At 47.4% G+C, this 57,671-nt stretch carries 52 protein-coding genes (1 of these 52 running past the window's edge); 24 read left to right on the forward strand and 28 right to left on the reverse strand.

Features of this window, described 5'->3' with window-relative positions:
- The 3 genes from FTO70_RS12410 to FTO70_RS12420 all read right to left on the reverse strand — a co-directional run.
- The coding region (locus FTO70_RS12410) for a hypothetical protein (RefSeq protein ID WP_255336072.1) at nt 1–1,274 on the reverse strand (1,274 nt) is incomplete at its 3' end.
- A gap of 418 nt (nt 1,275–1,692) precedes the next feature.
- Entirely contained in the window at nt 1,693–4,002 is a 2,310-nt protein-coding gene (locus FTO70_RS12415; RefSeq protein ID WP_255336073.1) for an amino acid permease, read from the reverse strand.
- A gap of 200 nt (nt 4,003–4,202) precedes the next feature.
- A complete protein-coding gene (locus FTO70_RS12420) occupies nt 4,203–5,477 on the reverse strand; it encodes an acyltransferase (RefSeq protein WP_255336074.1) in 1,275 nt (424 codons plus the stop codon).
- A 257-nt stretch (nt 5,478–5,734) separates the two neighbouring features.
- Between FTO70_RS12420 and FTO70_RS12425 the strand changes: the two genes are divergently transcribed.
- Complete coding sequence (locus FTO70_RS12425; RefSeq protein ID WP_255336075.1) at nt 5,735–5,932, forward strand: YwbE family protein; 198 nt, start codon at nt 5,735–5,737, stop codon at nt 5,930–5,932.
- A 313-nt stretch (nt 5,933–6,245) separates the two neighbouring features.
- Here FTO70_RS12425 and FTO70_RS12430 read toward each other — a convergent pair whose 3' ends face one another.
- The gene (locus FTO70_RS12430; protein WP_255336131.1) at nt 6,246–7,685 is read right to left on the reverse strand and encodes a DUF1254 domain-containing protein; all 1,440 of its coding nucleotides are present in this window, start codon (nt 7,683–7,685) and stop codon (nt 6,246–6,248) included.
- A gap of 197 nt (nt 7,686–7,882) precedes the next feature.
- Between FTO70_RS12430 and FTO70_RS12435 the strand changes: the two genes are divergently transcribed.
- From FTO70_RS12435 to FTO70_RS12450, 4 genes are all read left to right on the forward strand, one after another.
- Nucleotides 7,883–8,050 (forward strand): hypothetical protein, encoded by a 168-nt coding sequence (locus FTO70_RS12435; protein ID WP_255336076.1) that lies wholly within the window; start codon nt 7,883–7,885, stop codon nt 8,048–8,050.
- A 557-nt stretch (nt 8,051–8,607) separates the two neighbouring features.
- Nucleotides 8,608–8,922, forward strand: coding sequence for a hypothetical protein (locus FTO70_RS12440; protein WP_255336077.1), 315 nt, complete (start codon nt 8,608–8,610; stop codon nt 8,920–8,922).
- A 472-nt stretch (nt 8,923–9,394) separates the two neighbouring features.
- Nucleotides 9,395–10,066 carry a class I SAM-dependent methyltransferase gene (locus FTO70_RS12445; protein ID WP_255336078.1) on the forward strand — a complete coding sequence of 224 codons (672 nt, stop codon included), beginning with the start codon at nt 9,395–9,397 and terminating at the stop codon, nt 10,064–10,066.
- A gap of 335 nt (nt 10,067–10,401) precedes the next feature.
- Nucleotides 10,402–10,887, forward strand: coding sequence for a hypothetical protein (locus tag FTO70_RS12450; RefSeq protein WP_255336079.1), 486 nt, complete (start codon nt 10,402–10,404; stop codon nt 10,885–10,887).
- A gap of 218 nt (nt 10,888–11,105) precedes the next feature.
- Here FTO70_RS12450 and FTO70_RS12455 read toward each other — a convergent pair whose 3' ends face one another.
- Nucleotides 11,106–11,669 carry a tetrahydromethanopterin S-methyltransferase subunit A gene (locus tag FTO70_RS12455; RefSeq protein WP_369694370.1) on the reverse strand — a complete coding sequence of 188 codons (564 nt, stop codon included), beginning with the start codon at nt 11,667–11,669 and terminating at the stop codon, nt 11,106–11,108.
- 452 nt (nt 11,670–12,121) lie between these two features.
- Between FTO70_RS12455 and FTO70_RS12460 the strand changes: the two genes are divergently transcribed.
- The 7 genes from FTO70_RS12460 (at nt 12,122) to FTO70_RS12490 (ending at nt 16,872) form a co-directional block, all read left to right on the forward strand.
- A complete protein-coding gene (locus FTO70_RS12460; protein ID WP_255336080.1) occupies nt 12,122–12,334 on the forward strand; it encodes a CxxC-x17-CxxC domain-containing protein in 213 nt (70 codons plus the stop codon).
- A 335-nt stretch (nt 12,335–12,669) separates the two neighbouring features.
- On the forward strand, nt 12,670–12,999 hold the full coding sequence (eif1A, locus tag FTO70_RS12465; RefSeq protein WP_255336133.1) for a translation initiation factor eIF-1A: 330 nt from the start codon (nt 12,670–12,672) through the stop codon (nt 12,997–12,999).
- A gap of 569 nt (nt 13,000–13,568) precedes the next feature.
- Nucleotides 13,569–13,781: a CxxC-x17-CxxC domain-containing protein gene (locus tag FTO70_RS12470; protein WP_255336081.1), complete on the forward strand. Its 213-nt coding sequence runs from the start codon at nt 13,569–13,571 to the stop codon at nt 13,779–13,781.
- 212 nt (nt 13,782–13,993) lie between these two features.
- Nucleotides 13,994–14,323, forward strand: coding sequence for a translation initiation factor eIF-1A (gene eif1A / locus FTO70_RS12475; protein ID WP_255336082.1), 330 nt, complete (start codon nt 13,994–13,996; stop codon nt 14,321–14,323).
- Between the two features lie 507 nt (nt 14,324–14,830).
- Entirely contained in the window at nt 14,831–15,043 is a 213-nt protein-coding gene (locus tag FTO70_RS12480) for a CxxC-x17-CxxC domain-containing protein (protein ID WP_255336083.1), read from the forward strand.
- A 520-nt stretch (nt 15,044–15,563) separates the two neighbouring features.
- Entirely contained in the window at nt 15,564–15,761 is a 198-nt protein-coding gene (locus FTO70_RS12485) for a CxxC-x17-CxxC domain-containing protein (protein WP_255336084.1), read from the forward strand.
- 670 nt (nt 15,762–16,431) lie between these two features.
- The gene (locus FTO70_RS12490; RefSeq protein ID WP_255336085.1) at nt 16,432–16,872 is read left to right on the forward strand and encodes a tetratricopeptide repeat protein; all 441 of its coding nucleotides are present in this window, start codon (nt 16,432–16,434) and stop codon (nt 16,870–16,872) included.
- Nucleotides 16,873–17,754: 882 nt separating this feature from the next.
- On the opposite strand, the gene FTO70_RS12495 is transcribed toward FTO70_RS12490, so the two are convergent.
- From FTO70_RS12495 to FTO70_RS12560, 14 genes are all read right to left on the reverse strand, one after another.
- The gene (locus tag FTO70_RS12495; protein WP_255336086.1) at nt 17,755–18,003 is read right to left on the reverse strand and encodes a KEOPS complex subunit Pcc1; all 249 of its coding nucleotides are present in this window, start codon (nt 18,001–18,003) and stop codon (nt 17,755–17,757) included.
- A 70-nt stretch (nt 18,004–18,073) separates the two neighbouring features.
- On the reverse strand, nt 18,074–18,553 hold the full coding sequence (locus tag FTO70_RS12500) for an rRNA maturation protein (RefSeq protein WP_255336087.1): 480 nt from the start codon (nt 18,551–18,553) through the stop codon (nt 18,074–18,076).
- A 5-nt stretch (nt 18,554–18,558) separates the two neighbouring features.
- Nucleotides 18,559–18,696, reverse strand: coding sequence for a DNA-directed RNA polymerase subunit P (locus tag FTO70_RS12505; protein ID WP_011021777.1), 138 nt, complete (start codon nt 18,694–18,696; stop codon nt 18,559–18,561).
- Between the two features lie 31 nt (nt 18,697–18,727).
- Nucleotides 18,728–19,009: a 50S ribosomal protein L37ae gene (locus FTO70_RS12510; protein WP_255336089.1), complete on the reverse strand. Its 282-nt coding sequence runs from the start codon at nt 19,007–19,009 to the stop codon at nt 18,728–18,730.
- Nucleotides 19,010–19,185: 176 nt separating this feature from the next.
- Nucleotides 19,186–19,986, reverse strand: a complete 801-nt coding sequence (gene rrp42 / locus FTO70_RS12515; protein ID WP_255336090.1) for an exosome complex protein Rrp42 — start codon at nt 19,984–19,986, stop codon at nt 19,186–19,188.
- Complete coding sequence (gene rrp41 / locus FTO70_RS12520; RefSeq protein WP_255336091.1) at nt 19,970–21,463, reverse strand: exosome complex exonuclease Rrp41; 1,494 nt, start codon at nt 21,461–21,463, stop codon at nt 19,970–19,972. The genes rrp42 and rrp41 overlap by 17 nt, the downstream gene beginning before the upstream one ends.
- An 87-nt stretch (nt 21,464–21,550) precedes the next feature.
- Nucleotides 21,551–22,330 (reverse strand): exosome complex RNA-binding protein Rrp4, encoded by a 780-nt coding sequence (gene rrp4, locus FTO70_RS12525; RefSeq protein ID WP_255336092.1) that lies wholly within the window; start codon nt 22,328–22,330, stop codon nt 21,551–21,553.
- A gap of 11 nt (nt 22,331–22,341) precedes the next feature.
- Nucleotides 22,342–23,034, reverse strand: coding sequence for a ribosome assembly factor SBDS (locus tag FTO70_RS12530; protein ID WP_255336093.1), 693 nt, complete (start codon nt 23,032–23,034; stop codon nt 22,342–22,344).
- A 96-nt stretch (nt 23,035–23,130) separates the two neighbouring features.
- On the reverse strand, nt 23,131–23,880 hold the full coding sequence (gene psmA / locus FTO70_RS12535; protein WP_255336094.1) for an archaeal proteasome endopeptidase complex subunit alpha: 750 nt from the start codon (nt 23,878–23,880) through the stop codon (nt 23,131–23,133).
- Nucleotides 23,881–24,421: 541 nt separating this feature from the next.
- Nucleotides 24,422–24,568, reverse strand: a complete 147-nt coding sequence (locus FTO70_RS12540; protein WP_255336095.1) for a hypothetical protein — start codon at nt 24,566–24,568, stop codon at nt 24,422–24,424.
- Nucleotides 24,569–25,029: 461 nt separating this feature from the next.
- Nucleotides 25,030–25,401: an Rpp14/Pop5 family protein gene (locus FTO70_RS12545; RefSeq protein ID WP_255336096.1), complete on the reverse strand. Its 372-nt coding sequence runs from the start codon at nt 25,399–25,401 to the stop codon at nt 25,030–25,032.
- Nucleotides 25,398–26,117, reverse strand: a complete 720-nt coding sequence (gene rnp3, locus FTO70_RS12550; RefSeq protein WP_255336097.1) for a ribonuclease P protein component 3 — start codon at nt 26,115–26,117, stop codon at nt 25,398–25,400. Before rnp3 ends, FTO70_RS12545 begins: the two co-directional genes overlap by 4 nt.
- On the reverse strand, nt 26,110–26,553 hold the full coding sequence (locus FTO70_RS12555) for an RNA-binding protein (protein ID WP_255336098.1): 444 nt from the start codon (nt 26,551–26,553) through the stop codon (nt 26,110–26,112). The genes rnp3 and FTO70_RS12555 overlap by 8 nt, the downstream gene beginning before the upstream one ends.
- A complete protein-coding gene (locus FTO70_RS12560; RefSeq protein WP_255336099.1) occupies nt 26,550–27,140 on the reverse strand; it encodes a 50S ribosomal protein L15e in 591 nt (196 codons plus the stop codon). Before FTO70_RS12560 ends, FTO70_RS12555 begins: the two co-directional genes overlap by 4 nt.
- 333 nt (nt 27,141–27,473) lie before the next feature.
- Between FTO70_RS12560 and FTO70_RS12565 the strand changes: the two genes are divergently transcribed.
- The 3 genes from FTO70_RS12565 to FTO70_RS12575 all read left to right on the forward strand — a co-directional run bounded on the left by FTO70_RS12565 (nt 27,474) and on the right by FTO70_RS12575 (nt 33,534).
- On the forward strand, nt 27,474–28,001 hold the full coding sequence (locus tag FTO70_RS12565; RefSeq protein WP_255336100.1) for a hypothetical protein: 528 nt from the start codon (nt 27,474–27,476) through the stop codon (nt 27,999–28,001).
- 164 nt (nt 28,002–28,165) lie between these two features.
- Nucleotides 28,166–30,913 (forward strand): DEAD/DEAH box helicase, encoded by a 2,748-nt coding sequence (locus tag FTO70_RS12570; protein ID WP_255336101.1) that lies wholly within the window; start codon nt 28,166–28,168, stop codon nt 30,911–30,913.
- Between the two features lie 1,190 nt (nt 30,914–32,103).
- Nucleotides 32,104–33,534 carry an NAD(P)/FAD-dependent oxidoreductase gene (locus FTO70_RS12575; RefSeq protein WP_255336102.1) on the forward strand — a complete coding sequence of 477 codons (1,431 nt, stop codon included), beginning with the start codon at nt 32,104–32,106 and terminating at the stop codon, nt 33,532–33,534.
- Here the strand turns inward: FTO70_RS12575 and FTO70_RS12580 are convergent.
- Nucleotides 33,518–35,086: an ATP-binding protein gene (locus FTO70_RS12580; RefSeq protein ID WP_255336103.1), complete on the reverse strand. Its 1,569-nt coding sequence runs from the start codon at nt 35,084–35,086 to the stop codon at nt 33,518–33,520. The two genes, FTO70_RS12575 and FTO70_RS12580, sit on opposite strands and share 17 nt — an antisense overlap.
- A 177-nt stretch (nt 35,087–35,263) precedes the next feature.
- On the opposite strand from FTO70_RS12580, the gene FTO70_RS12585 reads away from it, so the two are divergent.
- The 5 genes from FTO70_RS12585 (at nt 35,264) to FTO70_RS12605 (ending at nt 42,628) form a co-directional block, all read left to right on the forward strand.
- Nucleotides 35,264–36,136, forward strand: a complete 873-nt coding sequence (locus tag FTO70_RS12585) for a hypothetical protein (protein WP_255336104.1) — start codon at nt 35,264–35,266, stop codon at nt 36,134–36,136.
- A gap of 177 nt (nt 36,137–36,313) precedes the next feature.
- The gene (hsdR, locus tag FTO70_RS12590) at nt 36,314–38,602 is read left to right on the forward strand and encodes an EcoAI/FtnUII family type I restriction enzme subunit R (RefSeq protein ID WP_255336105.1); all 2,289 of its coding nucleotides are present in this window, start codon (nt 36,314–36,316) and stop codon (nt 38,600–38,602) included.
- A 143-nt stretch (nt 38,603–38,745) separates the two neighbouring features.
- Nucleotides 38,746–40,191, forward strand: coding sequence for a class I SAM-dependent DNA methyltransferase (locus FTO70_RS12595; protein WP_255336106.1), 1,446 nt, complete (start codon nt 38,746–38,748; stop codon nt 40,189–40,191).
- 27 nt (nt 40,192–40,218) lie between these two features.
- Entirely contained in the window at nt 40,219–40,887 is a 669-nt protein-coding gene (locus FTO70_RS12600; protein WP_255336107.1) for a hypothetical protein, read from the forward strand.
- Nucleotides 40,888–40,903: 16 nt separating this feature from the next.
- On the forward strand, nt 40,904–42,628 hold the full coding sequence (locus FTO70_RS12605) for a restriction endonuclease subunit S (RefSeq protein WP_255336108.1): 1,725 nt from the start codon (nt 40,904–40,906) through the stop codon (nt 42,626–42,628).
- Between the two features lie 547 nt (nt 42,629–43,175).
- Here the strand turns inward: FTO70_RS12605 and FTO70_RS12610 are convergent.
- Nucleotides 43,176–43,439, reverse strand: coding sequence for a type II toxin-antitoxin system RelE/ParE family toxin (locus FTO70_RS12610; protein ID WP_255336109.1), 264 nt, complete (start codon nt 43,437–43,439; stop codon nt 43,176–43,178).
- Nucleotides 43,439–43,675, reverse strand: a complete 237-nt coding sequence (locus tag FTO70_RS12615; protein ID WP_255336110.1) for a hypothetical protein — start codon at nt 43,673–43,675, stop codon at nt 43,439–43,441. The genes FTO70_RS12610 and FTO70_RS12615 overlap by 1 nt, the downstream gene beginning before the upstream one ends.
- A 1,189-nt stretch (nt 43,676–44,864) precedes the next feature.
- Here FTO70_RS12615 and FTO70_RS12620 point away from each other — a divergent pair.
- Nucleotides 44,865–45,707, forward strand: a complete 843-nt coding sequence (locus tag FTO70_RS12620; protein WP_255336111.1) for a CPBP family intramembrane glutamic endopeptidase — start codon at nt 44,865–44,867, stop codon at nt 45,705–45,707.
- A gap of 59 nt (nt 45,708–45,766) precedes the next feature.
- On the opposite strand, the gene FTO70_RS12625 is transcribed toward FTO70_RS12620, so the two are convergent.
- The 4 genes from FTO70_RS12625 to FTO70_RS12640 form a co-directional block, all read right to left on the reverse strand.
- Entirely contained in the window at nt 45,767–46,270 is a 504-nt protein-coding gene (locus FTO70_RS12625; RefSeq protein WP_255336112.1) for a hypothetical protein, read from the reverse strand.
- Between the two features lie 462 nt (nt 46,271–46,732).
- Nucleotides 46,733–47,494 carry a M48 family metallopeptidase gene (locus FTO70_RS12630; protein ID WP_255336113.1) on the reverse strand — a complete coding sequence of 254 codons (762 nt, stop codon included), beginning with the start codon at nt 47,492–47,494 and terminating at the stop codon, nt 46,733–46,735.
- A 315-nt stretch (nt 47,495–47,809) separates the two neighbouring features.
- Nucleotides 47,810–48,091 carry a type II toxin-antitoxin system RelE/ParE family toxin gene (locus FTO70_RS12635; protein ID WP_255336114.1) on the reverse strand — a complete coding sequence of 94 codons (282 nt, stop codon included), beginning with the start codon at nt 48,089–48,091 and terminating at the stop codon, nt 47,810–47,812.
- Nucleotides 48,091–48,279 carry a hypothetical protein gene (locus FTO70_RS12640; RefSeq protein WP_255336134.1) on the reverse strand — a complete coding sequence of 63 codons (189 nt, stop codon included), beginning with the start codon at nt 48,277–48,279 and terminating at the stop codon, nt 48,091–48,093. The genes FTO70_RS12635 and FTO70_RS12640 overlap by 1 nt, the downstream gene beginning before the upstream one ends.
- 410 nt (nt 48,280–48,689) lie before the next feature.
- Here FTO70_RS12640 and FTO70_RS12645 point away from each other — a divergent pair, with 410 nt between their 5' ends.
- From FTO70_RS12645 to FTO70_RS12655, 3 genes are all read left to right on the forward strand, one after another.
- Complete coding sequence (locus FTO70_RS12645; protein ID WP_255336115.1) at nt 48,690–50,612, forward strand: hydantoinase/oxoprolinase family protein; 1,923 nt, start codon at nt 48,690–48,692, stop codon at nt 50,610–50,612.
- A 417-nt stretch (nt 50,613–51,029) separates the two neighbouring features.
- Entirely contained in the window at nt 51,030–53,009 is a 1,980-nt protein-coding gene (locus FTO70_RS12650; RefSeq protein ID WP_255336116.1) for a hydantoinase/oxoprolinase family protein, read from the forward strand.
- A 244-nt stretch (nt 53,010–53,253) separates the two neighbouring features.
- Complete coding sequence (locus FTO70_RS12655) at nt 53,254–53,805, forward strand: pyruvoyl-dependent arginine decarboxylase (protein ID WP_255336135.1); 552 nt, start codon at nt 53,254–53,256, stop codon at nt 53,803–53,805.
- A gap of 192 nt (nt 53,806–53,997) precedes the next feature.
- On the opposite strand, the gene FTO70_RS12660 is transcribed toward FTO70_RS12655, so the two are convergent.
- The gene (locus tag FTO70_RS12660) at nt 53,998–54,981 is read right to left on the reverse strand and encodes a DMT family transporter (RefSeq protein WP_255336117.1); all 984 of its coding nucleotides are present in this window, start codon (nt 54,979–54,981) and stop codon (nt 53,998–54,000) included.
- Between the two features lie 359 nt (nt 54,982–55,340).
- Nucleotides 55,341–57,671 carry the 3' end of a DUF3320 domain-containing protein gene (locus FTO70_RS12665; RefSeq protein WP_255336118.1) on the reverse strand. Its footprint extends 3,447 nt past the window's final position, so the window shows 2,331 of its 5,778 coding nt (coding positions 3,448–5,778); its start codon lies off the right edge, out of view; its stop codon occupies nt 55,341–55,343.

Raw genomic sequence — 57,671 nt, forward strand, 5'->3', positions numbered from 1 at the left:
CCCTCCACCAGAGGCAAGTTAGTTGCAGAATAAGAATTCTCCTCATCGTTTACTGCCGCAGAGACACCATTAACAATTACTGAAGCAATGCCTGCCCCTTCTTCAACAAAAGTCCCGTTGATCAGGAAGATTGCATTGGCCGGGGAGGGCACGGGATCAAAGGCTATCGCCGGTGCAATTGTGTCCACAAGGAAGTCCTGAGTCGCTTCATTGATATTTCCTTCTGAATCCTTTGCATAAACGGTTACAGTATGAGAGCCGTCAGCAATTTGAGGCAATGTGACATTCAGGTGATCTGTGTTAGTTTGATTGGTCCCGTTATTCCCGTCAATCGCATACCATGCCAGAGAAGCAGTCCGGAAATAAGTTGCATTTAACAATGGAGTACTGTCATTTGTTACTGCTTGTGGAGAATGTATTATCGCTGGCGGGAACCGGTATCCGTATATCAGGTCTTCATAGTTGTCCAGAACATATATCCTGTTGTTTGTATAACTTAAACTGAAAGGAGCACTAAAGCTTTCAAATGACGGATGGTCGAGTTCGTGCGTACAATAAAAGCTGCCGTTGATATCATATCTGTAAACATCGTCAGGACTGGAAAGGAAAAATAAATAGGTGCCATCACTTGCTATCTGGCAGTTGTATGGATAGGCGTTTTCTGACGGGTATGCGGGATCCAGGTTAAACGACCTCAATAAAGAACCCGTATTGAAGTCATATTCATAGACCACTCCATTATATACTTCGAATATGTTACCCCCGTTGGCAAAGGCAATTCCACTCTGTTCGTTATGAAAAATGTTTTCATGGACCAGGGTAACACTGCCGTCAAAAGGCAGGTTCAACCTGTATAAGCCGCCGGAGTAACTTCGGATATATATATTTCCATCCTGAGGCCTGTATACAATAGCTCTTCCGTCCAGCGGCACTCTACCTTCTGTTATTACCGTGCCGTCCGATATTTGTTCATAAATATATGAAGTACTATAACCTCCATCGATTTGCCAGTAAGTGTCGGTATTCGGGTTATATGCGACGCCCATTACGTAGTAACTGAGCGGTCCCTTAGGCAGTGTATGCTCCAATGTGCTGGTTAGTGAATAAGTTTCAGTTCCCAGCATATTTGGGGAATAAACACTATATAGAGCTGCGTTTTCATTACTTTTGCATGTTGTGTCGCCATCAAGGCTGTTTGGAGATGCAAATGCAGCTCCAGATGATACAATAAGAACTATATTCAGTAAAACTACAATCATCCTGAGTAATTTCATGTTATAACACCAATTTTTTCTCTAAAGAACGGGCTTTTCATTTTTCTTTGATTTTATAAAGAAACAGGAACATTAGGGCGAGTTTCTAATTAACTAACAGATTAAGTTGTGAGAAAAAATTCCACACTCTATATATAATAGATAAGTTTTAGTATAAAAATTATCAACTAGACTTTGTAAAATCACTTTGTATATTTCATGGAAATCTAGAAAAAAATAAAAATTAAGTTTTAATAAATTAAAAAAAAGATATTTTTCACTGGAAAAGCCGCTCGGCTTCGCGAGCGGACAAGAACGACAGAAATTAACTATTACGGTTACCCTTTTTCCTCTAACAACCCTCTAAACCTCAAACCCTGACTGAAATTAAGGGTCTTTTTAAAACAGGACAGAAGACTAAGAAAGGAACCCGTCTTTCTCACCCCGCCTGCTTGCCTTTTTCCTTCCCTTTCTCTTTCCCTCCCCCGAACTTCGCATACATTTTCCTGGCATATTTTTTCATCAGGTAATTCAGGCTCTCCTTCGAAATCGGCTTTGACTTCTTGACTACCATTACCGGCTTTCTGGCATGTATGGCAACTCTCTGGGACAGGGTGCCGAGCAGGGAAACCTTGAACCTCTGGCTGGAGTCGCCGATGATTGTCAGGTCGCTGTGGTTTGAGGCTTCGAGGATGGCGTCTTCTATAGAGTATCTTTCAAGGAGTTTGAAAGTGACGGGGACCCGGGGTATGCTTTTGACCAGGTCTTCAAGTTTTTCGGAGACTTCTTTTTTCTCTTCCGGGGTCTCATCCGGGCTTATGATTCTGAGTATTTCTATTGAAGCCCCGGTGTTTGCGGCCATTTTTTTTGCCAGGTAAAGGGCGTGGTTGGAATTTTCTTTTCCGTTATAGGCTACGAGGATTTTCTCTATTTTTTCCGGGAGGTGTCCTTTTAATAAGGCGATCTGTTTTTTGGATGTCGAAAGAACCCCGTTTATGACTTCTCCCAGGTAGTACTGGAACCCCTTTGTTTCGTGCCAGCCCAGGATAATCATATCTGCTTTTTCGATTTCAGCCTGTTCTATGATGGAATTCGGGATGTTGTGGTCAAAGGCGACGATGTACTCCCTTTTATGCCCGATTCTTGCAGGGTAGCGGTCAAACTTTTCTTTGAAGCGGATGTCCGGCTCGGTCTCTTTTTCATGGTAGGCTTCCTGGGCTAGCTTCAGGTCTGTCTGGTCCGGGACTTCAATTACATGGAGGCAGATTATGTCGCTTCCCAGGCAGTCGGCAAGCTTCAAAAGGTCACGTTCATGGGCGGGGTTGGAAATGGGCACCAGGACTTTGGCCACGGAATCGGGTTTTATGTGTGCTTTTTCTACGGTGTCTTCCAGCAGGTCAAATATGTTATATTCCGGCATGGCTCTGCCCCTTCCGTAGAAGCGGTACCAGACGGCTCCGACGGATACCAGCGCCAGGATGAAAAGGAAAGGCAAAAACCCCAGGAGCGGCAGCAATATTATGCTCCCGGCAATCCCGGTGACCTGGGTGAAAGGGAAGAAAGGGTCCCGGAATGCAGGTTCGTATCCGGGCAAGGTCCGATTTCTGAGGATTATTACTGCCATGTTCAGCAGGATAAATATCAAAATGTTAAAAGCGCCGCCAAGCCTTGCCAGTTCCTCTATATCGAAGAGGAAGAGGAGCACGACCATTACGGTTCCCGTGACCAGGATCGCGTTATGGGGAGTCCCGTATTTTTCATGGACCAGGACAAACCATTCCGGCATCAGGGCGTCCCTGCTCATGGCAAAAGGAAACCTGGAAGACGAGAGTATGGCGCCGTTGGCTGTGGAAAGCGTTGCAAGCAGGGCACCAAGGGCAATAGCTATTTTCCCGTATTCTCCTGCCATAAGATCTGCCATATCTGCCAGGGGGGTGACTGAAGTTGCGACCCCTGCTGCTGCTCCCTCTGCCCCCATTGCTGCTCCTCCGGGGCCTGAGAACCCTACGACTGCTGTCATTATGCCGACATAGAATAGGGTAACCACGACTGCCGAAGCAATGAACGCCCTCGGAAGGTTCTTTGTCGGGTTTTTAACTTCCTCTGAAACTGCGGCCAGTTCGGCCAGTCCCAGGTAGGATATGAAAATAATTCCTGTTGTGGTAATCACCGATACCGCGCCATAGGGTGCTACAGGGGAAAAGTTAGCAGGCTCGATACTGAAAGATACCCCGGCTATGAACAAAAGCAGTATTGCCATTAAAAGGACCACAATAACGTTCTGCAGCGAACCGCTGCTTTTTGCCCCCCGGTAGTTGATTGCCAGAAGGAGCAATCCCGTGGCAGCTGCTACGAAATAGAGGGGCAGGGGATAAAAAAGCTGGAAATACTGTGCAAGCCCTATCAGGGCAAACGTGCCCTTGAATATCAGGGCCAGCCAGGAGCCAAGCCCGATCACCGCGCCGAATGCAGCCCCCATTGTCCTGCTGATGTAGTAATAGCTGCCCCCTGCCAGGGGCATGCCTGTTGCCAGCTCTGCCATGCTGATGGCTGTGGCTATTGAAATGAGCCCGCCCAGCAGAAAGGAGATTATCGATGCCGGACCGGCATTTGCCAGGGCTAGCCCCGGAAGGATAAAGATCCCGGCCCCGATCATCGTCCCGGTCCCTATGGTGAAAGTCGAGAAAAAGCCCAGGCTGCGCCCGAGCCTCTCAGTCGTTTCAACCGTTGCCGTCTCTATTCCCCCCACTTCAGGACTTTCGGACCGGTAAAACCGGGCCTATAGCCTGTATAAACCTTCACGCTGGTCTTATTCCGGCAACCTTGAGAATATATCCCCCCTCCGGACAGCCGGGCAAGCAATAAAAGTTTCAATCCGTACTATTTTATTATGCTTTATTATATAATACCCATTTTAAATTATTGGAGCATTTTATTATATACTTTAAATTATTTGAATATTTTATTATATATTGTAAAAATAGTGCTTGACAGATGTTCCTGCTTTATGTGTCCGGAACCGTCGGGTTTGCAGGAATTGGCCAGCCAGTTATAAAAATTCTTTGACAATTTTACGCCCGCCATGTCGATGTACCTATAAAACAGATAACTCAGTGGTATTATTAATAATAACGACGAGAGGCATGAAATTAAAACAGCCGTTCCATATGGTAATACCGGGTACAGGACGAGGAACAATGCACAGGTGAAACTGCTTATCACCAGGAAATGTATCAGGTACAGAGAGTATGATATTTTTCCGAGGAACAACGGCACGGGGGAAGAAAAAACTTTTTGCAACAACTGGCTGTTCAATAAGACATACATTATCATGCCGGCGCCTATAACATGATAGCTTATCTTTGGTGTATGGAAGAAGCCGTTATTGAGAAACCCGTATAATGAATCGCCTGTCACAGGGCTTGTAGGGTACGACCCGAGAAACAGCCCCAAAATCAGTATAATAGATAATACGATATTAGATAATGTTATTTTATTACCTGTTTTAGATAATGTTGTTTTATTACCTGTTTCAAATACCGGCTTCCTGGTGTTGAACGTGTCGGCGAGCACCATTCCTATTACAAAAGCCAGATAGTAAGAGTTGAGGAAAAGCACGGCTGCGGCAAAGTAGAACGTCCAGCGGTTGCGCAGAGGTCCGAACAGTAGTGCCATTGCGAAAACGAGCATCGACCCGAAAAATTCTATATTCATCGTCCATAAAACCGGGTTGTAAACGGTCTTGCCCCCTACAAAAAAAGAGCCCCACACCGCCTGTTTAAGCGCGTCGACGATATCCGGCGTAAAGGTCCAGTAGTCGCGGTAATTGCTACCTGCGGAAATCGTCATGGTTTCAATATAATACCGGTATAATCCGGCTGATGCCAATAAGTACGACAACATTACTGCTGCGAATACCGGAACAAACAACCTTATATAGCGGCGCACTGCGCTGCTTATAATTATGTTTTTGTCCCTCGTTTTAAAATATTTCTGGGTCAATACGTAGCCGCTCAGGACGAAGAAGATACACACTGAAAAGTCCCCGGCGCCGATTAGTCCCAGGGGTGTGCTCGAAAAAACAAGGTCAAGGTTTCCAAGATGCGATGGCAACTTATCCCCATAGATCACCGCCGGGGCTAATGCGACAAAGAAATGCATTATCATAACATTAATCGCAGCTACACCGCGCAGCCCATCAAGATAGGTGATCTTCCCGGTCATTTTTATCGCTCAAAGAGTGTTTTATTCGTTTTTTATTCTTTATTTAAACTGTCCGTCGCCCCGCAATTTTCTGTTTCAATCCCTGTTTGAGTGGATCTTGCTTGCGGGCACCTTTGTATCTTCTAACTAAACAAAAATCTTGAGCCCTTTTATTTTTTTCTGTTTCTTCTTCGGTTTTGGAAAATATCATGAAATTTTCTCAATTTAATTTTCTTCAAACGTACATGCTTATATAATCCCAGACTTACCTTCCACCCATGAACGCAGGCACTACCAGATCTAACATCAAACCCGGATTAAAAGTAGGGATTGTTTTAAAGCAGGACCAGAGGACCGGGAAAATAACCCAGGGTGTTGTAAAGAGAATCCTGACCAATTCTTCAACTCATCCGCACGGGATAAAGGTCCAGTTAGAAGACGGCCAGGTAGGAAGGGTTAAGGAAATCTATTCCTGAGAAGTGAAATCAGCCCCTTTTCAACCCCCCTTTTAACCTCTCTTTCAACCTTCATATTCCATTTTCCGGACTCTTTCCTGCAGCCAGCTTGCTTTATCATCATTTTTCAATACCCTGCGGTTTTTTGTTCTTTTTTCTTCTTCTTTAGCTTCTTCTTTTTAAACAGGAAAAGCCGCTTCGCTTCGCGAGCGGGACAAGAACGACCGGGATGAAACTATTCAAGTAACTCTGGCTTTCATGCCAAAAAAGAAGTTAAGGGGCTTTCAGCCCCGTTTTTCAATCTTCTGTTAATTCACATACTGGCAGAATCAATTCATTTCTTCCGCACCGGCCGCGGCATATTATACGACCCGTCAACCAGGGGCATCTTCGGCCCGTAGAACCTTGCCGTGAAGCGGAAACCCCTTTCTGGTGCCGGAAGCCAGTTCTGAAGTTGGGCAGGTTCCGTGGGTTTTTCGTGCTGGACGTAGATGGTGAGCTTTCCGTCTTCGACGTGGAGGTCTCCCCGGTCCACCATGAAACTGCTGATTGTGTAGCGGTTGAGTTCATTGGCAACAAAGTAGCCGCTGGCATCGTAGATAGGGACGGACCAGAACTCGGTCACAGGGGGGAGGTCGTCCATGTCGAAGGTGAGGGTATACCTGTATTTCCCTTCCAGGGCATTGCCGTCGGAATCTAAGAACAGGAACGCTCCGACGTGCGAAACGTTGGAATCGGGGCCTCCCCATCCCGCATCGGCCATAACCGCCCGCATAAGGTACTCGGTGCCAAAGCCTCCCTCGGCATTAAGAACCATCCAGCCGTTCATGGGGATAAGGCTTTCCTGTGTCGCTTTCTTTAACCTTTTGTAGCCGCTTATGAAACCCTCGGTCAATCCATCCCGAATATCCCTGTCCAGTTTGGACCACTGGAAGTTCTTGCCGGGCCCTATTCCGACCTTTGCCAGGCGGCAGAGCATGTCGGATTCTTTTTCGGAGTCCTTCATTAACGGCATGCTGGGGTCGTTGAGCACCAGGTTCAGGAAGGTAAAAAAGTCCTCTGCAGTCTGCCGGTCAACCTGCCTGGTAGTAAGTTCGGCCATGCGGGGGAAGGTCCTGTACTTGCCGGGTACGAGCTCCTGGTCCTTCAGGAGAACTCCTCTGTGCCCGTTTTCAACCCATTTGCTAAGAGGCGTGATGGTGCACTGGTCCTGCAAGTTATTGATATGGTGCACTTCCTCTTCGCTTCCCTCCATCAGCGCAATCCGGATGTTGGCAAAAGCCATCCTGCTGGGTGCATGAATCACTTCCGTCGTGGTAAAATCAGCCGGGATTTTCCCGCCCCATAACTCCGGTACGATGAGATAAGTCCTTGCCCGGGTGCCGTTGAACTGGTTGCCTGCGTACAGGAAGTAAATTCCGTACTGGTCCATGAGCTGCAGGCTGAAATAGCGGTCCGTAATTCCGGGCACTTCCATGACCAAAGGCTCCTCCTGCAGGTCGAGGAAGGCCGTAGCGTAGAGTGTTGTGGCATTCGGCGTTACGACAGCCTTGAAATCGGGTGTAATCGGCTTTCCCTCGTTGACTAAATAGTAGCGGTTAACCCCCACATGGACGTTGCTATCCTCTGCCTGGGTGTAGTTATAGCGCGTCTCATAGAAAATTACCTGCTGCAGGCCGTAAAGATAAGCCTCTTCAGCGATTTCCGCAGCTCCCGTTGTGCTGCTTGCTTCGGGCGCACTGCCCGATACTTCTCTGAACTTCTGTGCAATCATACTTCCCAAAAAAATACCTCCCATTTATTAGCGATCTGAACCCCATATTCAGATCGTGTTACTTAATAATACTATATTCCCATTTTTATAAATCACTATTCTGAAGTAGATTCCGTTTAGTGTCGAGAGGATCTTCTTTTCTCCATCCCCGGAAAAGCTGCTTCGCTCTGTTAGCAGGAAAAAGGAGAGGAGAAAAAGTGGGAAAAAAGGAGAGGGAAAAAGAAAGGGAAAAAGAAAGGTTAAACTTAAACTATTATCCGTTCTTCCGGGTACTTTGTTTCTTCTGGGTACTCCAGCTACTCTGTTTTTCCCGGTTCCTGATATCTGCTGCTCAAATCACCGCTGGCCGCGCTGCAAGTCATTGATTGTCCTCATTGTGTGCTGTCTGCCTTTCAGGTCTTTAGGGCCTTTTATGGCAGGAGTTGCGCAGCCGCAGTACTGTGTTTTTTTGTCAGGTGGCTCTTTTTCGTTTTATCTGCCGCTATAAACCATCCTCCATCCCGTAAGGCGTCCCGGATGGGCAGATTTGGGAATGAAAAATAAAGAAATTTGCTCCTGTTAAGCTCTAAAGGTTTTTAGAGCCTTTAATGGGCACAGTTCCGGATAATTTCTTTGAAAATCTCCTGATTTCCGTATTCAGATCAGGATAAAAAAATAAATGCGATTTCAGGCCTGAATACCTTTAAAAAATTGATATATTCATTTTTCACACATTATTTTTTTATTAAAACATCTTTTAATTCCCAAACAGGAATTGAAGGGTTCAATAACGCTTTATGGAATTTTAACACTTTCATTTATTTTTATATATCTGCGTATATTTATATTCCAATGCATTCAAATGAGGTTGAGGTATGGAATTTACTCCGTGCCTTACGGTAAGAAAAAAACGGGATAAAACAGGAAAAAACAGGAGGAAAAAATGATTCTAAATGGAAGGTCACTCGCAAAGCTTGTGGCATCAATTTCTGTTGTTTTGATGCTGTTTGCCCTGCTCCCTTCGGGGGCTCTTGCAGGACCCGGGCCAAACGGACCCGGTGACGGAAAAGGCCTGGAGGACCAGGACAGGGACCGTCTCAAAGACGGAAGCTGCACTCTCACCGAAACTGCAGATCCCGTAATCCTTCAAAGCGGCATTTACCAGCAGGATAAGGATCAGGACAGGACCCATGACCAGACCCCCGATGACTGCGATGGGACACCGGACCGTATCAGGGAACACAAAGGGATTGAGTAAATCAGGAGTTAACTGAAACACTATCTCCCCGGGATATCAAAAGGATTCAGCTTCCGGTGTTTTGCTGCAGAGCCTCAGAATTTCAGGTTCAGGGAAGGTCTTTCCTTTAAGCCCCTGGAATGCACCAAATCTGCCGGCTGATTGAACCCCTTATTTTTTATTTATTCTTCCTTTTTCCCCAACCCTTTTTCCTCGAAAAAGCTTCTTTACCGAAAGATTATCGGTCTCGAATGTCGGGACTGCACCGGGTAAGAATTGCCGGAAAATAAATTCCTTCATAACACGGGAAAAGCCGCTTCGCTTTGCGAGCGGGAAAAAAGAACGGTCGGGAAGAAACTATTCCGGTTACACTGGTTTTTCCAATTAACTCCTCTTCATCGAACCTTTCTCATCGATCCTTTCTCATCGAACCTTTCTCATCGAACCTTTATCATCGAAAACGTTATTTATTTCCGGAAGTTTTATCGTCTTGATGTCTGAGTCTGCCTGGAAAGAAATTGCCGGGAAAAATATCCCCTCCAGTCTTGAACTATACCCGATACTCTACGATTACCTTGAAAGCGGCTGCCGAGTCCTGGACATCGGCTGCGGTTTTGGGAAAATCAGTTTCCAGCTTGCTTCCCGGGGTTATGCCGTTACAGGAGTCGACCTGAACGAGGAAGGCATTGAAATCGCTGAGGATGCTGCAAAAAGCCTGAATCCGGCTGGGAGACCGGGGTTCAGGGTAGGGGATGCATCCGAACTGCCGTTTCCGGAAGGGGAGTTTGACGCAGCGATCATGCAGGCGTTTTTGACCACTATTGTGGGAAATGAAAAGAGACGCCGTGTCATGCGGGAAGCCTGCCGCATCTTAAAGCCCGGAGGATGGCTTTATCTTGCGGAATTCGGGCAGAACTGGCACATCGAACTTTACAGGGAACGCTACCTGAAGGACTTTCCAGTCACGAAAGAAGAGGGCTCTTTCCTTGCCAGGAACCCGGATACAGGGGAAGTCGAGTTCACTGCACACCATTTTTCTGAAAAGGAACTTGTGTTTCTTTTAGTTGAAAACGGGTTTGAACTCGACTACTTTAAGGTTGAGGAGTTCAGCACCCGGACGGGGAACAGGGTGAACGGGTTTGTAATTCTTGCTAAAAAAGTTTGATCAACCTTCCCTCAGTGCAGCGTCCTGTTTACGGCTTTTTTCTTATCCTTGTAATAATGTATCTTTATCATAAATTAAAATATATATGCAGTATTCGTGCCTGATTATCGCATATTATACGTCCTAAACAGCTAATGCCTACTAATTTTTAATTTAAAGTTTTCTTAATCTTTTATCACGAAATATGAAGTATTACAAAGTTTTAAAATCATTTTTCATATTTTTGTCCAGCACGGTTTAAAAAAGTATATTTATATTTTCTCTTTTCCTAGGGGGTTTTGATCACGGCTTACTGCCCTGCTCATATGTAATTGATAAAAAATGGAAATTAAAAAATGGAACTGAAAACGGAAATTAAAAAAGGAAAAAAGGTGGAAAAAATGAACCTGAATGGGAAATCAATAGTAAAGGTTGTGGCATCGGTTTCTGCTGTCCTTATGTTGTTTACGTTGCTTCCTTTTGGAGCCTCTGCTGTAGCAGAGATGAATGAATCCCGCTCTGGAGAATGTTGTGGTGAATGTAATACTATCTGTGTCAGGAACTGCACCGAAGACAGCAATATGTTTTCTGGCTCTAACGGTGTTGGCGACTGCTTGCAGGTAAGGACCCGCACATGTGACTGTGACCCGGAAGACTCTGAAGTAAGCCTTGCTGCAGACCAGATGCAGGATCGTACCGGAGAATGCGACTGCGACTGTGGCTGCGACTGCGAAGGAGACCGGACGCAAGACCAGACTCAGGGCAAAGACCAGACCCTGGATCAAAAACCTACACAGATCCGTACCAGAGACTGTGACGGAGATTGTGCCAATCAGGTTTAATTACAAAAGTAATGACGTAAATTTTGCCTGGAAATAGATGGAAGGCTGGTCGTGAGGGCAGCTCCTGAATATAATAAGCTAGTCCTGTTTGCCAAATGTGCAAGACTGGAAGAACAGGCTTTTTACAAGATCAATCAGTTGCCTGTCCTCATCATTAGCTTTTTACTGTCTGTTTTTACTGTTCTTGAGTTTTTGATAGACCCGGTTTTCACTCTTTCTCATCCTTTCTTTATCCTGGACATTACGTTCTGGGTTACCAGTTTTTCGTACTTTTTCCAGCTGTTATCATCAATTTCGGGCATGGAGAGTTCCGGGGTTTCACCTCTTTCATTCCCGCTGCAGGAATCTATCGCTTTCTGGATTGTACCCGGGTCTGTGGTTCCCACAAGATCGATGACCTTGATTTCCCGAAGGAAACGGGAGATTGCAGTCGACGGGATTTCGTTCAGGTAAGGGATTACAGCTTCTGATCCGACAATCTTTCTTGACCCGCCAAACGTCGAAACTCCATTTTCTGCAAGTGCCAGCAGCGACTGTCCGGCAAAATGCTCGCTCTCTCTCCCGCAGACGATCAGAAAACTGATCTTCGGGTTCGAAAGCACATTTACTATTACTTTTTCAATCCCGAAATTTTCCGTAAAACAGGTCCCACATATAGCATAGTTTTTGAGGTCCCAGGCCCTGTAGTCAGACGTGAGGGTCACAACAGCTACAGGAGAACTCGGGTCTCCTATCATATAATCACCGGAAGTTACAGGCCATTCCATTGTCTCACTCTGCATCTCTCTTCTTTTCTTCCTTTATATCTCACTTCATGCTTTTCTTCTTATTTTTTTCTTATTTTCCTTCTTATTTTCCCTCTTATTTTCCTTCTTATTTTCCTTCTTATTTTCCTTCTTATTTTCCTTCTTATTTTTCTTCATGTATCACTTTATACCCGGCAGAAGGTTTTCGGATTTTTTATTAATTTTTGATGAAAAAGCTTTTTTTCTCTTTTTCATATTTAAAGCTCTATTAGTAGCTTATTCGTATTTTTAAGGGATAATCGGGGTTTATGCTGTATTTTTGGACATTTTGGATTAGTTTCATATATATTGACCGTAGTATTATGAAAGAGTAAAAATAATGTGACGTATAATCAGTTATTAAAAACTCCATTTTTGTTTTTAAATAACGAATTATATCCGAGCTTATTTTTATGGTATCCGTATCCGCAGAGCGGAGGTGAACAGAAATGGGTTTTAATGACAGAGGAAACAACTTCCGGGGAAACAATAACAATAACAACAACCGTAGGAATTTCCGGGGCAATGATAACAGAGGACCGAGGGAAATGCACAACGTCATCTGTTCTGACTGCGGAGTGGAGACTCAGGTCCCCTTCAAGCCAACCGAAGGTCGTCCGGTGTACTGCAGGGACTGCCTGCCCAGCCACAGGAAATTCTAAGGCTTCTCAATTTTAAGTGTTTTTACTGGAAACCTTCGGAAAAAGGTTTTCCACTTACACTTATTTATTTTCCTTCTTAATTCTTTGTCTGGTTTTCATTTCCTTTTTCTGTGAACTCTTTTGTTTTATACAATGTCTAAAAATAGAATAAAACTATAAATTATTGTAACCTTATTTATTATATTGAATTTTGCATCATTCAAAACGTGGAACTGGTTTTAAAGTGGGGAACAGGTTCCAAAAAATAAAATTGATTTTTGACATTAGACTGCCTGATAAATATATATTAATTGAACCGTAACCGAGGTATTAACCTGGCTAATTACAGAAGCAATCTGAGAAAGAAAAGAGCAGGATCAACCAAATCAGCAAACTCAGCGGAAATCCCCGAAGCGACAAGGGTCCGAACCCCCCGCAGGGAAAGAAATGAGGTCCTTGCAACGGTATCGAGCTTACTCGGGTCAAAAAGGGTCACGCTGCAATGCATGGACGGGATTGTCCGAATGGGCCGAATTCCCGGTTCAAACAACAAGAAGATGTGGATCCGTGAAGGCGACATCGTAATCGCCACTCCCTGGGAAATCCAGGACACCAAAGCCGACGTAATCTGGAAATACACAAGGCCCCAGATCGAATGGCTCGAAAGAAAAGGCTACCTTAAGTAATTAATAAGGCCTTCAAAAGGGCCTCCAGTGGCTTTCAGTGGCCTTCAATAAGCCTTCAGTGGGCCTGCAAAAAGGTCTGTAAAGCAATAATATTGAGGCTTTCCACTTCTTTTACCCTTTTATGGTACATATCGTTGAATCTCATTATTTGCAAATTTCAATAGATTCTTTGTATCCCGACAGTTCCGGATCAATACAAAGCCGATTATACTGGAAATTGTCCTTAAAATGACTAAAAATTTTTATGAATATTCGGGTGAAGATTTTTCGTGAAGCCTGTCCTTTAAGTTGTCCTGTAAGGTTCCATGTTCCGATTCATTAAGTGGTCGGGCCGTTATTTTTTGCCAATTTCTTTCCATGTACACAGAGCCTCCTGACTGTGAATACTTCATATTTTTCCCCGTCTTCATGGATAATGTTTAAATAGTTTTAAGGGGATTTATCGGTAGCAAAAATAATGAGATATATAATCTGTTATTAAAAACTACATTTTTGTTTTTAAATAATAAATTATATAGAATCTTATTTTTAGGCAAATGATTATCCGCTGAAGCGGAGGTGAAATGAAAATGGGTTTTTATGACAGAGGAAATTCTTATCAGGGGAATAACAACCGCAGGTCTTTTGGAGGAAACGACAGAGCCCCAAGAGAAATGCACAAAGCTACTTGTTCTGACTGTGGGGTTGAGACTGAAGTGCCTTTCAAGCCGGACCCGGACAGACCTGTCTACTGCAGGGACTGCCTTCCAAACCACAGGAAGCCCAGGGATAACCGCTATTAAGTGTTAAATTGTAATTGAGTTTACATCAACACTTAATTAATTTTTTCCATTTGATTTTTTTTTGCTTGTTTTTCGGGTCGAGGTTCGCTGAACTCCGGACAGCAAAAAAAAATTTATCTCTTTCTTTGTATATCGAATCAAGCATTATACACAATAATCGGACGAAAAGAACCAATCAACGAGGAATTAACCTGGCTAATTACAGAAGCAATTTGAGAAAGAAGAGAGCAGGATCAACCAGTTCATCAAATGCACCGGATAATCCGGAAGTAACAAGGGTGCGCACTCCCCGCAGAGACAGAAACGAAGTCCTGGCAACGGTATCGAGTTTACTTGGGTCAAAAAGGGTCACACTTCAGTGCATGGACGGGATTGTCCGCATGGGCCGCATACCAGGCTCCAAAAATAAGAAGATGTGGATCCGCGAAGGTGACATCGTCATCGCTACCCCCTGGGAAATTCAGGACTCCAAAGCCGACGTAATCTGGAAATACACAAGGCCCCAGATCGAATGGCTTGAAAGAAAAGGTTATCTGAAATAATAATTGCAGGGTTCAGATAAAAATATGGTTTTAACCCTTAATTCGGTTATAACCTTCATCCCCTTTTAGCTTCATAACCGCAAAATCCATCTAATTGAGCAAACTGAAGGCCTTTTTAAGCACGATCATAATAAGTGGAAAAACGCTTCATATTTCCAGTTTCTCCATTCTTCAGTTTCTCCATTCTTCAGTTTCTCCATTCTTCAGTTTCTCCATTCTTCAGTTTCTCCATTCTTCAGTTTCTCCATTCTTCAGTTTCTCCATTCTTCAGTTTCTCCATTCTTCAGTTTCTCCCCTATTTCATTTTCCCTGTGCTTCCCCTCTACTTCTCTTCGTTTTCATTTTTTGTGGGATACCTTTATATTGTATTAGCGTCTGGTATCAGCATTAAAAATAATGAGACATATAATCTGTTATTAAAAACTCATTTTTGTTTTTAATATATAAATTATATAATATCTTATTTTTAAGCTATTGACTATCCGCTGAAGCGGAGGTGAAACGAAAATGGCTTTTAATGACAGAAGAGGTAACAGTAACAACTTCAGAGGCAACAACTCCCGCGGAGGAAGCGGAGGTTTCCGTGGCAACACCGGACCAAGGGAAATGACCAAAGTGACCTGTTCGGACTGCGGTGTTGAAACCGAGGTACCGTTCAAGCCAACCGAAGGACGCCCGGTATACTGCAGGGATTGCCTTCCTAACCACAGGAAATTCTAAAGATAATCGGTATTAAGTGTTACATGTAATTGAGTTTACATTAACGCTTAATTCACCTTTCTCTTTTTCTTTTGTTCTCTCTGTTTGTTCTCTCTGTTTGTTCTCTCTGTTTGTTCTCTCTGTTTGTTCTCTCTGTTTGTTCTCTCTGTTTGTTCCTTGCGTTTTTTGATGGTCCAATCTTCCCGGGCTCTGGGAGTGAACCTGCGGCATGATGCGGGCCTGGTATTGCCGATGGTGAAAGGACGGGGGTACATATTGATGAGGGCAGGGCATATTTTCATCAATGCGGGGGTTTGAGGGCAGCATTTGCATGCTGGAGATTTCAAAAAAGTATGTTTTTGTCCGGTTTTCGGGAATTTTATGGGATATATTTATATAATTTGGTTGTGTACTACGCATACTAAAAATAAAGAGACGTATGGTCTGTTATTAAAAACTAATTTCTGTTTTTAATCAAAGGCTTCTATACAATCTTATTTTTAAGCTAATGACTATCCGCTTAAGCGGAGGTGAAAAGAAAATGGCCTTTAACGACAGAAACAACTTCAGAGGAAACAGTCCCAGAGGAGGTTTCGGAGGTCCTAAGGAAATGCACAAAGCAACCTGTTCAGACTGCGGTGCAGAAACCGAAGTGCCTTTCAAGCCGGATCCGGACAGACCTGTTTACTGCAGAGACTGCCTCCCGAACCACAGGAAACCCAGAGAAAACCGCTACTAATTCCTGATTGAGCCAGCAGAGTTGCTAATTGTAACAGTACGCTGTCCTTTTCACTCGTTGCGCTCGCTCAAGCGGACTTCTAATTTTCCATTTTCCCAATTTTTCCCTTTATTTATTTTTTTTGTTTGTTTCTTTGTTTGTTTCTTTGTTTTTCGTCTGTTTCTACGTTTACTTATTTCTGCGTGATTTCATGTTACTCTGTGTGTTATATCGGGGAGTATCTATGATGGTAATTTGAGGATTCGAGTCAATATTTCCTTGAGTTCGGTGTCCTGTCTTTTCTATCTTCCTTATTTTTTGCCTTCCTGCACAGTTACATTCTTTTTTATTCGGAGTTATAACTTTTTATTTTTTCACTTTAATATCTTTTGGCAAGATTTATTTATCATTTAGTAATGTATTCGATCAATTGAAATGTATAAATATGATCATCACTTATTATTATTCTGTTTCCGGTTAATCTGAATTTATCAGAATATGATGGGGGTTGTAGATGTGCTGTTGAAGTATGTGTTGTTGAAGCATGTGCGGTTAGAATGGAGGCAGTGAACATTCTTTGGCCTGATTTTATTTTTACAGTATCGGCTAATTTACTATAATCTTTCATCGGGGTTAATCAAATCTTTACAGGGGAAACAATGTTATTTTTCTAATACAGGGGTGATTTCTTATGGGAAGTTTGGGTAAAACACTTGTTGGTGTAGGTATTTTCTCTTTTGTTCTGCCACTTTTCGGATTCCAGTTCGTTATCGTTGATATCTTTGGTGAGGCATGGCCGCTTGCTTCGGTTGGATTCATTCTTCTTGGCGGGTTCATGATGTTTCAAAGTTCAGCCCGGGAAAAGGAGGCAATTAATAATCTGGTTGCCCTGACGCCAAAGGACTATGCAGGCTGGTGCGACAAAGGGGATTTACTTTTCCAGATCGGAAAAAAAGAAGAGGCAATAAAGGCTTATGACCAGGCTATAAGATTAAAGCCTGACTTTGCCGAAGCCTGGTATAACAAAAGTGCTGCACTTGCTTCCGTCGGGAAGGTCGATGATGCTGTTGAAGCCCGGAACAGGGCCCTGAAGTTAAAACCGGAGCTGAACCGGAATGACGTCTCGCAGTGAACTTTTCTCGCAATGAACTTTTTTGCTGAACCTCTTTAGTTCAGCAAGTTCTTTTTAAATCCTGCACATCTTTTGAGGTTTGGCTGTCCGGGCTGCCGCAGGGCTGTAGGCAAACGAAAATTCATGCTTCCGTCAGGTGAATACGGAATGCTGCTGCCAGCCTGCGGGGCCGCCGGCGGGACTGACAACAGGACAGCCTGCACCAAACTTAATTTTTTCATTTTCTTGCTCCTAAACCGGCAGCCTGCTTCCGGAACCTGGCCGCTAGTCTACCAAAAACATTTTATCCACAGATGCATATTATTTACAGGATACACCCTCGGGACTCTCTTTAGGGAGAAAGCAGCACCCTGCTTTAGAGGTCGTATCCAGGCAAACACATCCGGTGGTTAAAACCAGATGGCCTTCATGTATCTGGAGGTAGTAATCCGAATGCCTACATGCCAAGATTGCAGATTTTATACGCCTGTAGACGAGCTTAAAGGCGAATGTTTCAGCCTCGGCTTTGAAGTACGTGGTAAGACCGATTCCAAGAAGTGCCCGGAAAGGGCCTTCAGGCCAAATAAACCCCGACCGAAAAAAGGTGGAAGTAAAGGAAACGGTATTTAAAGAAACGTGTCAGGAATGAAATTTGAGAAAAGCTAGGTTAAATGAGGTTGAAAAGATAAATATGTGTTAATGCGAAACCTCCAGTTCTGATTACACTCCGGGAAGTTCGAAACTGTTTCTTTCTTTTTTGCTTGCCGGAAAAAAATTATGTTTAAGCTGACTCCCTTTCTTTTTTTATATTTCTGGCTGCTCTTCCGGTGGTATAAGGAAACAGCAAACCAGGAAAAAGTAAAATCTGGAAAAATAGTAGGTTGCTAGCGAATAGTAGTTGCTTTAGCGGGCTTCTGCGGCGGCCTCGGAGACTTCCTGGGCAATCTGGATGAGCCTGAACCAGGTGTTCAGGGCCGAACGCATGGAGACCACGTCTTCAGCTTTTACCGTCAGTACAAGGCTGCTGGCGTCCTCAAGGGACAGCCCGATTACGGACCTTTCGGAGAATGCCTCGTCCAGTTCGGGCAGGACAGCCTGGTAAATTATGCCTGCATTTTGGGCCTCAAAGACAAATTCTGCGGAAAGTTTCAAGGAACTCCTCCTGGTAAAAAGCGGTCCTGGAAATTGGTTCTCAGAAGCTTAAAAGGTCAGGAAACCGATTTTACTGGTCGTACCTTTTGAAGCCTTTGAGGTTAAACCTTAAGAGGGGCTTTCCTTCGGCTACAAAGTCTATAGCCTGGTCTCCCACAACCATCATGGTTGAACCCGGAGGGCATTCCTCTACTTTATCGTAGGCAACTCTTGTAAAGGGGAAGAAATCCGCAAGAGCATTTGCAATCTCTCCCCTGCCGGCAAGCAGAGGTTCCGTTTCAGGGAACCAGTAGGAATCAATCTCCTGGGAGGCTGATTCCGTAAACCTGAGGGAAAAAAGAAGCTGCCCGGCTTTTCCGTAAAAACCGAGTTCTCCGGGGTTTCCGTGGTACTCTCCCACGGCTATGAAAGCTTCTCCCTCTGCGAGGCCCAGAAGCTCCTGCATGCCCATCTTGCCGCGGTTCACATACCTGCTGGCCGTAAACCGGGAAAGCCGCTTGCAGAGCGTCCGGGTCTTTGCAGAAGGTTTGCGAGAAGAAGTAATGAACATACTTCTTACTCGGCCTTGATGCGTTTGATGGTTGTCGGACGCTCTTTTACCAGGATTCTGTGTCCGCAGTACGGGCACCGTATGCCTGTGTACTCGTAGTCGATTTCTACTTTCTGTTTGCATCGAGTGCACTTGTAACCCATACGACCTCACACAACCGTAATAGCTGTCCGTTTATGCCCCGAGGGTGTTCTTCATTGTGCGCAGGAGGGTCTGGCCAACGCTGGTGTAGGGGATGTAGGTCCCGCCGGCGAAGGTGTGGCCGCACTTGCTGCATTTCCAGATTCCTGTCCCGATCCTCTTAACGTTCGGGCGGGCACACTTGGTGCATACGTGTGGTGCACGCATGCGTTCTTCCAGGTCTGCAACGAGCTTTCTGTCCTTTCTGCCGTACCTGGTTCCGAACCTGCCTGCAGATCTGGAAATCCTTCCTTTCTTAGTGAATTTTTTTGCCATCGTTATAAACTCCTTAAGCTATAAACCTTTAAACTGAAGTGATTCCCCAGAACCGGCCAGCCTTGAGGCAAAGCCCCAGAAGCCTGTCTTACTCCGGTTCCTTTCATCACCTGATTACATGCGCTTAGACCGTAATACAGGCATTTAATATTTATATTTAATTAATCCTGCCCGGATTATTCCTTTTTTGCCAGGGCTGCCAGGAAGTTCTCCCGGATTTCAGCTGCCTTCTCAAAGGCCATAGCGATTGCTCCAAGGACTTCTTCCTCAGTGAAAGGAGCAGGGCCCATTTTCTGCATGCCGTTAACCGAGCCGTCCGAACTGGACACCACTGTCAGCTTTGATTCGCAAACAGCTTCCTCGTCCAGGGATGGGTCAACCATCAGTTTTCCACCTATCTTGGCCAGGGTCACACCCACAGGCATTTCCTTCATTGCAAGGGGCACGTCCTCTCCGAGTCCATGCTGCTTGTTCGGGACCATGGTGGTCATGAGGGCTGCAATTGCAGCGAGGCAGGATGCATCAATGATATTTCCTTCATCGTTGAGGACATGGACGTCTATGAAGACGATCCAGACGGATTCCCCTTCCGTTATGCAAAGCTTCTTTATATCAATTGCGCCTGATTCCCGGATTCCCCTGTCAACGACCCGGGCCATTTCGATCCCCTCTTCTCTCGGGGGCCCCGGCTCGAAGCTCGGAGAAGCAATCGGGTTCAGTTCCAGATTTGTAATGATCACGCCTTCGTCCCTGGAATCGGGGAAAGGAGTGCCTGTCTGGAGCTTTATGCCCACAAGGACCTGGGTCTTTCCAAGGGTAACCCTGGCAGAACCTTCGGCCTTGGCAATAACATTTGTCTCGAGCTTTATGTCCCTGAAATCTTCAAACCCGCGCCCATCCAGGCGCTTCCCTTTGATCATGAGGTTGTAAATGTAATCTTTCTTAAGGGTGGGGATAACGTCACTCATTGTTTTCACCTCTGGACTCTACATTGGACGGGTCTTTTACTACCTTCCAGGGGCCTTCGGGCTCTTCCTCTGCTTCGGTTTCTTCTTCCTCTGCTTTGGGCTCTTCCTCTGCTTCGGTTTCTTCTTCGAATTCTTCTTCTTCCTCTGCTTCGGTTTCTTCGAATTCTTCTTCTTCCTCTGCTTCGGTTTCTTCGAATTCTTCTTCTTCCTCTGCTTCGGTTTCTTCTTCGAATTCTTCTTCTTCCTCTGCTTCGGTTTCTTCGAATTCTTCTTCTTCCTCTGCTTCGGCTTCTTCTTCGAATTCTTCTTCTTCCTCTGCTTCGGCTTCTTCTTCGAATTCTTCTTCTTCCTCTGCTTCGGTTTCTTCTTCGAATTCTTCTTCTTCTTCCTCTGCTTCGGTTTCTTCTTCGAATTCTTCTTCTTCCTCAGCTTCGGCTTCTTCATCGAATTCTTCTTCTTCCTCAGCTTCGGTTTCTTCATCGAATTCTTCTTCTTCCTCTGCTTCGGTTTCTTCTTCGAATTCTTCTTCCTCAGCTTCGGTTTCTTCTTCGAATTCTTCTTCCTCAGCTTCGGCTTCTTCTTCAGCTTCCGGAATTACTTCAGTACCCTGGAATTCAGCGAAAGCTTCTTCGGAGTCTTCTTCCTCCTCGACAACTTCTTCAATGGATTTCTCAAGAATTGCTGCCTCAAGGGCGTATTCAGGAGCTGCTTCAGCTTCTGCTTCCTTTGCTTTCTCTTCAGCTCCGGCCTCTCCTGCAGGTTCTTCTTCTGCCGGGGCCGTGAACTTCGTCCTGAGGGCTGCCTGCTGGATTTCAAGGATCTGCTTGCATCCCATCTTTACGAGTTCCATGCCTCTCTTGATTTCTTCCTGGGTGAGGTGCCCGTCCATCTGGAGGAGGGTAATTTCCCCGTCCTGGGTCATGGCTACCGGGAAGTCTGCTTCGCCGTAGTTGTCCTCGTCCTTATTGAGGTCAAGCACTACCTGCCCGTCCACTTTTCCGAAAGCACAGGAGGTGATAAGGCCCTTCATGGGTATTCCAGCATCTGCCAGGGCTATGCTCGAAGCATTAATTGCCGCAGTCCTTGTCCCTGCATCAGCCTGGAGTACTTCCACAAAGATGTCAATAGCGGCTTTAGGGAAAAGCTCGGCCATAATCACGGGTTCGAAAGCTTCCCTTGAGACCTTCGAGATTTCGATGCTCCGCCTGCTTGGGCCGGGGCGGGCGCGGTCTTCTACGGAGAAAGATGCCATATTGTATCTATAACGGATAACTGCGGAATCTGAGCGCTGGGTGCGGCGGGGGTGTGCTTCTCTGGGGCCGTATACGCCCACAAGGATCTTGTTCTTGCCCCATTCAAGATAACAGGAACCATTGGCTCTAGAGAGTACGCCGATTTCTATTTTCATGGGCCTGATTTCATCCACACGCCTCCCATCAAGACGCAGCCCATCCTCAGTAATTAATTTTTCAGGTTTATCGCTCATACTTTAATCTCCAAACAACTTCCTACAACAAAGTTCTCATAACAGAGGGTTTTCCTACAAATCCCTTTCAGTCCTGCAAACCGGACATTACTTCGGGTCTAACAGTGCATCGATTTTCCTATAGGTCTCTTCGGCATGGACTTCTTTTGTTTCGGCCACGTCTTTCTTCTCATTTTTAAAAAATGTACTGGCTTTAGGCTCTTTCTGCCTAATCCGTTCATTTTGCAAAAAATTATAGACCCAATCTGTCAATCCGGAACGCTGGGCTTCGGATTCAATTGCCTGCAGTCCTTTTCTCAAAAGCTCCATATCTTCATCTTTTCCATCGATCCATATCCTGCCGTTCTGGCCAACAAAAATGCTGCAGTTAGTTTCTTTCTTCAGCATCGAGATCATGGAACCGCCGTGTCCTATCACACGGGGGACTTTTACGGGCGCAACTTCAACAATCTGTCCCGTCCTGAGCTTTTGAAGGTTTGACTCTTTCAGGGCAAGTTCGACTTTCATGGAACTGTCCACATCTTTTACCCTGATAATTACTGCGTCGCCTACATCAAGGATTCCAGACATCTCTCGTGATTCGACTCTTCTGGGATATTCGGATACATGGAACAGGCCATCATAAGGAGAAGCAATGTCCATTATCCAGTTGGATGGGGTGACCACAATAACGATCCCTATCACAACGTCATTCGGGGAAGGTATATAGGTCCCGGCAAGAGGGATCACTCCAACCCTCTCCTCTTTGATGTTTTCAATACCGCACAACGAAGAATAGACTTTATCGTTCTTGACATATGTCCCGTATCCGGCTTTTTTCACATTTCCGGACAACAGGTCACCAGGGATCACTATTTTTTTATCCATCCAACATCCTCTTATAAAAGTTTAGTTTGAGCTTCTCCCTTTGTGAGATGATTTAAAAGAGCGTAAAAATCAGTCTGGACTCCTGCCGGAATCCTGACCACTGCAACCCAGGAACCATCTTTCTGCCATTCCTCTTTCGTAATTGTCCCGGCCCTGGAAATGTCCCCATATGCCTTTGGGGCATATTCGGGAGGGATTTTCACAGCAACATCGATTTCTTCAAAGCGTATGGGGATAAGCGGCCTGATGGCTTTCATTGTGATGCTTACCAGCTGATCCACGCTTTTCAAAGGGTCTATATGCACCTTTGCCTCCTCCATCGCCTTTTCTATACGGGCCGGAGGATGCGGGGCCCTTGTCTGGGGGTTTATTGCATTCCTGGAAATGGTATATATAACTTTTCTCTTTTTTTCTTCAAGTATGCGTTTTCTCTGCTCAGCGGTTAATTGGAGCTCTCCGCTTTTCAGGATCACGGCGGCAATCTCATAGGGATCGGTTGTTTCAAAAGCATTAAGAATATCTGATTCTGCTGCCCGGTCCCCTCGGCCTGCATCTTCGAATATGGTCTCGACTGCGAGGATGTCTTCTAAGTTTACTTCCTCTCCTCGCTTGTAAGCCAGAGCTCCTTCAGGCTCGACCAGAACTTCGAAATGTTTGCTGCCTCTTTTGAGCCGTGCACTCACTGCCTCATCCAGGGACACCATTTTCGAATACCTTCCTAAAATTTAAGTTTGAGTATCAGAATATTTTCTGATCCCAGAATATTTTCTGAGTACTCATTCCTGAATGCTATATAGGTTTTATTCTTTGTCCTCTGCACCCTTGTGTTTCTCAAGGATCTGCTGGACATAACTCTCGACTTCTTCGGGCACGAGTTTTCTAAACTGCTTGTCTTCCAGGGACACAACACCCACTTCAAGGGTACCGGCATCGAACTTGCCTTCGGCAGCTTTGTACAGCGCCTCCATTCCGAGAAGGATTGCTGCATCGATGTCCATGTCTTCCTTGTAATTTGCCTCAAAGACTTCCACTACCGCATTCCTGCCGGCTCCGATGGCTGTTGCCTTGTATTCCAGCAGGGCGCCGCTCGGGTCGGTCTCAAAGAGCCTGGGCTTGTGGTCGTCAACACCTGCAATCAGGAGGGCAGTCCCATAGGGGCGCACCCCTCCGTACTGGGTATAGGTCTGTTTGTGGTCGCAGATCTTCTTTGAGATTACCTCTACACCTATGGGTTCGTCATAGGAGACCCGGTTTACCTGTGCTTCTACCCGGGCCCTGTCAACAAGAGAGCGGGCGTCAGCCACCAGGCCCGACGTTGCAGCTCCTATGTGGTCGTCAATCTGGAAAATTTTTTCAATTGACTCGGCTTCCACGAGCCTGCTTGTTATACGCTTGTCGACCAGCAGCACTACCCCATTGGCTGCCTTGATTCCCACGGCTGTTGTTCCCCTTTTGACCGCCTCGCGGGCATATTCTACCTGGAAAAGTCTTCCGTCAGGGCTGAATACCGTAATTGCCCTGTCATAACCCATCTGTGGTGCCATCTGCATATTCCGTATCTCCTTGGATTAATTTCTATAAACGTATACTGCTTCAAGCCTTGCCGGCCCGGAGCCGGACCTGTTTTTCTCTTCAAGGTACTTCAGGTCCGCAGATTCGCCAGGTAACCACTGCCTGCCCAAAAAAGGCTTCGGTCGGTGGTCGTAAAGCCCGTGCGGACATCCCGAAATTTCAGGCCCTTAAAGTCTTTGAAACCCTCATTCTTAGAAGAAAACCGGTTCTGGATTTCTTATAGAGCATTTATTCCTTATTAGAGTTTTTCAAGCCTTAACTTCAGGACTTTCTGCCTTTATCGGCTTTCCGGACGAAACCAGCGGAAAATACCCCCACTACAGGGAATTAGAAGGCACTTCTACCCTGCAAGGTCTTTTTTCCAAGCGAAATCTGGATTCGCGCACTTGAATGACCGTTCAGCATTGCTTGAAGGTCCATTCCAACGTTAACAAAGTCCGTTAATAAAGTGTATTTACTCAGTTATAATGCTTGTGAAAGCACTGAACTTTTCCTGCCCTTAAAGCCAGATTTGCGCCTTTAAGGGAGTTTTGCCTCTTGCAGTTCCCCGCGTTTCGGGGCGAAGGCCGGCCTTAATAATCTCCTTTCTCCGGGTTCCCGCACTTCCAGGGCCGGATATCCCGGAAGAGCTTTATTTTTGTCATCTCCCGGCAAATCTCCCGGCAAATCTCCCCGCAATCAGCTTTATGCAAGCTAAACTTCTGCGACCGGCTTTTTGTCGTCTGGCCTTCTTAATCAGCCTTCTGCAATCAATAATATAATTCCTGTTACTTAATAACCATTCACTATATTATACATTAGACAGCTATCAGTTAAGCAGCTCTGACCATATCTATGATCTGACTATATCTATCATATATATCATATTTAGACAACTAACTCAGTTTGCTTTCAGTCAGGCAGCTCTAACTTATCTCTAACTTGTAAGTATCAGACAGCTAGTTCAGGCTGCTTTCAATCAGGCTGCTAACTTCGGCTACTTTCAATTTAATAGCTTTGCCTTATAACTTCAGGCATCTCTAATGCTTATCCTGCATATACAGTTACCGGCTCATACAGGCATCGGCATATGCGGACATACGGATTTGTCCGTATGCAACCCTGTTCCGGTTTTACCCTTTACGTTCTTATTCTTGAACGTTTTCCGCTTTGGGCTCAAAGGGCTCGTAATTTGCAAGGAATTTTTCCGTGGCCCTTTTAACCGTGCCTGATGACCCAAGCACATGAAGGGTTGCACGTTTCCCGTTTATCCGGGTGAGGGCGGCCATGGCAGCTCTTGTTTCCTTCACTTTTATGTGGGAACAGTGGATGATGCCCTTTCCTTCTTCGAACCCGAGCACTTTTATGTCGCATTCGCTGGCTGTAACATCCCCTAGCAGGGAAGCAGCAGATGCCATAATTTCCCTTACCAGGTCGCTCCGGCTTGCAGGTTCTTCGGAGATAAGCTCAAAGGGCAGGTAGCGCTTTTTTGCGCGGAGCGAAGGCATAAGACGTTTCAAAAGAAGTCCTCCTCTTCAAGCACTTCCACACCTTCCCGGATAATTCCGGGACCGGGGCGGTTCTTTGCCAGGATCCTTTCCGGAACAGTGCTCAGGGCCTCAAGGGCTTCGCTTTCCTCAAGCCCGCAGACTTCGGCCAGGGCAAGCATCTCCCTTGGGGCGCGGAGGTCAAAACAGGACATCGCATCGCTTGTCAGGGCCAGGGATACATCGTATTTCCTGGCGAGGTCCAGGTTTGCCCCCAGGTCCGAAAGCAGGCGGATGCGCCTGGAACCTCTGGAATGGAGCAGGGGCCTCAGGTTCAGCCCTATAGCCACACCGTTTTCTGCTGCAGCTTTTGCCAGCACCTGGTTTAACCCGCTGCTCCTGTCAAAGGACGGGTGGTTCAGGATGTCAACCCGCGGATTTTCAACCGCAGCCCTGTTGACCGCTTCGGAGCCGCCGTGCACTATCAGGACGTCCACATTACTCCGGAATTTCCCTATCATCCCGTGGAGTTTTGAGGGGTTTTCTTCGACCAGCTCGATTCCCCTGAAAACTTCAAAACCATCTGCCTCAGGCAGTAAGGGCCGGGTTTTTGGGAGTTTGTCCGAATGGTTGGTCAGTGCAAAACCGCTGTACCCGAAATGGCGGGCCAGGGAAGCCATCTCCCCTACAGTATTTTCGCCATCAGGAGCTGCATGCACGCAAAAGTCATAAAACTTCGGTTTACCCAAACAATTCCTCCACAATTGCACCGGCTTTCTCCCGGCTCTTCGGATAGGTCTCTATCTTGACCTTTGCGGTGATAGCATCCGAGGAATCGGTCAGTTTCACCTGCTGCAGGTACGCAGCCTGTTTGTCAAAGCGGAGATGGAACAACTGGGCTTCGTCCAGCCTCTCGGGCATTTCTCCCCTGAGCAGTTCCAGGTCTTCGTCCGAAAAGTTTTCCCGGACAAAGCGGGCAAAGCCCAGGCACTCAGCCTTTCTTTTAAGCTGCACGCTCAGGATGGTAATGGGATTTCCGTGGTGCCCTTCAGCCGAAAGCTCTTCTATTCGCTCACGCCCGTCCCGGACCCCGGCACCTAATAAAAAAAAGTCCAGAGCCTCGCGGACTCTGGATGTGTCTTCGGTTGCGTGTGCAATCACACGCAGCATTATGTGGTGAATCACTTGCCTCGACTCTTGTGTACGCGGATGCTCGGCCTGGTCTTTTCAGTACCCTTGCCGCGTGTTGACAGACCTCTACCCTTCCTGCCGGCACTGGTCTTGCCTCTGGAGGCCCTTCCCCTGACGGACGGGTCACAGACCCAGTTCAGGTTCTTGTCGCTCTTGATTACAGGGTGGTGCGGGTCCACAAGGATTACTTCATACCACTTGTGTTTTCCGTCTTCGCCTACCCAGTAGGAGTTCAGGACTTCAAGGTTGGGGTACTTGCGGTCTGCACGGGACTCGGCGATCCTCTGGATGCTCATGCCTCCGGTGATCTTGTTCTTGCCCATCTTCTGGGTCCTTCTCCCGCGTATGTACCTGGACTTCCTGAGCCCTCCGCGGCGCACCCTTACCCTGGCGACTACAATGCCCTGCTTGGCCTTGTATCCGAGTGTGCGTGCCCTGTCAATTCTGGTAGGCCTTTCGATCCTGGTAACAGATCCCTGTTTTCTCCAGACCTGGAGGCGCTCCCAGCGGAGCTCGTTCACATAAGTCTCATCAGGGTTTTTCCATGCGTCACGTACGTATCCGTAAAAAGATTTTGACAATTTTTACACCTGGTTTCACTTCTTGTTTCACGGTTCAGCCCTGGCTACAGGACTACATTCCAACGGGACCCTATCCCGAAAATGAAACAATGCGATAGAACTGAATCATCTGATTTAAAGCTTTGCCCCGCCGAAAATAAATGACCAGAAAACCCTGAGATGAACCATAAAGCCCTGAGATGAACCGTTATTGTAAATCTATTTATATAATTTAGTAATTTAAATCAAACTGTTATATATCAATATATTGCAGCAAATTACATCTCGTTAACAATTGGCACTGTTATTGAATTAATATTTATGCAGGTAATTTTGGTTTCAGCGAGGGTGTGTATGAATAAAAGAATTTTGCTTATGGGAGTAATACTTGTCTTAATAGCAGCCGTCTCAACGGTGCAACCCGTGCTGGCTGAAGAGAGCTCGGGAGATGGAACCGAAGGAGACCTATCCGTATCCGACATGCCGGAACCAATCGTAGATAGTGTAAACTCCCTTTCAGAAATGATAAACTCGGTTCTCGGCCCCATGAAAGACTTTTTGCAGGCAGCAACCGAAATACTGGATTATATAAGTTCCATGCTGGAGTCTTTAGAAAAGGGTCTCGTGTATGTTGATTCGAACACGGGGTTGGTAAACGCAAGTGGGGACCTGGACTTTGCCTTCCAATCAATAAATCAGAGTAAGGAAGCCCTGAACATGAGCAGGGAAATGATAAACCTGGAGATTGAGATTGCAAACTCTACTCTTGAGGATATCAATTCAGATCAGGAATCAATGGGTTTGGACTTTGATAACCTTCAGAACTCTCTGGAAGAAATGAATTCTACCTATGAAAAAATGGAGTCTTTTTTCGACCCGTGATCTTTCAGTCTATCCCGTCCCGTGCCGCTCCCCACTTGAGCCGTTTCGCTTCTTTCAAATTAGGCGCAATCTTCATCCATACCGGAAAAATAAAGTATCAAAAATAACTCCCGAGTAGTGGTCGACCGGAGCATAAGGTATGGATAAAAAAATGGAGCCGAAAAATGAATATCTCCCGCCTGCTTAATGAAATAAAAGCTTCTCCCAGGTATGAAAACCAGGTAGTGCATATCGAAGAGACCCCTGAAAGGGAAGCTTCCTATTCACCTCTGGAACTGAAACCGGAGGTTAACGCTGCCCTTTTTGGGATGGGGATCGAAAAGCTCTATACCCACCAGGCGGAAGCTATCGAAAAGGTTCGGGAGGGAAAGGACATTGTGCTCTGCACGACCACGGCAAGCGGAAAGTCCCTTACGTACCTGATCCCGATTTTTGAAGCGGTCTTAAAAGACCCTGAAGCTACGGCTCTTTACATCTCTCCGCTCAACGCCCTGGTAAACGACCAGCTCAAGACCTTCCTGGAATTTGAGGAAGGGCTTAAGTCAGGGGCAGGCATCGCCCGCTACACCGGAGCCCTTTCCGATGCCCAGAAGAGGAAAATCCGGGATGGACAGACAAACGTGGTCTTCACGAACCCCGAGATGATCCACATGAGCTTCCTGGCCTGGCACCACCTCTGGAAGCGCTTTTTTTCAAACCTGAAATTCATTGTCGTGGACGAGAGCCACTACTACAGGGGCGTTATCGGGAGCAATATGGCAAACCTCCTGCGCAGGCTTTTGCGGGTTGCGGAGTACTATGGGGCTTCTCCGCAGTTTATCTGCTGTTCGGCAACCATCGGGAACCCTAAAGAGCATACGGAAGCCCTGATTGGGAGGGAAGCTGCGGTGATAGACAGGAACGGCTCGGCCCACGGGCCCCAGCAGTTCGTTTTCTGGAACCCGCCCCTGTACCTTAACAAAAGGGGGACAACCCTGAGAAGGAGCAGCTTTTACGAGGCTTCCACCCTCTTTTCAAATTTTGTGCAGGCAGGGCTGCAGACCCTTGCCTTTACGAGAGCGAGGCAGGGAGTGGAGCGGATGTACAAAAGCTGCAGGGAACTTTTGAGGGAAAAGGGGCTTTCCTCTGCCATCTGTTCCTACAGGAGCGGCTACTTCGACCGGGAAAGGGAGGAGATCGAAAAGAAAATGGCTTCCGGAGAATTAAAGGGCGTGATTTCCACAAATGCCCTTGAACTGGGGATTGACATCGGAAGCCTTGACGCCTGCATCCTTGACGGGTACCCGGGCACGGTCATGAGTGCAAGGCAGCAGGCCGGAAGGGCAGGCAGGAGCGGGAACGAAAGCGTGGTGGTCCTGGTCGCAGGCACAAACGCCCTTGACCAGTATTATATGAGGAACCCTGCCGACTTTTTTGAAAGGGGCAGTGAAAACGCTGTGCTAAACCCCAAAAACCCCTACATCCTGGCAGGACACCTGCTCTGTGCGGCAAAAGAAATCCCCCTGCGGGCCCGGGATGAGAAGTACTTCGGAAAAGGTTTTTCCAGGGTTGTGGAACTCCTGGAGGCAGAGGGGCTGCTTGCAGGGGACGACCCGAAGTTTTCCACGGACCCCTTCCCGTACAAACAGGTCTCCCTCAGGGGAATCGACAGCAACACGTATTCCCTCCTGGCTTTTGAAGGGGAAAAAAGCTTTCCGATCGAAAAGGACATCGAAGAGACCCTGGCTTTTCGGGAATGCCACCCCGGGGCCGTTTATATGCACAGGGGCGAGCCCTACTATATAAACAGGATCGACCACGAGAAAAAAGAGATCCATGCAGTAAAGACCCATGACAGTTACCACACAAAGCCCATGATTGACTCTTCCGTGGCCCTGCAGGAGTCCTACGCTGCAAAGGCCCTCATGCACGCCCCGGACGTGGAGGTGGGGCTCGGGGAAGTCGAGGTCACGGACCGGGTGGTCGGGTACAGGAAGGTCCAGACCTACAGCAATGAGACCATGAGCGCCCACGAGCTCGAGATGCCGCCAATCGCCCTTCAGACCGTGGCCCTCTGGTTAAAACTCCCGGCCCGGCTGCAGGAGAGGGTAGAAGAGCATAAGCTTGACTTTGCGGGCGGGATCCATGCCGTGGAACATGCCATGATTTCCATGTACCCCCTCCACCTCCTTGTGGACCGGAGCGACGTGGGCGGCCTTTCTACCCCCTCCCATCCCGACCTGGGTGGAAAAAGCGGGATTTTCGTTTATGATGGGCACAGGGGAGGCGTCGGGTACGCCGAAAAAGGCTACGACCTGATTGAACAGGTCCTGGACGGCACCCTGAAAGCCATCGAGACCTGTCCCTGCGAAAGCGGCTGTCCGAGCTGCATCCAGTCCCCCAAGTGCGGGAACAATAATGAGCCCCTGGACAAGCAGGCTGCAATAATGCTCCTGCATGAGCTCCTGGGAAAAGCCCCTTACGTCCCCCCTCAGAAAAAAGAAAAGCACCTCTCCGAAATTGCCGCCTCCGGACAATCCGTGGCAGTCCGGGACTCAGGCGCTGCCCTTGACAGGGTAAGAAGGCAGCTCAGGCGGGAAGCCGTAAAGCAGGAGCCTGCCAGCGTAAAGGAGCCCAGGGAAAAGACCTTTGTTGCAACCGATGAAAACGGGGCCATGCTCGGAGTAATCTCCGCCCAGGTACCTGAAAAAGCCGCAGCAAAAGCTTTTTACCAGAAGTTCATCGGGAGGATAGAGGCAACACGGGAAAAGCCCGTTGAAATCCGTATCAGGGACCTCGGGGCGGCAAGCGATTCCCACTTCAAGGTCTGGACTGAAGCGGCAGAAAACGGGGCAGCTGAAGAAAGCGGGAACTGCGAGGACGGCAGCGGGAAAAAAGCTGTAAAGAAACTAGTTGTTAAAAGAATACGGTGAGAAACTTCTCAGATGAAACTTCTCAGATTATTGACTGACAATGTACTGACAATGTACTTACAATGCTTTTATCTGTCTACAATGCTTTTATCTGTCTACAATGCTTTTATCTGTCATTCTTTTGTGGTGCGGAACACTTAAACATTTTTTTAATTAAGTAAGTGGGATATGAAGATACGGATGGTGGATATTTAGGGGCATATGCACATGGAATTGGCTGGCTGTGGAATAAAAAATAGTCTTATTATATATAGAAAGTCTAAATATAGCGATGGATAGTCGAACTCTGCATATGTTGTCCTAACTTCTCTTTTATACACTCTACTCGCTCACAATATTGAGTAAGTTCTCCTATAAACTTCCTAAATTATGGAAAAAAAGTGAAAGGTTCTTATAGTATACGGTAGTATATAGTTGATGTAGTGTTACATTAATCGAATAACCGTAGTTAATTGAGTACTGGATTGATTGTGTGGTTGCGTTCAATCCGGTTCACTCAATTCCCAAGTTGAGTAACTGAATTGGTCTTTTGGTTGGGGTCAATTCAGTTCCCTTAATTCCCAGGTTGAGTAACTGAATTGGTCTTTTGGTTGGGGTCAATTCAGTTCCCTTAATTCCCAGGTTGAGTAACTGAATTGGACTTTTTGTTGGGGTCAATTCAGTTCCCTCAATTCCCGATTAATTGAGTAGCTGAATTGGTCTCGTGGTTGCGTTCAATTCAGTTCCCTCAATTCCCGGTTCATTCGGTTGGTTGTGTGGTTTACTATTGATAAAGTAACTGTGGGGTTAGTCATATGAACAGGTTATTTCCGTTTATGATGTTTGTAATGTTGTTTATGGCTTTCATGTTTATGTTTTCCTTCAGGGCCATAAGCCTGTAACTATAAACCTGCAAATCTTCCCGGATGTTTGCCTATTCCGGGTTTTGCCTGTGATAACTGCGTCCTGAATCTCGGGAGCGTGGTTGCATCCGGGCAAACAGGTACGTTTTTTATGTCCAGGGGACCTTTTATACTCAGGGGATGAAAGGAGGGTATAAAAGTAAGTACAGCGTTCTTTATAATGTCTGATATCTTTATATCTGATATTTTTGTAAAGTCTGATGTGCTGAGTTTTCTAAAATTTCTACAAATAATCTGATTAATCTGATTAATCTGAGTTTTCTTACGAATTCTTACGGGGATACAGCCATGGATACGGAAAAGCAGGTTCCAGGGAAGGGGGGAGCCAGGCCCGGATATGACGTTTTGATAATCGGGGCAGGGCCAGCCGGGATGTTTGCGGCATACGAGCTTGCAAAGCAGCCGCTTAATATCCTGATCGTTGATATGGGAAAGGACATCGAGAAACGCCAGTGCCCCATGAAAACCCTGGGATACTGCATACACTGCACCCCCTGCGATATCATGTGCGGGGTCGGGGGCTGCGGGACGTTTTCCGACGGGACCCTGAACCTGCGCCCGGACATCGGCGGAGACCTGGCAGCCCTTACCGGGGACCAGGACAAGGCCTGGGAACTCGTAAACCGGGTGGATAAGGTCTTTTTGAAGTTCGGGGCACCCGAAGGGTCCCTGCTCACCGAAGGCCCGGAAATCGACGAACTGAAACGCAGGGCGGCTTCGGTCGGGGCCCGCTTTATCGAGATCAAGCAGCGGCATATAGGCTCGGACAACGCCCCTGACGTGATCGGGAGATTCAAGAAGGACCTTGTCAAGAAAGGTGTGGACTTTTTGCTGGAAAGCGAGGTCGAAGACCTTATCGTGGAAGAGGGGACCTGCCGGGGCGTTGTGCTTGCCGGCGGGGAGACTCTCCGGGCCTATTACGTGCTCCTGGCACCCGGCAGGAGGGGCTGCGACTGGGTCTCTGAAATTATTGAAAAGCACGGAATCGAGGCCAGTTACGGGGGAATCGATATCGGGGTCAGGGTAGAAGTCCCGGCAATCATCATGGACCCCGTGACCCGGATCAACCGCGACCCCAAGTTCCACATCCAGACCCGGCGCTACGACGACTTTGTCCGGACCTTCTGCACCAACATGCGGGGTTTTGTGGTAAAGGAAGAGTATGAGGGCTTTGTCGCAACAAACGGCCACTCCATGTCCGGAACCTTCTCCGAAAACACCAACTTTGCCTTCATGGTCCGAATCGAACTTACCAAGCCCATGGAAAACACCACAAAATACGCCCGCTCAATCGCCAAACTGGCAACCACGATCGGCGGGGGAAAACCTGTCCTCCAGCGCATGGGCGACCTCAGGCGCGGCCGCCGCTCAACAGAAGAGCGCCTCGCAAGAAACCTCGTGGCCAATACCTTAAAAGACGTTACCCCCGGAGACATCTCCATGGCCCTTCCCCACAGGATAGTCATGGACATCATCGAAGGCCTGGAGATCTTAAACGAGATCATCCCGGGGGTTGCCTCGGACTCGACCCTCCTCTACGCTCCCGAAGTCAAGTTCTACGCCATGCACCTCAAAGTCGGCAGGAACATGGAAACCGGAATCAAGAACCTCTTTGCAGCCGGGGACGGGGCAGGGCTTTCAAGAGACATCGTAAATGCGGCTGCAACCGGCATCATGGCTGCGGAAGGGATAGTGGAGAAGGTTAAAGGGAAAGGGTGAAATCCCTAAGTTCCCACGTACGGAAGCCTTCGTCTTCAAGCTTTTTCCTGCCCCCTATTTTTCTTGCTGCAATCCCCACTTCGATCTGCATGTCCCGGCACCCCGGGATGTATTTTGCTTTTTCGAGTGTGGAGCTGAGAACTTTTCTTGCATCTTTTTCCGAGAGCTCCCTGTCCTTGATTTCCACGAGCAGGACTTTTCCGGTTTCAGGGCCGGGGTAGAGGCCAGTGTTAGAGCCATTTCCTTTTCCCTTCCCTGTTCCGGGGCTGAGCCCCACAAGGTCAATCTCGTTCCCCCGCCTGTCCCACCAGGGGCCTATTTCCGGATATTCGCCTGCAAGTTCGGCGGTGATCAAATCTCTCATCAGGGCTTCGAAAAGGAGACCTGTGTAGCTGCTCCATTCCTGCCGGACTTTATCGAGGAGAAGTCCGTAGTTCCCTGCCATGTACTGGCTGAGCCGGGGATAGATGAAGTACCCGTAAAACCTGAAAAAATTGTCCTTCAGGAAATACCTCCCCTTCTTGCTCCTGCCCGGCTTTTCAGGCACCGGGATCCGGTATTCCAGGACGCCCAGCAGGTCTATCAGGTCGTAAAAATAATTTCCCAGGGAATTTGGCGAGACGTGGGTCAGGTCGGAAATTTCACTCTGGGAAGCCTTCCCCCTGGCAACGGCTGAGATGATCTCATAGTAGGTGGCATGTTCCTTTCCGAACTCCTCGATAAGGACATCCCGGACTTCATCCCTTAGCGGCGCAAAGTCGCTGAAGATGAGCTTTTCAAGGGCATCCTCAAAACTCCTGCACCCGTATTTTTCAAAGAGCCTGTAGTAGTAAACCGTGCCCCCGAACAGGAAGTAGAGCTTGAGCTTTTCCTCACTGTCCCTGACCCCCAGGTCTTCGAGCATTGCAAAGACCTCACGGACCCCGAAAGGCTTCAGGGTCAGGATATTGTCCGCCCGTTTGAAAAGCGGGGCTTTGTCCTCGATGAAGATCTTTTTTATCATGCCCACGGAGGAGCCCGAAACAACAAGGAAGAGCCGGGACTTTTCCGGCTTCAGGTCCCAGTACCTCTGGAGCTGTGAAATAAAAGAAGGATAGATTTTCTGAAACCGCTGGAACTCGTCAATGGCAACTACCAGGTCCCCTTCGTAAGAGGTCAGGAATTCCAGAAAAGCCTCAGGTTCATCCACCTTAATATAGTCGGGGAGGCCAAGCCCGGACTTCAGGACCTGCCCGAACTCTTCCATCAAAAGCCCTATGCTCTTGTTGCTGTCCACGAAAAAGTAGAGGGCATTTCCTTCCTTTCCGGCTTTTTCGTTCTTTTCGTCCTTTTCGTCCTTTTCGTTCTTGCCGGCTTTTCCTTCATTTTCTGCCTGTCTGCCTTTTCCTTCCTTGCCGCCCTTTCCTGCCTGCTCCGTGAACTGTTTCATGAACTGGCGGATAAGTTCGGTTTTTCCGACCCTGCGTTTGCCGGTTATGACCAGGAAAGAGGGGCGGGACCCGTAGAGGAGGTCCATTAGTTCGAGTTCTTTTTCCCGGGAGTAGAAATTCATAATACTTATGAATATAATGATTATAAATATAAGTATTTTTGCGGGCGGACATATTGGAATTTTTATTTATACAGGAATATTTCGTAAAAATTTTAAGGAATAATGGGTTACAATGTAAAGATATATTGACAGCATTGCCGGGTTTTTTGCAATCTGGAAAAAAGAGGACGGTAGAAAATGAAAAAGTTCATTGTGATGATTTTATTTCTCGTCATTTTAACGGCGGGTTGTACAGAACAGGATAATGCCCCGGAGGAGGACGCCGTCAGCGCCCCGGAAATTTCTGAAACAAAAGATTCTGCAGAAAACGCCTCTGCAGCTAACGGGGAGCAAATTGAAATTAATCCGGCGTTAGGTGCTCCAGGTGCTGAGGCGGATTTCACGGAAGCTGAAGTTTTAAAATCAGAAGATGAGGGAGTTGAGAACTCTGACGCTGAGATTTCTGGCACCGAGGGCCTGGAAGCCTTCTCAACAAAAACCACTGTAAAATTAAACGGGGATATCGGGCAAAAAATAGGCAGTTCGTACCTGGGCATTAATGAAGGGCAAGTCTACCACTTCTTCCCTGAACAAATACTGGGAGACCCCAGATACACAACAATTAAAGTTGAAGACGGGCTCCATGTCCTGCACCCGGATGGGTTGTTTTTCCTGGAAAATGATACTGCCACCATTTATTCAAATACTATAGTAGAAGAGGCCGCGTTTCCCTGCGAGTGGAATCCGCCGATACAAAAACCGAATCCAACCGGAGGTCTGTATAATTTTTATTTCCCGTATATGACGGCGAATTTTACAGAGTCGGAGTACTGGATTGAAGATAATAGAATCTATGCCCCGAAAAAAGGCCACATCTTCCTCTACAGGAACGGTGAAACGGTCTATATAAAAAACGGGACTGGACTAGAAGATAATGGATGCTACTTCACTTTAGCAACAGAAAATGTGATCTCTGACCAGGTAGTGTTTGACAGATATGTTATTTTGAAAAATGTCAGCCTCGTAAGGCATGAAGGCAAAACAAATTTGCCTGCACTGTTTGAGAACTGATTTCTTTTGAAAAACGGCATTATTATTTTTTAATTCTCGTTTGAAATTTTTTTCTGGATGGGTCTGGTTGGATTTTAACTCCTGAAAGGGCAAAATCAGTAAAGATTTTAAGGTTTAAACGGGTTTACAATATGAATATATATTGTCTGATATGATGAAAAACCGGAAGACTGCCAAATGGAAGATGTCGATAAAAAAGAACTGAGTGAAAGGGATATCTGTACGAAGTTCATCACACCCGCGATCAAGCAGGCCAGATGGGATGAGCGCCAGATAAGGGAAGAAGTGAATCTCACCAATGGCAGGATCATTGTCAAAGGCTCGACCGCAAGCAGGGGGAAGCCTAAGAGGGCAGACTATATCCTGTACCACAAACCCAATATCCCCCTGGCAGTGGTGGAAGCAAAGAGAAACATATACACGGTGGGGGACGGCATGCAGCAGGCCCTTATGTATGCTGAGATGCTGGACATCCCGTTTGCTTTCAGTTCCAACGGGGACGGCTTCCTTGTGCATGACCGGACCGGCACTCTCGGGAATGTGGAAGAGGAAATCCCCCTGGACCGGTTCCCGGAGCCCGAATTTCTCTGGCAGAAATATTGTGAATGGAAAGGGCTTGATGAAGGCAAGCAGAAAATCGTAACCCAGGACTATTTTATTGATTTCAGGAAGCCTCTGCGCTATTACCAGCGGATAGCCATTAACCGGACTGTGGAGGCAATTGCGAAAGGGCAGGACAGAATCCTGCTCGTTATGGCAACAGGCACGGGAAAGACCCTTACGGCTTTTCAGATAATCTGGCGACTCTGGAAGGCAGGGGTAAAGAAAAGAATCCTCTTCCTGGCAGACAGGAACATCCTTGTCGACCAGACAAAGATCAATGATTTCAAGCATTTCGGAAAGGCGATGACAAAGATCAAAAACCGGGAAGCTGAGAAGTCATATGAGATTTACCTGTCCCTCTACCAGGCAGTTTCGGGGACGGAAGAGGAGAAAAACATATACAGGCAGTTTTCACATGACTTTTTTGACCTGGTAATCGTGGACGAGTGCCACAGGGGAAGTGCAGCCGAGGACTCGGCCTGGAGGGAAATCCTCGAATATTTCTCCTCGGCAACTCAGATCGGGCTGACTGCGACTCCGAAGGAGACAAAGGAAATCTCGAACATCCACTATTTCGGGGAGCCTATCTACACTTATTCCCTGAGACAGGGGATTGAAGACGGGTTCCTGGCCCCCTACAGGGTGATACGCATAGACCTTGACAAAGACCTTGCAGGCTGGAGGCCGGAAAAGGGCAAGGTGGACAAGTACGGCAGGCCAATTGAAGACAGGATCTACAACCAGAAAGACTTTGACAGGGACCTTGTGCTTGAAAAGAGGACCGAGCTGGTCTCAAAGAAGATTACCGAATTTTTGAAGGCAAACAACCGCTTTGACAAGACCATCGTTTTCTGCGAGAACATAGACCACGCAGAGCGGATGAGGGGAGCCCTTGTTAATGAAAACCCGGACCTTGCAGGGGAAAACCGGAAGTATGTGATGCGGATAACCGGGGACAACCCGGAAGGAAAAGCCGAACTTGACAGCTTTATAAACCCTGAGAGCCGCTACCCTGTGATTGCGACCACCTCCAAACTCATGAGCACCGGCGTGGACGCCCAGACCTGCAAACTGATAGTGCTTGACAAGCGCATCCAGTCCATGACCGAATTCAAGCAGATCATAGGCAGGGGGACCCGTGTCCGGGAAGATTTCGGGAAGTATTATTTCACGATCATGGACTTCAGGAAGGCAACGGAACTCTTTGCCGACCCGGACTTTGACGGCGACCCGGTGGAGATCTACGGGCCTGACGGAAAAGTCATCCGCCCGAGGGGGCCGGGAGAGGAAACGGACCGGGAGAAGTATGTTGTTGATGACGTGGAAGTGGGCGTTGTTACCGAACGCACGCAGTACTACGGGCCGGATGGGAAACTGATTACCGAATCCTTAAAAGACTACACCAGAAAGACCTTGCTCAAGGACTTTGAGTCTCTGAACTCTTTTTTGAAACACTGGAACGAAGCCGAAAAAAAGCAGGTTATCCTTGCCGAACTTGAAGAACAGGGAGTTTTGCTGGACGCCCTTGCCGAGGAAGTCGGAAAGGACTTTGATCCCTTTGACCTGATCTGCCATGTTGCCTTCGACCGCCCGCCCCTGAGCCGAAAAGAGCGGGCTGAAAAGGTGAAAAAGAGCGACTATTTCAGCAAATACGGGGAACAGGCACAGGAAGTCCTTGACACCCTGCTTGACAAGTATGCGGATGACGGAATCGAGAACCTTGAGAACATGAGCGTCCTCAAAGTCCAGCCCTTTGACAGGATAGGGACCCCGATGGAGATTGTGAAACTGTTCGGGGGCAAGAGCAGCTACCTTGAAGCAGTCCGGGGGCTCGAGTCACAGCTCTATACTCTGGAAGCCTGATTCAAAAACCGGAGAAACTGCCATAAACCTGACAGGAAAACTTCCATAGGCTTGAAACCTGATTCGAAGGGCTTATGTGGGATTACAAAATAGTGTCCCCAGTATTTTTTTTATAACGGTTCAAATTGCAGGAAAGGAAAAACATGTCACTGGACACAACAATCAAGGGCATTCAGGACATCATGCGAAAAGACGCAGGTGTGGATGGAGACGCCCAGCGCATAAGCCAGCTCGGCTGGATGCTGTTCCTGAAAATATTCGATGCGAGGGAAGAAGAGTACGAACTGGAAGATGACGAATACGTCTCTCCGATCCCGGAAAAGCTACGCTGGAAGAGCTGGGCAGCCGATCCCGAGGGAATTACCGGTGACTCCCTGCTGGACTTTATCAACGATAAACTCTTCAGGACCCTCAAGAACCTCTCCTTTGATGAAAACTCCGATCCCCGTGGTTTTGTGGTCAGGGACGTCTTTGAGGACTCCTACAACTACATGAAAAACGGGACCCTGATCCGCCAGGTCATTAACAGGATCAACGAGATCGACTTTACCAGCTCAAAAGACCTGCACACCTTCGGCTCAATCTATGAAAAAATCTTAAAAGACCTCCAGAGCGCTGGCAACGCAGGCGAGTTCTACACCCCCCGCGCAGTCACCCAGTTCATGGTAGACATGGTTGACCCCAAACTCGGCGAAAAAGTCCTGGACCCTGCCTGCGGGACAGGCGGTTTCCTGACCAGCACAATCGAACACATCCGCGAAAAATACGTGAATTCCGTAGAAGACCACCGCATTTTGCAGGAATCCATCTCCGGCGTCGAGAAAAAACAGCTCCCCCACCTCCTCTGCGTAACCAACGTCCTCCTCCACGGCATAGAAGTCCCATCCCGCATCCGCCACGACAACACCCTCGCCCGCCCCCTCCGCGACTACACCCAAAAAGACCGCGTGGATGTAATAGTGACAAATCCCCCCTTCGGCGGCATGGAAGAAGACGGCATAGAAACAAGCTTCCCGGCAAACTTCCAGACCCGTGAGACCGCTGACCTTTTCCTTGTCCTCATCATGCACCTCCTAAAAGACGGAGGCAGATGCGGAATAGTCCTCCCTGATGGAACCCTTTTCGGGGAAGGCGTAAAGACCCGCATCAAAGAAAAACTCCTTCAGGAATGCAACCTGCACACAATCGTCCGCCTCCCTAACGGCGTCTTCAGCCCCTACACAGGCATAAAGACCAACCTCCTCTTCTTCACCAAAGGCGAACCCACAAAAGAAATCTGGTACTACGAACACCCCTACCCCGCCGGCTACAGGTCCTACTCCAAAACCAAACCCATGCGCATAGAAGAGTTCGCCCCCGAAAAAGCCTGGTGGGACAACAGGACGGAAAGCGAATTCGCCTGGAAAGTCAAAGTAGAAGACGTAATCGCCAGCAACTACAACCTCGACATCAAAAACCCCAACACCGTTGAAAACGACCACGGAGACCCTGAAGAACTGCTGGAAAAGTACAAATCTCTGCTTAACGAAATCTCCAAAGTCCGGCAGGAGCTAAAAGAAGAACTTATAAACTCCTTAAATCATAATTGAATTTTATAAAATAGTTGAGGTTTCAAAATGGGATACTTTTGTTCAGTTTGCAAATCAGACATCAAGGAAGCGGAATTCAAATACTCGATGGAAAAATACGGCCAGGCCCTGTGCAGGGAACACCAGAACAACTCCGGCTCCAAATATGATAATAGTAACTCCAACAACATTCCCAAATCCCAGGACTCCGATAAATTATCTAATTTCTCCAAAAGGGACGGAAACTTTGTCGAAAGCATGATCAAAGGCAGGATCGCAGAAACCCTTGTCGAAGAATTATTCCTCCACCTGGACTATTCCGTATACCGTTTTGGCATGGAAAACACCATCCCCGGTATCATGGAGCAGCTTAGAGGCGTAAAAAACGACGTAACCTACACGATCAGAAAGATGCCGGACTTCGTTGTCCAGAACAAAAAAACCGGCGAAGTATTCTTCATCGAAGTAAAATTCAGGAAAAACGAAACCTTCGAACTCAAAGACGCTGGAGAAGACTATCCCTACGAAAACTGCCACTTCGTAGTAGTTTCGAAAAACCACATCAAATGCATCACATACAAAGAACTGAAAGAAGGGAAAGCGGTAACCCCAACTTCCAGAAACTACCTTGGCTCCCGAAAAGAATTTGAACTTGACAAAGAAGTTATCATCCAGTTCTGTGATTTCGCAGTCAAATTCTTCTCAGTAGTCGAATAAGCAAAGAAGATCAAAAATGGACCCAGAAACATTTTTTACGAATTTTGAGATGCTGGCAGAGGCACCGAATGGTGTGCAGAAGTTAAGGGAGCTTATTTTGCAGCTTGCGGTTATGGGAAAACTCGTTCCACAGGACCCAAATGAGGAGCCGGCTTCCGTGTTACTTGAAAAAATGGAAGCTGAAAAAAAGAGGCTAACAAAAGAAAGCAAAACTAAAGGGTCAAAATCAATAAGTGCCATAGGTTCTGATCAGGCTCCCTATGAAATTCCATCAAGCTGGGAATGGACTGCTCTTTCAGAATGCGGATTGATAAATCCACGCAATGATATTCCCGACAAAAAAGAAGTCTCATTTGTTCCTATGACTTATATTTCTGAAAAATACGGACAAGCTGTTGAGACAGAAACTCGAAGATGGGAAGAAATAAAAAAAGGTTTCACACATTTTGCTGAAAACGATGTGGTTCTTGCAAAAATAACTCCCTGTTTTCAAAATGGAAAATCTGCCGTTATGAAAGGGCTGAAAAACGGATTCGGAGCCGGCACAACAGAGTTACATGTTTTCAGACCATTCACAGAATTGATGAGTCCTGAGTATGCTCAGATTTACTTAAAGTCTCCAGATTTTATTTATGGTGGGATTCCAAAAATGACAGGGTCTGCAGGACAAAAAAGAGTTCCTAAAGACTATTTTTCCGAAAATCCTTTTCCTCTCCCACCCCTCGCCGAACAAAAACGCATAGTCTCTAAAGTCGACGAACTGATGGCACTCTGCGACAAACTCGAAGCCCGCCGCCAGAAAAAACAGGAGCTTCAGAGCAAACTCAACAGCGCTGCCCTCGACAGGATGCTCAGCGCCGAAAGCCAGGAGGAATTTGAACAGCACTGGCGGCGCATCTGCGAGAATTTTGATCTCCTCTACGATAACCCTGAAAATGTTGAAAAACTAAGGCAGGCGATTCTTCAGCTTGCGGTTCAGGGGAAACTTGTGGAACAGAATCCGGAGGATGAGCCAGCGAGTGTTTTGATTGAGAAAATTGAGGCTGAAAAAAAGAGGTATGCTAAAGAGTATAATCTTAGAGAAAAAGAACCATTGCCATCTGTAGAAGCTGATGAAGAGATCTTTAAATTACCTGCTGGATGGATATGGTCTAGAATTGGAAGTTCATTTTTAACATCAAGTGGGACAACTCCTAAAAGATCAAACCATGATTACTTCATTGGTGGAACTGAAAATTGGGTAAAAACAACCGATCTTACCAATGGCATAGTCACTTCTTGTGAGGAGAATATTACTCCCGAAGCGGTAAAAGACTGTAACTTAAAGTATTATCCTGTTGGAACTGTATGTGTTGCAATGTATGGAGGAGCGGGGACAATCGGCAAATCTGGTATTTTGGGGATGGTAAGTACTATAAATCAATCAGTTTGTGGAATGTATCCAAACAAATACTTTTTACCTGAATTTTTACATTGTTATGTAAAATCAATTAGATCAGAATGGATGAAATTCGCTGCCGGACTTCGAAAAGATCCCAATATTAATGGAAAAATAATAGATCGAATGGTTGTTCCTATCCCGCCCCTCAATGAACAAAAACGCATCGTTGAAAAGGTCGAGCAGCTTATGGGTTTGTGCGATGAACTCGAATCTAAATCAAAGAAAGAGAGGGAAGATAGCGAGAAGCTTATGGAGGCGGTTGTCAGGGGTTTGTTAGAAGGTGCCGCCGCCGAAATATAATAAAGAAGTTATGAAACCCTGAATAGTCCTCTTGAGCGCAGCGAAAAGGACACCGTGCTCCCGAGGCGCAATTCGGGAGGCGCAATTCGGGAAGGACACCGTGCTCCTGATGCGGAATTAGGGGAAGATAGCGAGAAACTTCTGGAAACGGTTGTTCGGGGTTTGTTAGAAGGGGCCGCAGATGAAATATAAAAAAGAAGTCATGAAAACCCCTGAATAGTCCTGTTATACGAAAATCAGCAAATTCAAACGCTGTAGGTTTTTAAATTTCCGCTTTTTCTTTTTCATTTTCCATCAGGGAAAGACCGTTCACTTCGTGAACGGGGGCTGCTGTCAGGCGCCGAGAAGTCTTGAGGGCCGAGGGTTCTGAAAATGCTCACAAAAATAAGCAGGAATATTCAGATTGATCTTGTCGAAACCCTGGCGGCCGGAATAGCGTATCTGACCGTTCTGAAATGGTCCTCTTGAGCGAACGAAGTGAGCGAAAAGGACGCGCACTGCAGAGCCGCAACTCTGCTGGCGCAACTCTGCTGGCTCAATTAGGGATTCAGTGTTTCCTGTAAATTTTGCTTCTGTGCCCGATTTCGATGACGAAAATAACCAGTTGCTGGTTTTCGATTGTCATGACAACACGGTATTCGCCAACTCTCAGGGAATAAAAAGGAGTGGTGGGTGAAGCTTTTAATTTTTTTACGTGAGAATAGGGATCTTCTTTTATTTGTTTAATGGCATTGTAAACTCTCTGGGCCGCTTCGTGGGGGAGCTTTTTCAGATCTTTGCGGGCTGCCTCGGTATAAATCACAGAGTACATTACTCAAGCCCCAGTTCCTTTGCGACCTCTTCTTCGGTATAGTACCTTCCTTTTTTGATATCCTCAAGCCCCTCTTCAATCCTTTTTATCGTTTCTTCACTCAGGGGTTCGGGGTCGATTGCCATGTTAACAAGCCTCTCAACCACCGAATTGTAGGATTCCTGGGGATGTGATTTCAGGCTTGCAAGCATCTCTTTAACTTTTGGGTCGAGACAGATTGTTGTCGAAGCTGCCATATAGTATCCTATAGGAGTCCATAGGATATGAATATTAGCACCCGCAGTGAGAGAAACTGTATATGCCGCTCTGCGATACATTGGTGAATACTTAGAAAGGCGTGGGAAGAGGTTGAGAAGCTTATGCAGATGGTTGTTCGGAGGTTAAATAGAAGGGGCTGCCGCTTAAATATAAAACTAGAGTTGTATTGCTTTTGAACTAGAATCAGCAAATTCAAACGCTGTAGGTTTTTAAATTTCCGCTTTTTCTTTTTCATTTTTCATTTGGACAAGACCGCAAAGCTGCGCTTTGCGTGGGCCGATGTCGGGTTCTGGGAAGTCATGAGGGCCGCGGATTTTGAACACGAGCGGTAAAAAGTCGTCCCGGTGTTCACAGATGGATATTATCCGAAACCCTTGCGGCCGGAATAACGCCTCAAACCGTTATTTTTTCCTCACTCCTTACGGCTATTTCAGAAAGTCTATGAGTAAAAAGAAGGTGAATCTTAGCAGAAAGTGGCAAATCAAGCGGCTAAAGAAGCTTCTCAGAATCTGAAAAGTTTACTCAAAAAAGGTCAAAGTTTAATCACGCAGCTGACAACTCAGTGTTTCCTGTGAATCTTGCTTCTGTACCCGACTTTGCTGCCGAAGCGCAATTAGGGCAGTTCAGCAGAATCTATCAAGGACCTGGTAATATGGAGAGTTGGGCACCCGGGTATTGGAATTGGGTTAAAGGAGGAATTAAAAGAGATTTCGAATGTGGTCTGTTTGGTCTGTTTGAAAGGTTCCCGTATGCCCATGTATTTAATATTTTTTATGCTATATAATTTTAAATGTGTACTGGCATTATTTGCATATTTTGGAAGTACCGTATAATTACCGCAAAGATAGTGGAGAAAAATTACCGGGTGCTTTCAGCTAGAAGTAAGCCGCAGATGCTTAAATATAAGCAAAAATGCAACCGGGTTTTTCGTGCAAATCCCTTATGGTCAGGATCAGAGTGGTAACCATGGCATATTTTACTAAAATATACTATTGCATCAAAGTATATTTTGCTAAAATACAAAAAGAAAATACGCAAAGACGGGGAATAGTGTCTTTTAAATAAAATAATACATGACTTTATTGAACAAAACATACACTCCTGTTTTAAATCTGAAATACCCCGGGACAGTCGTTCCGTGAGAGGGGCTAAAATGAGGGGACTTAAATGAGAAACGAAATCGATAAAAAAGGCCTTGCATGGTTCCTGGCACTCGCCTTTATTCCTACCATTGCCGTATCCCTTATCCTCAGAGATGTGGGGACTGACCTTGCCGACAAAACGATGGCATACTATAGCGTTGCGCTTGCGACAGTTATGTTCTTCCCGGGAATTTCGGCGTTCATTGTAAGGAAATTTATTACAAAAGAGGGTTTTAAGGATGCCGGCTTAAGAATCGGCCCCAAAAAGCCCTATTTGCAGGTTGCGGTCTTCATCCCCCTGCTCTTCATCGTAATTTACGCAATTACGGGCCTCTTTTATTCCCCGGACTTCACGCTTGAAACTTTTATGGCCCAGGCAGGGATCGAAGAAACCCCCATGGAACCCACATTATTCATTGCCGTGCTCTTCTTTTCCACGCTTATAGTCACCCCGCTGATAAATTCCATCCCCGCTTTCGGGGAAGAATTCGGCTGGAGGGGGTACCTGCTTCCGAAATTAATGCCCCTGGGAAGAGAAAAGGCCCTGGTTTTCTCGGGAATCATCTGGGGGATCTGGCACATGCCCTTTGTCTTCCTCATTGGCTTTGGGGGATATCCCGACAGGCTTGCAGGAGGCCTGGTCTTTGTCGCGGTTATCACCCTGCTTGGGATCTACATAGGGGCCCTGACCCTGAAAAATGACAGTGTCGTCCTGGCTTCATTCATGCACGGGGTTTTTAATGCCCAGGCTTACGGGATCTGGACAATCGTTTATCCCGATTACAACCGCCTGATCGGAGGCATCGGCGGCCTGATAGGAATAATCGTTTTGCTCCCGGTTGCAGTCTATTACTTGAGAGAGAAATGAGCTGAAAGACTTGAGAGAAAAGTAAACCATTTAAGAGAAAGGTGAACTGAAAGTGCCCCTCACATTTCCGCAGAACTCAGGGGGCTGTTTTCTTTTACTTCCACACACTCATGCCCGCAGTACCTGCACCTGTAGTACCTGGTTTCCATTATATTGAAATTCCATCTCACTATATCGGGTTCCTTTGCAGGCACATAAGCGAACTCCCTGCCGCATTTCCGGCATTTTCTGGACCGATAGAAATCTTCCAAAGTAAAAAGCGCAGCTGAAATTGCCAGGAGGAGAAATCCCGGTACTATAATCCAGGTCGATTCTTCCCGAAGAGCCAGTATTACCGCAGCTGCACCTACCAATAAAAAACCTGCAGCAATAGGGACCAGATTCTCTTCCCCCAGCCTGGATACCAGATACAGGGATACGGTTTTTTCCAGGGACGCCTCTTCATCCCTGTATGCAGCATGCTGGTCCGGACTTCCCATCCCCGGCCTGCGCTCCCCCGAAGAAACAGGTTCACTTTTGAACAGGATACCCCCTTTTCCAAAAGTTGGGTTGTTAACGCCCATTTTAAATATGTGCCTTTAAAGGCATAACTTTACCTTAAGAAGTTCAGGCACCCTGTTAGAAGTTCAGGCATTTTGTTCTCTCGCTGCGAAGAATCCCGAAAGTACCGCAATCAGAACAATTGGGCTCGATCTACAAAAAAAGCATTTTTTTGTGGAGTTGGGCATCTGTTAGGAAAGTGGTGTGATATGTGAGTTGCTAAAAATGGTTCTTATTTTTGCTTTCTGAAGTTTACCTTTTCAGATGCCCATAATTGAATATTCTTCTCGGTATATAATAGTAAAGGTATCTTGAATGATACCTTCCTATTCTAGCAGTACTGAATAATTGATAAATTGTTTACGCGGTTACGTGCGTTTCCTGCTTACGTGTGTTTCCCGGTTATGCGCATCCCCTGGATTTGAAAAACGGGACGATATATTTGAGGAAGATTCCGAAGATTTGAAGAAGCTGCCTGCCCGGAATTAAAGGACGTATTTCCAGCCTTCTTTTTTTAGCTCTTTCCTGTGCACCTCATAGCCCTGCATGAGTTCTCCCACCAGTTTCCAGAAGCGTGGAGAATGGTTTTTCTCCTTTATATGGCAGAGTTCGTGCACCACCACGTACTCAAGCTGCCCGGGCGGAGCCATCATTAGCTGGAAATTTATCCTGAGAACATTATCTGCAGAGCAACTCCCCCAGCGCCTTTTCTGGTGTTTTACCTTGAAGGCCGGAGGGGTTATCCCGAGCTTTTCCGAATAGGCTGTAAGGTGCCCTTTGACCTCAAGCTCGGCCTTTTGCCGGTACCACTGCCAGGCCGCTTTCTTTGCAAGGGCGGGCCGGAGTTCCGCAGGAGAGGTTTTCGGGAGCCTGACTATTAGTTCCGGGCCGCAGATGGCTGCCCCGGGTTTTTCGTTTCCTTCCAGAATTATTTTAAGGGGGTATTCCCTGCCAAGATAGAGGAAGCTTTCCCCGTCCAGGTACTGTTTTTCCAGGGAAGGGGGACGGTTTGCCGCAAACCATTCCAGTTTTTCCTGCACCCAGTCAGCCTTCCGGGAGACCATCCCCCTTATGGCTTCCCTGCTCAGGCCCTGAGGGGCTCGAAACTCCACTCTCAGGTCAGGCCTGACAACGATTGCGGCTTTCTTTCGCCTTTTGCTGTAGACTATTTCGTATGCTATCGTCCGGCTGCCGCTGTTTATACTGTCACTTTTTCTCATAAGGGAAGCCTCTGTTCTTTTATTCATTCCTGTTCTTCATTCCTGTTTTTCAGTCCGTTCTTCAGTCCTGTTCTTCAGCTGTGCTCTTCAGCTCTGCCTCTGCTCTCCGTACACTAGAGCTTTCTGAAATATTTAATAAAAAACCTTTTCCCAAATCTCCATATTTGCCTGTGGTGGTGCGAAGGCCTCCGGCTGGAGGGGGCAAGAGTGGTGTTGGGGCTTTTCTAACTTATGGCGTCCCCAAAATATTAAAAATTTAAATCAGGTTTCGAGGGTCCGATACAGGATCCTGAGTCCGATACAGGGTCCTGAATGCCAGGAAAGGGCAGAAGTGGCCGGATTTCAGGCGTAAGCCCTGTACGTGTCGTATGCCCGGGTGTAATGTTCGAAGGCCAGAATTGTAAGGATATTCCGGGAGGGGTCAAAGGTATAGACCAGCACGTAGGGCCCGATGTGAATCCTCCACTTTCCCTGGAACTCGGCCTCAAGGGGCATTCCCATTTCAGGGTTGTAAGCGAGAAGCAGGAGACGTTTTTTTACGTAATCGTATCCTGGCCCGTCGATCTGATGCAGTTTTTCCAGGTTTTTCCGGACAGAAGGGTGTACGGCTACGCTGTATGTCATTATTGTTCTACCTTTTTTAGTAAATCTTCAATTTCAAAAGCGGGAAAGTCGTACTTCATACTTTCCTGCTCGGCTTTTAGGATCCTGCGGGAAAAAGAAGGCTGGAAAGCAGTTTCCGGAGGATACTTTATCTCATTGAGCATCCTTTCAAAAGCTGCAAGTTGTTTGAGTATTTCTGCAAACTTCATGACATTCACTTAAAAAACTTCTATTAAATTTCATATCAGATTACAGGATGAAAGTTGAATTTATAAAACGTTTTATATAAATATTGGGGTCCGAGTTAAAAAATATGAAACTGTAACGGGGGTCTTTCCGATACACCATGCGGGCAAGGCCGGGTTTCCCCGTAAAACTTACATGGCCTTTCACCATGCCGGATTCCTTCCTGCTTTTCAGAAGTTTTCAGAAGTTTTCAGAAGCTGCCTTTTTCCTGCCATTCAACCCTGAATTTTCGGAGAACTATTATATATTTTCAACTATAATATACACTTACATAGAGTATATCCAGGGCTATAATAAATTCCCGGTTATCTAAATTCCCGACTATTTTATCAGGGCCTTAAATTATCCAGAAAGAACTGAGGAGATTTTTTATATGCAGTACAGCATGGGCATTGATGCAGGAGGCACATACACCGATTCGATCATCATCCGGGACTCCGACGGCAGGGTGATGGACTCGAACAAGGCGCTAACCACCTATCCGGACCTCCTTGCCGGAATCAAGAATTCCATTGACGGGCTGGACGAAACGTATTTAAAAGACGTGAAGATGGTTTCCGTTTCCACGACTCTTGCCACAAACACCATCCTTGAAAATAACGGCTATCCTGTAGGGCTGATCCTTGTAGGGGACTATGAAATCCCGGATAAAATGCACGTCGATTACTATACCGTCGTGGCAGGAGGGCATGACCACCACGGGGCGGAACTGGTCTCCCTGGATATGGAAGCTGTGGAAGCTTTTGTGGGGAATGTCCGGGACAGGGTCTCGGCGTTTGCCATCTCCTCCTATTTCAGCGTAAGGAACCCTGCCCATGAGCTGGCAATCAAAGCCCGCATCCAGGAACTTACGGGGCTTCCCGTAGTCTGCGGGCACGAGCTCTCCCTTGACCTCGGGGCTTACGAAAGGGGGGTCACCGCCTACCTCAATGCCCAGCTTATCCCCATTGCAAGCCAGTTCATCCGCTCGATCAAGGACGAAATCACCCGGAGGGGGATGAGTGCCCGGCTGCTAATGCTCAAATGCGACGGCTCGGTTGTGGGCATCAACGAAGCCCTGGAAAAGCCCATCGAGTCCATCTTTTCAGGCCCTGCGGCAAGCCTTGTGGGTGCGTCCCACCTCTCGGGCCTTGATACCTGCGCCGTAATCGACGTGGGCGGGACAAGCACGGACGTCTCCATGCTGGAAGGCGGGCTTCCCGAACTCTGCGCCGAAGGAGCCGTGGTCGGGGGCTGGCAGACCAAGGTCAAGGCAATCCGGATGGAGACTTCGGCCATGGGGGGGGACAGTCATGTCTGGGTCCGGAACATGAAAACTTACATAGGCCCGAGAAGGGTTATCCCCCTCTGTGTTGCAGCCGTCAAGTACCCGGGTTTCCTTGAAAACCTGAAGAAAGGGAGGATCCCGGGAGCCATGCACCTTGAAGAAAACGTCCAGCCGACCAAGTTCTTCATAAGGACCGGAGCCGAAGCCGGGGAACTGGGGCCGTTTGAGCAGGCGATGTTTGACAGGATAGGGGACACCCCCACTTCCTTAAACGAGATCTTCTGGGAGACCCAGAAAGCTCTTTCCCCGGGACTGCTCGATTCCCTTATCAGAAAACGCCTGGTCCAGGCAATAGGTTTCACCCCTACCGACGCCCTCCATGTGCTCGGGGAGTACACAGGCTGGGACGCCGAAGCCTCAAAGGTAGGGGCAAAGCTCCTGGAACGCTACATCCAGGTAGACTACATGGAACTCTGCAGGCGGATTAAGAGGGATGTCGCAAAGAATATGGCTTTAAACCTTATGTCCTACATCCTGAAAGACGTCCCTGATCAGGAAATTGAAAAAATCATCCTCTCCGACAGGTTCACCCAGTTCAGGATGAAAATTCCCGTGGTGCTGATAGGAGGCCCCGTGGTTGCTTACACGGAAGAGCTGAAGCGGATCATGGACGCCGAAATCATTGTCCCGAAATATTCCGAAGTCGGAAATGCCGTGGGAGCAGTTGTCGGAAAGGGCATAAAAAGGATTGAAATCCTTATCAAGAGCACGTATGCAAAAGACAGGAAGAGGCTTGTCCTGCTCTTTTCCCCCAGGGGCCGGGAGACCTTCGGGAGTTATCCCGAAGCCCTGGAATATGCCGGTTCCCTTGGAAGGAATCTTGTCATGGAATACATGACCGAAGCCGGTCTTGATAAGGGCCAGGTGCAGATAGAGGTCAGCAAAAAAGACATTTCCCTGAGCGAAGCAGGGACAATACCCGTGGAGACAAAGCTGGTTTTTGTCGGGATCGGAATGCCGAAAACCTGAGTTCCGGGGACAATCCCCGGCTCAACTACCGGAACGTTTATATTTTTCCCTCAATAATGCAGATAATGGACTCAACAATGCAACTAATGGCAGATAATGAACTCAACAATGCAACTTAACAGATTATCTGCAACCTGGCAAACCGCAAAGTTACCATAAAGGTGCCCAGGAGCAGCGTACTTTATATTCAGCGTACTTTTCCGGAACTCAACATTTCTTTTTCTGAGGAAGAGCTATGCGGGAAGGACTGAAGGAAATTCCTGACTCCGGTTCCCCAACCGGGATCTGAAGTACCTGACAAAAATGGCATACATCGGAGTTCCCGAGTTATGGGTCCTGAACCGGAGTTCCTGAATCAGGAGCTTTTACCTGGAGACTCTGTATTAAAATTGTTCAAAAACAGGAGTTGTTTAAAAAATGGCATATAGTCTGGGCATTGATGCCGGCGGGACATATACCGACTCCATCCTTATCCGGAATTCGGACGGAGCGGTTGTGGGCTCGAATAAGGCACTTACGACCTACCCTGACCTCCTTGAAGGAATTATGAAATCAATTGACGGGCTTGACCCGGAAAAGCTGAAGCTTGTGAGCCTGGTCTCGGTTTCCACGACCCTTGCTACCAACACGATCCTTGAAAAGACCGGCTACCCTGTGGGACTGGTCCTTGTCGGGGACTATGAAATCCCTTCGGACTCCGGGATTGAAAACTTCATAATGGTTAAGGGCGGGCACGACAGCCGGGGAGAGGAAATAACAGCTCTTGACCTTCCTGCCGTTGAAAACTTCGTGCTCAGGCTCAAAGACCGGGTCTCGGCTTTTGCGGTCTCTTCTTATTTCAGCGTCCGGAACCCGGAGCATGAACTGCAGGTAAAAACCCTGATCCGGGATCTTACAGGGCTTCCCGTGGTCTGCGGGCACGAGCTTGCCCAGTCCCTCGGGGCCTACGAAAGGGGGGTCACTGCCTACCTGAATGCCCAGCTCCTCCCGATTGCAGAGGGCTTTTTAAAGACCGTTGTAAGTGAAATCGAGAGGAGAGGGCTTGAATCCCGGATTGCCATGCTCCGCTGCGACGGGTCTGTTGTGAGCATGCAGGAAGCCATGAAAAAACCCATTGAATCTGTCTTTTCCGGGCCTGCGGCAAGCCTGCTCGGGGCCTCCTACCTCTCCGGGCAGGAGACATGTACCGTAATCGATGTAGGGGGGACGAGTACGGACGTTTCCCTTATTCACAGGGGGCTTCCCTACCTCAGTGAAACAGGAGCTGTTGTAGGCGGCTGGCAGACCAAGGTCAGGGCTCTCCGGATGGAGACTTCGGCAATGGGAGGGGACAGCCACGTCTGGGTCCGGGGCAGCGATATAAATATCGGGCCCCGAAGGGTGATTCCCCTCTGCAGGGCAGCAGTGCTCTATCCCACCTTCATGAACACCCTGAAAAAGCGCTGGATTCCTGACAGGCTCAAACTGAACGAGCACATCCAGGCAACCAAATTCTTTGTCCGGACAAAGCAGAAACCCGCCGATTTGAGCAGGGAAGAAGCAGAACTCCTGGCTCTCATAGGAGACGAGCCACTCTCCCTCAAAGATATCTACTGGGACAGGAACGTCCTCCCCGCAAAGAGAGTCATGGATTCCCTGATCCAGAAACGGCTTGTCCAGGCAATTGGCTTTACCCCTACCGACGCCCTCCACGTACTCGGGGAATATACGGAGTGGGACGCCGAGGCTTCCCTTATCGGGGCGACCATGCTTGCAAATTTCGTGGGGACGGACAAGTACGATTTTTGCACGAAAGTGAAGCGGCTCTTTGCCAGGAACATGGCAAAAGACCTTCTAGCCTTCCTGATGGAAGGGGTTGATAGGGGTGAAATCGAAAAAATCCTGCAGGGCAGCTTTTTCTCCCGCTTCAAGGTTGATGTCCCGGTTGTCCTCCTGGGAGGCCCGGTCAGGGCATATGTGGACGAGTTGAAGGAACTGGTTGATGCCGAAATCCTGGTCCCGGAGTTTTCGGACGTGGGAAATGCGGTAGGAGCTCTTGTAGGAAAAGGGATCAAACGCATTGAAATTACCGTCCGCACAATTTACAGCGAGTCCAGGTACGACCTCAGGACAAAGGGCATCTTCGTGTACACCCCTGTCGGGAGGCGGCATTTCCTCATAAGGAGCGAAGCCATGGAATATGCCGAAGAGTTCGGGAGAAAACTGGTCCTGGACTACATGGCTGAATCAGGACTTTCTCCGGACCAGGTCACCGTCAATGTCGAAAAGAAGGAAATTTTGACCCCGGCAAGTGAAGTCCCAATCGAGACCAGGTTGATCTTCGAAGGAGTCGCCAGGTCTGACGTGTACGAAAAAGCCGTTGGCAGGAAAATAGGGGCCGGCGAAGATTTTGAATAGCTTTCGGAAGAAAGCTCACTTTTGAGATATACAGTTTCAGGGGAGGCCTCTCCATCTGAAAATAAAGACTGAAAAGGGTAAAGTTCATAACTTCCCTGTACAATTCAAGCAAAGAATAAAATTTGTTTAAGCCCATAGTTCTCTCTTCAAACTATCAAAGGCTTGAAATTATTTGTGTGTGTATCATTTGTTCAGACAATGGAAATCGCACATCAAACGCATAAAGACATTTGAAGGTGTTAACATAATTCCCAGAAAAGCATTTTTAACAAAGGGTACTGGCGTACACAAGGACCGGTTGGCGTCCTTTGAACTCGCCTTAAGGGAAGCAAGAATAGAGAAGTACAACCTCGTGAGCGTTTCGAGTATTTTGCCCCCTAATTGCAAGCTTGTGCCCAGAGAAGAAGGCCTGGAAGAATTGAAACCAGGTGCCATTGTCCATTGTGTTCTTGCCAGGAACGATACTAACGAACCCCACCGCTTGCTGGCTTCGGCTATAGGGACCGCCGTCCCGGTCAATGAAAATACTTACGGTTATATCTCGGAACACCACTCCTTCGGGGAGGAGGAAGTAATCGCCGGCGAATATGCAGAAGACCTGGCAGCAACCATGCTGGCAACAACCCTCGGAATAGAGTTTGATGCAGAGATGGCCTGGCATGAAAGGGAGCAGGTGTACAAAGCAAGCGGACACATTTTCGATACTTTCCACATGTGTCAGACCGCAAAAGGCGACAAAGACGGAAAATGGACCACCGTTGTAGCTGCCATGGTCTTTGTGACATCCCCTACTTAATCCTGAGAACTTAATAATCCTGAGAACTTAATAATCCTGAGAACTTAATAATCCTGAGAACTAATAATCCTGAGAACTGTTTGAAGCAAAAAAGAAAATTAAAACCGGAAAAATTTAAAATCGGGTAAATTAAAAATCGGAAAAATTAAAAACCGGATAAATTAAAAACCTAAAAAGGGGAAGAGATTAGCTTCAAAGCTTCCCCGGTCTTGGTGGCATGAAGGGCTGGAATAACCTGGCCTGGATGCCCCTGAAATACTTTCCTGAAATTATTCTCGGCCGCCGTGGGGTGCTGCGACCGACAAGGAAGGCGCCTGCCAGGATAAAAAGGCAGCCTCCTATTGTGTTTGCCTGAATCGGTTCTCCCAGTACAGTGCAGCCGAAGCAGATACTGCTTACCGGCTCAAGGAGGGAGAGCACGGCTGCGGTTTGCGCTTTTATGTGGGCCACTCCGCTAAGGTAGAGAAGGGATCCAAAAGCAGTGGCGATAACCCCGAAAGGTATGAGCATGCCCAGGTTATCAAGCAGCACGGGCCCGGGAACCGAAATTCCGAATGGCAGGAGGAGCACCAGGCTTACTCCCGTTGACCAGAGCATCTGCTCGACCGCCGAATAAGTCTCTTTGAGGTAGTTTACGGTCATGATGGAACAGCCGTAGGAAAGCCCCGAGAGCAGCCCGAAAAACATGCCTGCGATGTAACTGCCCTGCACTCCTGCACTCCCCGGACTTCCCATGAGCCCTGCAGGGTCGACTGCTAGCACTATCCCTGAGAGGGACAGGGTAAGGGCAAACATGCTGCGGAGGGTTACGCGCTCTTTAAGTATGAAGGGGGAAAGCAGGGTAACATAAATCGGGGCTGTGTAGAGGAGGAGAACGGCCACGGGGATGCTGGTGTGCTTGATTGCCGAAAAGTACGAGAACATTGTCACCGTGTTCAGTACCCCTAACAAAAGTATGTAGTGTTTCTTCTGCTTTAACTGGAGCTTTTCCAGCTTCCCGGTCACTGCTAAGTACGCTAAGATGGCTGCAAATCCGAAAAAAAGCCTGTAAAAAAGGATAGAACCTACTTCCATATTTTTTATGTCTTTTACGAAAATCCCTATCATCCCAAAGAGGATGCAGGAAATTATAACGGCTGTAAAGGGTTTATTATTTTCTTTAACTGTCTGGGGCATGATGCAGCATGAATAACAGAACCAGGATATATATTTTTTTGAAAATAATCGATAATGACAGATCTTTTGAGGATAGGGCACTTAAGAATAAGTTATAGGGGGAAAAATGGGATTTAATAGAGTCTTTTATGGAAAAATAGGGTATTAAGGGATTAAAAATGAAAAAATATGACTAATTAGAGTTTTTAATCAATAGAGGGGATATTATGCGATTAAAATCAAAAAAATAAGGTAAAAGAGGGTTTTTGAAGAGTAAGGTGACCGATATCAGTTTAAAAAATAAAAAAATAGACTATGCCCTTTTTTTGCAAAATAGGAGCTGTAAGAAGTTTTAAAGGAAAAATGGGAATTCTTTTTCTTCACTCCGCAAAATAGATCATTTCATTGGGCATCCGGGTCAGCTCGTTGCTCTCTATCCCTGAAAGGATAAGGGCCTCGATCCTTTCTTTCGTATTCTTGCGAGTTGTCCTGATCCCGAGCACCCGTGAGGCCTGGATCACCAGGTCTTCCAGGGGAGTGGAATACTGGGAATTGAGCACAAAGCGGACAGCTTCCAGGATTTCCTCGTCGCAGATCCATTCTATCTTTGCTGCTGTGTCTCCCTCCCTCCTCCGGAGGAGGTCAGAAGGCCCGGAAACAGGCCAGAGGAATTCTCCCTTTATCCGGATTTCTCCCGATTCCCCGGCTGAGGCCACTGAATCGAAAATTCGTGTCTTGATTTTACCGGCCATACGCGGGATTTCGCAGTGGAGCTTAATCCTCTGGAGCAGTTCCTCTTCATGCACGGGGCCTTCACATTCTACGATTGTTACTACCGCGCCTATCAGTTCTTCATCCGGGACTTCGGAAAGGTCTCCTGACTTTGGAAGCCCCGGGGAGAGGCAGACCCTGTAGGGAGGTACAAGAGCTTCGAGGGATTCTTCTTTTCCTGAAGATGACCCTTCTTTTCCTGAAGGCTTTTCAGGCCCCTCGGGTTCGTCGGTCCCGGCATTTGCAGCATAAAGGGCCTCTGATACCCTTTTTGTGGGAGCTAAGGTTTCTGGTTTCAGGGTGAAATAATCTGTTTGGGTGAAAGAATCTGTTGAATCGTTTTTCCCTTCCATTTCAGCTTCCTTTTCCGGCCAGAAAGCCTGCAGAGTCAGAGCTTCGGGGTCAGGGTCAATTTCCTGTTCAGGTTCCTGAAGGGGCTTTGTTTCGGTTTCAAATTCGGTTTCAATTTCAGCTTTGGTTTCAAATTCAGGCCCCATTTTCGTTCCAGGCTTAACTTCCGGTCCGCTTATGGAGTTGTCCTCTTCTTCTCCTTCTTCTTCGGAATCGGACTCAGGCTCAAAAAATCCCCCTGACCCGTAAATGTAAGCAAACTCATTGATCCTTTTGCCCTTTCTTTTCTTTACGGGGCTTGCCATGAAATCGACATCCGGGTAAGCCTGATAGAAGTTGAGCCTTTCAGGCTCTGGCTCAGGGATGGGCTCAAACTCACCTTCGGTGTCCTCTCCCGTAATAGTGCGGGGTTCTACATTGAACTTAAGGAGTTTTGACTTCCCTGACCTTCTTACAGGCCTCTTTCGGGAGTTTTCATCAGCCAGCGAAGCCATAGCTGCTGCTTTTGAGGTCATTTCGGGGAGGAAGTCCGTTCCTGCGGGCCCTGAGAGGTTTAGCTCAAGTTCGGAAAACGGGCTTGAGTAATCTTCTTCCCCTCCTCCCGCTTCCAGTTCTTCTTCTTCTACTTCCAGTCCATCTCCTGCTTGCAGCGCTTCTATTTCTAATCCTTCTCCTGCTTCCAGTCCTTCTACTTTCAGTCCTTCTTCCGGTCCGACACCGTATTCTGTCATGGAAGAAGTTTCAGGTCCCTTTAATTTTTCAACTTTTTCGCTTCTGCCGGATGTGAGGAAAGCGGCATCCGGATGAACTTTTTTTCCGGAACTTTCTTTTGAGGTATCGTTCCAGGAAAATGGCTGGTATACTTCCTCAGCCCCGGTCTCGGGTTGAGTTTCAGGTTGAGTTTCAGGTTCCGGAGCTTCCAGCCGGGCCTGCTCGACAGCTGCCTTCACGGCTTCCAGGAGTTTTTCCCGGCTCTCTTTCGGGTGCAGGTACCAGTCCGTGGACCAGACCCTGTAGAGTTTCCAGCCCAGCCCTTCCAGTACCTGCTGGCGCAGGCGGTCCCGGTCCCTGGCAACGGGAGAGGAATGGTAACCTGCCCCATCGCATTCGATCCCGAGAATGTAGCGGCCCGGGTGCCGGGGGTCAGGGACTGCAAGGTCGAGCCGGTACCCGGCGCAGCCTATCTGCCTGTGGACTTCACACCCGTTTTCCGTAAGGAAATCGGAGACTGCTTCTTCAAAGGGGGATTCGGCATCCTCCCTCCCACAGGCCGGGGAGAGGAGCCTCCCGCTTTCCGCAAACTCAAGGAAGACTTTGAGGGCCCGGAGCCCGAAGGAGGAGTTTTCGTCCAGGTGCAGGTCCCTTGAGGTGAAGTTTGCAAAGACCACACACTTTTCCCTGGCACGGGTGATCAGGACATTTAAGCGGCGCTCTCCGCCTTCCCGGTTCAGGGGCCCGAAGTTCAGGGAAAGCTTCCTGTTGTTGTCAAAGCCGAAGCCCACGCTCAGCAGGATGACGTCCCTTTCGTCCCCCTGGATGGTTTCGAGGTTCTTTACAAAGAAGTGCTCGCCCCTCTCATTCCCGGAGTT

Source organism: Methanosarcina sp. KYL-1, assembly GCF_024372725.1.
Classification (GTDB): domain Archaea; phylum Halobacteriota; class Methanosarcinia; order Methanosarcinales; family Methanosarcinaceae; genus Methanosarcina.

What these genes read in the sequence shown, in the direction of transcription:
- FTO70_RS12645 (WP_255336115.1), top strand. Translation starts at nt 48,690, where the DNA reads ATGCAGTACAGCATGGGCATTGATGCAGGAGGCACATACACCGATTCG.
- FTO70_RS12585 (WP_255336104.1), top strand. Translation starts at nt 35,264, where the DNA reads ATGAAAAAGTTCATTGTGATGATTTTATTTCTCGTCATTTTAACGGCG.
- FTO70_RS12630 (WP_255336113.1), bottom strand. Translation starts at nt 47,494, where the DNA reads ATGAATAAAAGAACAGAGGCTTCCCTTATGAGAAAAAGTGACAGTATA.
- FTO70_RS12485 (WP_255336084.1), top strand. Translation starts at nt 15,564, where the DNA reads ATGGCCTTTAACGACAGAAACAACTTCAGAGGAAACAGTCCCAGAGGA.
- FTO70_RS12660 (WP_255336117.1), bottom strand. Translation starts at nt 54,981, where the DNA reads ATGCCCCAGACAGTTAAAGAAAATAATAAACCCTTTACAGCCGTTATA.
- FTO70_RS12570 (WP_255336101.1), top strand. Translation starts at nt 28,166, where the DNA reads ATGAATATCTCCCGCCTGCTTAATGAAATAAAAGCTTCTCCCAGGTAT.
- FTO70_RS12595 (WP_255336106.1), top strand. Translation starts at nt 38,746, where the DNA reads ATGTCACTGGACACAACAATCAAGGGCATTCAGGACATCATGCGAAAA.
- FTO70_RS12580 (WP_255336103.1), bottom strand. Translation starts at nt 35,086, where the DNA reads ATGAATTTCTACTCCCGGGAAAAAGAACTCGAACTAATGGACCTCCTC.
- FTO70_RS12455 (WP_369694370.1), bottom strand. Translation starts at nt 11,669, where the DNA reads ATGCAGAGTGAGACAATGGAATGGCCTGTAACTTCCGGTGATTATATG.
- FTO70_RS12500 (WP_255336087.1), bottom strand. Translation starts at nt 18,553, where the DNA reads ATGTTCATTACTTCTTCTCGCAAACCTTCTGCAAAGACCCGGACGCTC.
- FTO70_RS12615 (WP_255336110.1), bottom strand. Translation starts at nt 43,675, where the DNA reads ATGGCAGCTTCGACAACAATCTGTCTCGACCCAAAAGTTAAAGAGATG.
- FTO70_RS12450 (WP_255336079.1), top strand. Translation starts at nt 10,402, where the DNA reads ATGGAACTGAAAACGGAAATTAAAAAAGGAAAAAAGGTGGAAAAAATG.
- FTO70_RS12480 (WP_255336083.1), top strand. Translation starts at nt 14,831, where the DNA reads ATGGCTTTTAATGACAGAAGAGGTAACAGTAACAACTTCAGAGGCAAC.
- FTO70_RS12620 (WP_255336111.1), top strand. Translation starts at nt 44,865, where the DNA reads ATGAGAAACGAAATCGATAAAAAAGGCCTTGCATGGTTCCTGGCACTC.
- FTO70_RS12600 (WP_255336107.1), top strand. Translation starts at nt 40,219, where the DNA reads ATGGGATACTTTTGTTCAGTTTGCAAATCAGACATCAAGGAAGCGGAA.
- FTO70_RS12605 (WP_255336108.1), top strand. Translation starts at nt 40,904, where the DNA reads ATGGACCCAGAAACATTTTTTACGAATTTTGAGATGCTGGCAGAGGCA.
- FTO70_RS12460 (WP_255336080.1), top strand. Translation starts at nt 12,122, where the DNA reads ATGGGTTTTAATGACAGAGGAAACAACTTCCGGGGAAACAATAACAAT.
- FTO70_RS12575 (WP_255336102.1), top strand. Translation starts at nt 32,104, where the DNA reads ATGGATACGGAAAAGCAGGTTCCAGGGAAGGGGGGAGCCAGGCCCGGA.
- hsdR (WP_255336105.1), top strand. Translation starts at nt 36,314, where the DNA reads ATGGAAGATGTCGATAAAAAAGAACTGAGTGAAAGGGATATCTGTACG.
- FTO70_RS12470 (WP_255336081.1), top strand. Translation starts at nt 13,569, where the DNA reads ATGGGTTTTTATGACAGAGGAAATTCTTATCAGGGGAATAACAACCGC.
- FTO70_RS12430 (WP_255336131.1), bottom strand. Translation starts at nt 7,685, where the DNA reads ATGATTGCACAGAAGTTCAGAGAAGTATCGGGCAGTGCGCCCGAAGCA.
- FTO70_RS12440 (WP_255336077.1), top strand. Translation starts at nt 8,608, where the DNA reads ATGATTCTAAATGGAAGGTCACTCGCAAAGCTTGTGGCATCAATTTCT.
- FTO70_RS12565 (WP_255336100.1), top strand. Translation starts at nt 27,474, where the DNA reads ATGAATAAAAGAATTTTGCTTATGGGAGTAATACTTGTCTTAATAGCA.
- FTO70_RS12490 (WP_255336085.1), top strand. Translation starts at nt 16,432, where the DNA reads ATGGGAAGTTTGGGTAAAACACTTGTTGGTGTAGGTATTTTCTCTTTT.
- FTO70_RS12530 (WP_255336093.1), bottom strand. Translation starts at nt 23,034, where the DNA reads ATGGTGTCCCTGGATGAGGCAGTGAGTGCACGGCTCAAAAGAGGCAGC.
- FTO70_RS12505 (WP_011021777.1), bottom strand. Translation starts at nt 18,696, where the DNA reads ATGGGTTACAAGTGCACTCGATGCAAACAGAAAGTAGAAATCGACTAC.
- FTO70_RS12650 (WP_255336116.1), top strand. Translation starts at nt 51,030, where the DNA reads ATGGCATATAGTCTGGGCATTGATGCCGGCGGGACATATACCGACTCC.
- FTO70_RS12625 (WP_255336112.1), bottom strand. Translation starts at nt 46,270, where the DNA reads ATGGGCGTTAACAACCCAACTTTTGGAAAAGGGGGTATCCTGTTCAAA.
- FTO70_RS12635 (WP_255336114.1), bottom strand. Translation starts at nt 48,091, where the DNA reads ATGACATACAGCGTAGCCGTACACCCTTCTGTCCGGAAAAACCTGGAA.
- FTO70_RS12640 (WP_255336134.1), bottom strand. Translation starts at nt 48,279, where the DNA reads ATGAAGTTTGCAGAAATACTCAAACAACTTGCAGCTTTTGAAAGGATG.
- FTO70_RS12420 (WP_255336074.1), bottom strand. Translation starts at nt 5,477, where the DNA reads ATGACCGGGAAGATCACCTATCTTGATGGGCTGCGCGGTGTAGCTGCG.
- FTO70_RS12445 (WP_255336078.1), top strand. Translation starts at nt 9,395, where the DNA reads ATGTCTGAGTCTGCCTGGAAAGAAATTGCCGGGAAAAATATCCCCTCC.
- rrp4 (WP_255336092.1), bottom strand. Translation starts at nt 22,330, where the DNA reads ATGGATAAAAAAATAGTGATCCCTGGTGACCTGTTGTCCGGAAATGTG.
- FTO70_RS12510 (WP_255336089.1), bottom strand. Translation starts at nt 19,009, where the DNA reads ATGGCAAAAAAATTCACTAAGAAAGGAAGGATTTCCAGATCTGCAGGC.
- FTO70_RS12610 (WP_255336109.1), bottom strand. Translation starts at nt 43,439, where the DNA reads ATGTACTCTGTGATTTATACCGAGGCAGCCCGCAAAGATCTGAAAAAG.
- rrp41 (WP_255336091.1), bottom strand. Translation starts at nt 21,463, where the DNA reads ATGAGCGATAAACCTGAAAAATTAATTACTGAGGATGGGCTGCGTCTT.
- psmA (WP_255336094.1), bottom strand. Translation starts at nt 23,880, where the DNA reads ATGCAGATGGCACCACAGATGGGTTATGACAGGGCAATTACGGTATTC.
- FTO70_RS12425 (WP_255336075.1), top strand. Translation starts at nt 5,735, where the DNA reads ATGAACGCAGGCACTACCAGATCTAACATCAAACCCGGATTAAAAGTA.